Source organism: Ruegeria sp. CI5 (genome assembly GCF_056536885.1).
On record NZ_JBQFQN010000005.1, the window covers coordinates 1 to 53820 of the forward strand.

Here is a 53820-nt window from a genome sequence, read left to right on the forward strand (position 1 = left end):
TTGGTTCCGGGTTTCTGTCTCATCTCCACTCCTTGGTGGTTACGATGTGCCAGAAACCCTCTCTTATCAAATCACCCTAAACTGTCCCATTGGCGCTGACGTCAGACAAGCCCGTCGGCAATTTCCAGAATACTCACTTCCTCAACCTCACTCCTGCCCCGCCACCATTCTCGGGAATAAACTCCACCCCTGCAACCTCAAGGGCTTCACGTATCGCGGCCACCGTGGCGGGCCTCAACTCTTCGCCGCGCTCCAAGCGAGCAATTGTGTCCGGAGAAACACCTGCGGCCTTAGCTAAATCCCGAACACCCAGACCGGTGGCCGCGCGCGCCATTTTTGATTGCACAGCAGTCACTTCGTAACCCTGTTCTGATTTTAGTTGCAATGCCCTGCGCCCCAAGTTATCGTTACCTCGTTACGATAAATCTACATGGAGAAAATGGCAATGACCAACTCTAACGCCATTTTGGCGAATGATACCTTGCGGCCTGAAGTCCGGACTAAGAGCCTCGCAGATTGCCAGGATGACGCCGTACACTTGGCTGGGCTTCTCGAAACAATTTCATTCTTGGACAGCGAGGACCAATGTGCTGGCGGCAGAATCGCCGTCACGCGAGTTGCTCTGGATCTGGCCAACAAACTGAGCGACGACTTGGACAGGCTGGAAACGCGCATGCGTAAACAGGCGGCAGAGAAGTCGCACTGACCGCGTACGACCTTTTCACGGCCCCACGTTACCCCAGCCGTTACCCTGAGCAGAAATCCCCGTCAGACAGGCGGGGATTTTTCGTCTAACCTATTGATTTTAATGGTGCCCCCACACGGACTCGAACCGCGGACCTACTGATTACAAATCAGTTGCTCTACCAGCTGAGCTATAGGGGCAAGCATTACGCTTTCAGATACCTTTGCAGGCGAAGGCAAGAACGGGCAACCACTCCTACCTTTTCAACCCACTGTGATTACATGGCTATCGAATGACAAGTAATCCCATTGAGCCGATGGCGCTGTGATTAGGTGAAAGCCTCAATAAAGGCAAGCGGGTTTGCGACGGAATTGTGCAACAACATGCGGAAAATCGGCGCCACATCAAATCGCCTCGATCATCTGCAACACAGACGCCGCAGATCGGTACACCGCAACGGTGGTTGCGAGGCATCTCGACCCGGTTGTTCCTGGCGCTGTCCTGTTGACCACAATCAAGTTTCGACGTTCTCAGGCAATCTTTATCATTGCGAAAGAATGGCAGGTTTGACTGTCTATCGTTCAACCTGTAACCCCGAAACGTATTCAATCGAAGGGCAAGGACAGCGGTCGACATGCATGTGGCCATTCACTCCGGTGTGGTTTTTTCAGACGGGGGGCTCCTGCTCAAATCGCTTCAGGCGAATGCCAGTGTATTGCAGGAAAACGGCATTGTGCTGTTTGGTCCGCGCAGGTTCCGGAAGGCATTCAAAACGCCGCTGAATGCATTGGACGAAGGCAAGCTGACCCCAGCTGCCTTCGAGCATTTGAAAGCCCAAATTCCTGATGATCCGGAAACCGGCCGGGTGGTCATGAGCACTGTGGACTTCATCGGAGAACTGAACAGCGCCATAAAGGACGGCCAATTCTTCCCCCATGCAGGTCGTCGGCTGGCCTTGCTGGATCAGGCTTTCGAAGGACACGAGGTCGAATTGTTTATCGGGCTGCAAAATCCGGGCAGCTTCATACCCAAGGTATTGATGGCATTGCCGGACGAAACCCGCGAGAGCATTCTGGCGTCAACGGACCTGAGCTGCCTGAGTTGGCTGACCCTTATCGAGGATATTCACGATCTTGCCCCCGCCGTTTCCATTACGGTCTGGGCCAATGAGGAGTGCCCGCTGATCTGGGGGGACATTATCCGCAGCCTGTGCGGTCTGAGCGCCGACATACCGCTGACCGAGGAGTTCTCGCTGCTATCCTCGCTGGTTGACGCAGACGGCAAGCGGGAGATTGAAGAGATCCAACAGCAAGTCGGGCACACGGACCCGGCCCTCCTGCAAGACCGCCTCGCCGCCGTCTTTTCGCAGCACGCCTTGCCGGACAGAATCGAGGAGGAACTGGACTTCCCCGGGTGGAGCGCCGAAATCCACGCGGCGTTTTCCGAGCTTTACACACAGGATCTGGAACGGCTCAAGAAAATGCCGGGCGTGCGGTTTCTGGGTCACTGACCGAAGCCTCAGAAGGCCCGAGGCTTACATGCCTAGGGCTTCCTTGTACATTTCCAACACCGCTTCTTCTTCGGCGATATCGTCTTTGTCACGCTTGCGCAGCGCGATAACCTTGCGCATCACCTTGGTGTCGTAGCCACGTGCCTTGGCCTCAGCCATCACTTCCTTCTGCTGGTCAGCGATGTCTTTCTTTTCGGCCTCCAGACGTTCGAACCGTTCGATGAACTGGCGCAGCTCGCCTGCGGTCACGCGGTAGTTCGCAGCGGCCTGGTCTTCGGTTATGTCTTCCATATGCGTCTCTCCCAAGTGGAAATCTCTTTAGCCGGGGTCACGGGCAACATGTCGGATACCGTGCCGGCGGGTCAGCCGCAAGCGAACAATGGGGCTGCTTGCCTTGTGCCGCCGGCAACGATCCGCTAAGCGCATCGGCAGCGAAACTGAACGATGCGGGGCGCAATGTTCGACGTGTTCATCTGGGGAGGCGCCAGCCTGTCATTGGCCGGGCTGGCAGGATTGGTCTGGTGCATTCTGCGCGTGATGAAGGCTCGTCGGTCAGGCTTGACTGACGACCAATTGCGGGCTGCCGTTCAGCGGGTGCTGCCTTGGAACATGGGCGCGCTGTTTCTGTCCGTCATAGGACTGATGCTGGTTATCCTTGGCATATCGTTCGGCTGACCGCCGGTGTCAGATCGGCATATTGTCGAACTGAGCTTCAACCGCATCTTCGATCAAGGCAGCGTCCAGACGTCTGAAGCGCGATGGTACGCTCATGCCTTGAGCGCGCATGCGTTCAATCACCTTGGTGACGCTGGGCTGCAGTGCCAGCCGGGTCTCGAGGTTTGCCCCGTGCAGTTTCCGCTCTAGCCGCTCGGCTTCGAAATATAGCTCGTTCGTGGTCATGTCCATCCTCCCAAATGCTGCCATCCTGCCTGATATAGGTAACAGGACTGAGACCAACACAGGACCCGCCCAAACCCAGCAAGAAATCGCCCGCGCTCTATCCGGCGGCCGGCGCTGGGCCGCGAGTCGATCGAATATTAACCTGATTTCGACCAAACTGCCTTGACAGACATCAATCCGCAAAAGCCGCAGCGGAAGAAACCGCATTGCGCAAGAACGGTCACGCCGTGGAACTGGACAGGGCTGACTCTGCGACCTAAGAAATCGGCATGGAGATTCGACAGATCACGCCCCGCTATTTCGTCTCGCCGCAGATCACGGTCGAGGATGTGCCCGCCATCGTTGACGCCGGCTTCGTCAAGGTCATCTGCAACCGGCCGAATGTCGAAGTGCCTGCGGCCATGCAATCAGAGGCAATCGGCCAGGCCGTGCGGGATGCGGGTCTCGAGTTTGAGGTGCTTGAACTGACGCACCAAACCATGACGCCCGAGAACGTGGCACGGCAGCGCGACCTTGCCGAGTCTTGCGAAGGCCCGGTTCTTGCCTACTGTGCCTCGGGCACCCGCTGTTCCGTCGTTTGGGCCCTTGGGCAGTGCGACACAATGAGCCCCGATGAAATACTCGAAGCCACGGCAAAGGCGGGCTACGCGCTGGACGGTCTGCGCCCGGCATTGCTGCAGATGCGGGCTGCGAGCACCTGATTTCAAACGTCAGTCGTTGGGTCGTTCCGCAAGAGTCGGAAGACCCGCCAATTCGGATATTTCGGACGCGAGGCGGTCGGTGCTTGTTTGCGCGAAGTCTTCATCCACTGCGGATTGCGCATGCGATCGGTCTTGGGCAACAGCGTCCTGACGCGACAAATCAACATCTGCTATTTCAGCCGGCGCGTCCCTTCGCTTGTGCTCGACAAAGCTCTGCGCTTCGGGTCGTGTTGGGGCAGTTGGCTGCAGAAACTCGTTGATACGCACGGCCCGTTGACCGCCACATTGGCCCAGACGTCCCGTAGTGGCCTGGGTCCGATCAATCGCGGCAATGTCGATCCGATCAAGTCGCGCTCCCGCAAGTGGCAGCAGATCCCCGATGCCCAGCTCCGACAGCGTTGTCAGCGGGAGATGCATCCGACAAATCACCGCGTTGAGTTCGGCCCGAACCACGCCTGCGGCTTGCGACAGCGTCTTCAGCGGTTCCAAATCTGCGTGCACGTCCTGCCCCTCGGCCACTGAAATTTCCGGCAGCAGGATGAGGACCGTTCCCTGCCGTACACCGCCCTCGAGTTCAACCTTGAACTCGAACGCATCATACCCGTCCTCGACCACTGCCAAAGAAAGCGTCCGCCGATCGACCGCCCGTGAAGCGAACTCATATCCGTTCAGGCGGGCTGCATCGCTTTGATCATCGACCAGTTTCCGGGCCCGTTCCAGCATGTCCTCGACCAACGGGACCACCATTGCCGCATCGGTGTCGGTGAGGGCGCGAGGCTGGGGCGGGTCCGGGAATACTTCGCCCATTGTCTGCTTCTGGATGACCGCCGAGACCAAACCGACGTCCAAGACAACACTGGCTACCCTGCGCTCTTTGGTCGCGAACAGCAGAAACATCTGACCGTCTTCCAGCCCGCTCGTGACGACTTCCTGGCATCTTCTGGCCTGTTTCGCGCCAATGACAGATGCTGACAGCTTGAATCGTTCGACCGCGGCGCGGGCAATCGCAAGGCGCAATGCCCGCAGCAGCGCCCGGGATTTGCTACCCGCCCCCTCTTGTCCTGCCGACAATTTGCGCGCCAAGGCCGCGCTGACAGTCTTTGACATCGCAACGGTCCGCCAGTTTCGATTCTGCTCGCTACTGGTCTAGCCCATTGTTCGTTACGAATACCTTTACTTGCCCGTTACTGAGCGGCCTGCCGGTGAGGCAATGGCAGGCTCACGCGGAACGCTGCGCCGCCCTGCCCGGGCAGATAGGTGATTTCTCCCCCAAGCCGGTGCATGATCTCACGGCAAATAGCCAGTCCAAGACCTGCACCGCCCGCCTTGTCAAATCCGACCCGCGCGAATTTCTCAAAGATCATCGACTGGGCGTCCGGCGGGATACCGCTGCCGTTGTCGACAAAGTCGATCACCGCCTGGCCGCCGACATCATGGGCTGAAATCGTCAGGACCGGCTCGGGCGCGTCACAGTACTTCTGTGCGTTCGAAATCAGATTGATGAAGACCTGCCCCAGGCGATCCAGATCGGAATGCAACGCGATGCGCTCGGCAGACAGATTGCGGAGAATGGTCAAAGGGCTGTCTGCCCCGGCCATAGTCGTTGAAACGGCCCGATCCAGAACCGTCCGCAAGCTGGCATCACCCATATTCAAGCTGACCTGACCGTTTTCCAGAACGCTCAGGTCCAACAGGTCATCCAGCAGCCGCGTCAGGCGCAGCGCTTCGTCATGGATGATTGTCGCATAACGCCGAGAATCCTCAGCGCTCAGCCCGTCAGTGTCCCGCATGATCTCCGAAAAGGCACGAATGGACGTCATCGGAGTGCGCAACTCGTGGCTGACCTGCCCCAGGAAGGCATCTTTCTGACGCGAGATCTGGGTCAGTTTTTCGTTGGCCTCGCGCAGTTTGCGGGCCGTACGGCTCAGTTCGGCCGACTTGGCCTCAAGCTGGCTGGAGTATTCCAGCAATTGCGCGGATTCGTCGGCCACCGCCAACAGATCCTCGACCGAAACGGACGAACCTCCGACGATCTGCCCGATCATGGCATGAGCCGTGGCCGCGCCGACCGAGCCGCTCAATTCGCGTTCCAGCCGTTCCAGAAAACCCGGCGTAGGTTCTGGCCAGCGCCCGCGCACGCCCTGCTTTTCCGCCTCGGCCTGAAAGAAATCCTGAGCGGGACCGGCCCCGAGGATCCGTTGGGTCATGATCATCAGGTCTTCACTCTGGGCAACGGATCCCGTCCACCCCCCGGGCGCGACAGAATGATCAAAGACGTTGACGAACTGCGCCCCCTGCAACCGTTCAAGCGGGCTGGGAAAGCTCAGGAGAGACGCGAGGCAAAAGGCCAACGTGTTCAGTGACAGCGACCAAAGCACCGTGTGGGTCATCGGGTCCAAACCATCAAGGCCGAACAACGCCTGCGGACGCAGCCACCCCAGACCGAAAGGACCGTTTTCAATGACCGAGGCGGACATGACATTACCGCCCATTCCCGGCAGTAACAGCGTGTAGATCCAAAGGAAGAACCCCACGCTCAGCCCAACAAGGGCACCTGTCCGTGTCGCCCCGCGCCAGAACAGGCCGCCGACCAGAGCCGGCAGAATCTGCGACACACCCGCAAATGCCACCAAGCCGATCGAGGCCAGCGCGGCGCCGCCACCGGACATACGATAGTAGAAGAACCCCAAGGCCATGATGGCGGCAATCGAAACCCGGCGCGCCATCAGCACCACGTTTCGCACATCGCCTGACATGGAACTGGCGTTCTCGCGTGTATTCAGCCAGATCGGCATCACGACGTGGTTCGAGACCATGGTCGACAAGGCCATCGCCGTCACGATGACCATCGACGTGGCAGACGAAAAACCGCCGATGAAAGACAGCATCGCCAGCCAGTCATTTCCCTGTGACAGAGGAACCGTCAGCACAAATAGGTCCGGATTTGACCCGGCCGGCAGCAGATCCAGCCCGACGACCGCAATGGGAACCACGAAAAGGCTCATCAAAAGAAGGTAGAGCGGGAACGCCCAGGCCGCCGTTCTCAGGTGACTTTCGTCATCGTTCTCGACGACCATGACCTGAAACATCCGCGGCAAGCAGACAAAAGCAGCCGCCGACAGGAAGGTAATGGCCATCCAACGTCCGGTATCCACGTTCCAACGCCCGATTTCCGACGCGTCGATCCGCTCCATCATAGGCGTGACGCCTCCGGCCACCCCCCAGACGACAAAGATGCCCACCGCCAACAGAGCGAACAGTTTGACGACGGATTCCAACGCGATGGCGGTCACCACGCCATGGTGCCGTTCATTGGCATCAAGGTTCCGGGTGCCGAACAGAATGGCAAACACGGCCAGACCCGCGGCCACCCAGAATACGCTGGCGCCCTCGCGGTAAAGGCCCGAAGGGTCGGCTTCGGCGAAAATCGAGAAAGACAGCGTTATCGACTGGAGTTGCAGCGCGATATACGGAGTGCCCCCCAGCACGGCGAGGATGGTCACGCAAATGGCCAAGGTGTTCGACTTGCCATAGCGCGATGAGATCAAGTCGGCGACCGAAGTCACCCTCTGGCTGCGACCCACCCGCACCAGCTTGCGCAGCCCCCACCACCAGCTGATCATCACCAAGGTCGGCCCGAGGTAGATCGTCACGAATTCCAGACCGGACCGGGCCGCATTGCCGACCGCGCCATAGAAGGTCCAGGCCGTGCAGTAGATCGACAAAGACAGCGTGTAGATCAACGGTGACCGCAGCCATTTGCCTCGCCCCGCTGCGGCCATTCGATCGGCTGCAAACGCAACGCCGAACAAAAGCACGACGTAGCCCAGGCAAACAAGGATCAGGACATTCAGCGTGGCCATTGCTCACTCTCTGCCGCGGACCCTTCCGAGGACGACATCCGCCGGGCAGCAAAACCGAACAGAAGGCTGACCACGATCAGGGCGGCCCAGCATGAAAAGATATAAAGAATGGCTGACGACAATGGGATGCCAGAGTTTTCCGGCCCCGGATCCGGCCACAGCAGCGGGATGCAGATCAGGCCCGCGCCGACAAAGGGCAGCATTCGGGCCGCATCGGCCAGCCTTCGGCGGCGGTAACTCTGCCGTTCCAAAAACACCGACGGACGCGGGCCTGTCGGGCGGGCTGGCTCGTTTTCCGGTGTGTTCATGACTGTGACGCCTGCGCGTGCAAATCACGCACAGCCGTCAGCACTTCGGTATTCGAGAACGGTTTCGTCATGAACCGGCTGACGCCTGCTTTTTCCGCCATCTCGCGGTCCCGCGACTGACCGCGAGCGGTCAGCATCAGAACAGGCAGGGCGCGCATCTCCTCGTGCTCGCGCAATTCGCGCAGAACATCCATACCGCTCTTGCCGGGCAGCATCACATCCAGAATGACCAGATCAGGCTGCGCAGACAGTATCGTTTGAACCGCGTTTTCACCTTCGGCATGGGTTTCGACCTGCCACCCTTCGCGGGTCAGCAGAAACCTGATTGCCTCCGTGATGTTCGGTTCATCCTCGATCAACAGAACCTTGCGGCTCATATGTTCACTTCCTCCCCAAGACCGGTCGCACCTCCAGCCACCTGCCAAGTGCAGATTAATCGCTGTGTCAGGAAACTGTCAAAAACCTTCACTCAAAATCGACGGCTCCCGCCGGGAGTCGCACGGCTTTCGGGGGCAGATCCTGCAGCTTGTGCCGACCTGTACCGGCAAGTCGGTGGCCACGCCGGGCTCTTCTACCGGCAGCACCAGCATCGCCGATCTGTACACAGGTTCCTGACCGAAGGCGCTGACGGGCTGAGGCCAGGCGATTGCAAAGCAGTCGAAATCCGCCGGCGTCCGGCCCAACAGGGTCACACGTTTTCGGATCGGCACAAGGGGCCGGTTCAGCGCGCTGAAGACCGGCCACAAAGGACAGGCTTCGCCGTGGCGCGGCATTGCGAAACCGGGGACCGGCTTGAACAGCAAAATGCTTCCCGATGAATCGCATATGACCAAACCGGCCGGACGCGGCATGACATCCTCGGGCAGAAACGCAAGCCGTCGCAGGACTGTCGGCAGGTCAACCGAAAACCGTGCGGCAAGACGCAGGGGATCAACGCCTTCGACCTCCAGTGCCTGCGAAACCGCCTCCAGCGGCATGGCCCGGGAATCCGCCGCATAGGCGTCGAGCACCTGACGCGCGACAGATCTTGAGGCGGAAGAGGCCATCTCGGCCTGCGCGAGGGATACCGGGTCCTGTCCAGTCTCAAGTTCCGGCAAATGAAACCCGCGCTTCTCCAGAAATGCCTCGACCTCCTCCATCGGCAACCCGCGCCGTTCGCCGGTGTCCTCGCTTTCGTCCAAAAAGGCGACCAGAGCTTTTGAGCTTTCAGCCAGACGTTCGGCATCCTGGTGCAAGTTTCGGTGGAATCTGTCGCGCCACTCGGCCTCGATCTCGCCCGGTTCGGCCAGGATGGCGGCTGTCGACCGAATCGCTGCTGCGGCGGACAGGACTTCGTGCATGGATGCCGCAAGGTGCGGGTCATGGGTCAGCCGGTCTGACAGGGTTTCCACGGTACGTTCCAGCGAAACCACCCGACGATGCATCTGTGCCAGTACAGCGGCCCAGCCGGGAAACCGGCCGGCGAATTCATCCAGCGCCTCAACTTCGGCCTTTTGGCCGACCGCATCCGCCGCCGCCTCACGAAGAGCCGCGATCAGCGTCGCCTCGACCCCCTGTGTCAAAACCGAAGGCTCAACGGACAAAGCCGAAGCGATATCGACCAGCAGTTTGCCCCCGATGCGCCGCCGATTGTGCTCGATCAAGTTCAGATATGACGCTGAAATGCCGACCTGACGCGCCAGCTGGGCCTGACGCAAGCCCGAGATTTGCCGCCTTTCGCGGATACGGCTGCCCGTCAATGAATCACGCATGATGCCCCCGCCGAAACGTGTTCGAGTTGCCCTCGAAACAACCCCGTATTTTCTGAATACTTCATGTATTTATATGATTTACGCCGCCCTTCTCAAAGCAGTTTTACAACATTGACAATGTCGTGGCTTTCACCGGGCTCTGATCGCTTTCGGACGCCAAAGCAATCCTGTGCTGCAATGCCCTCTTCAATTCCGGCCGAATTGGCGGCACGATAGGCAAATGAGTGATCCGGCCTTCGAATACGCACCTATCGGGCTTGTCGAGCTTGAAAACCGCATCATCCGGCGGTGCAATTTGCAGTTTGCCCGGACATTCGGGGGCAACGAATCCGACTACCGCAACCTGCCTTTGCTGCACCTGTACCCATCCGTTGCCGATTGGGAGAGAATTGGTGCACGAAGTCTTCAGGTCATGCGGGACACCGGCTACTACACGGACGAGCGGGTCATGCGCCGCCGCAACGGCGACTTGTTCTGGTGTCGCGCGCGCGGCCGGTCGCTGACACCCGATGACCCATTCCGCCATGGAATCTGGAGCTTCTCCGACATTTCCGAGGAACGCCCACTGGTCGAATTGACCAAACGCGAACGTGAAGTCGCGATCCTGTCCTGTCGCGGCCTGTCGGCCAAGGAAATAGGCGTCGAACTGGGGCTCAGCTACCGGACCATCGAAGCCTACCGCGCCCGGCTGCTCGAGAAATTCGGCGCGCGCAAGCTGCCGGAACTGGTCGCCAAACTGTCCGGCACGCCGCTCTGACCGTCGTGGACCCTGCCGATAACGCAGAAACCGGGGCCGAACGGCCCCAGTCGGCGCTTTTCATGGCCGCGCGGTTGCCTTATAACGCAGCGTAATTGACCAGAGCCCGCGCAGATAGACGGGCCAAAGGGGAACCTTCGAGGACACTCATGACAGACAACAGACACGAAGCGGATGTGACGTTCATCAAGGCACTGGCCGAACTCTTGCGCGAAAACGACCTGACTGAGTTGCAGGTGAAACGGGAATATGGCGAAGAAGACAGCCTGAACGTCCGGGTCAGCCGAGTAAGCCCGACAGCCGCGCCTGTGCAAGTTGCCGTCCCGGCACCCGCTGCCGCGCCGGCACCTGTCGCAGCACCCGCTGCTGCCCCCGCCGAAGCACCCGCTGCCGTCGAGGACCCGGCGAGCCACCCTGGCGCGGTGACCTCGCCCATGGTTGGTACCGTCTATATGCAGCCGGAACCCGGCGCGTCCCCGTTCATTGCCGTTGGCGCATCTGTTTCCGAAGGCGACACGCTGCTGATCGTCGAAGCGATGAAGACCATGAACCACATCCACGCGCCCAAATCCGGCACCGTCAAGCGGATCCTGGTCGGGGATGGCGACGCTGTCGAATTCGGCACTCCTCTGGTCATCATCGAGTAAGGCGGGCCCATGTTCGACAAGATCCTGATTGCCAACCGAGGCGAGATCGCCCTGCGTGTGATCCGCGCCGCGCGCGAGATGGGGATTGCGACGGTTGCCGTGCACTCGACCGCTGACAGTGACGCCATGCACGTGCGCATGGCTGACGAGTCCGTGTGTATCGGACCGGCACCCGGCCCCCAGAGCTATCTCTCGATGCCCGCGATCATCTCGGCCTGTGAAATCACCGGCGCCCAGGCGATCCACCCCGGCTATGGCTTTCTGTCCGAAAATGCCGAGTTCGTTCAGATCGTCGAAGACCACGGCATCACGTTCATCGGCCCTACCGCGGAACACATCCGCATCATGGGCGACAAGATCACCGCCAAAGACACCATGAAAGAGCTGGGCGTTCCCTGCGTACCGGGCTCGGACGGCGGCGTTCCGGATCTTGAGTCGGCCAAGCGCATCGGTGAAGAGATCGGCTATCCGGTCATCATCAAGGCCACCGCCGGTGGCGGTGGACGCGGCATGAAAGTCGCGCAGACCGCGGCCGAAATGGAAAGCGCCTTCATGACTGCGCGGGCCGAGGGCAAAGCCGCGTTCGGCAATGACGAAGTCTATATCGAGAAATACCTGACCACGCCCCGCCACATCGAGATTCAGGTCTTCGGCGACGGCAAGGGCAATGCGGTCCACCTGGCTGAGCGCGACTGTTCGCTGCAGCGCCGTCACCAGAAAGTATTCGAAGAGGCTCCGGGCCCCTGCATCACTCCTGAGGAACGCGCCCAAATCGGCAAGGTCTGCGCGGATGCGGTCGCCAAGATCAACTATATCGGCGCGGGCACGATCGAGTTCCTGTATGAAAATGGCGAGTTCTATTTCATTGAGATGAACACCCGCCTGCAGGTCGAACACCCTGTGACCGAAGGCATTTTCGGCGTCGACCTTGTTCGCGAGCAGATCCTTGTTGCGGCCGGAGAACCGATGTCGTTCGGCCAGGATGATCTGGAGATCAACGGCCACGCGATCGAAGTTCGGATCAACGCCGAAAAGCTGCCGAACTTCGCGCCCTGCCCGGGCAAGATCACGGCGTATCACGCACCGGGCGGCCTGGGTGTCCGGATGGATTCGGCGCTGTACAACGGGTATTCGATCCCACCCTACTACGACTCGTTGATCGGCAAGCTGATCGTGCACGGGCGCGACCGACCCGAAGCGCTGGCGCGGTTGAATCGGGCCTTGGGTGAATTGATCGTGGACGGTGTGGACACGACGGTTCCCCTGTTTCACGCACTTCTGCAGGAACCCGACATCCACAGCGGCGATTACAACATCCACTGGCTGGAGCACTGGCTTGCGGAGAACATGGCCTAGTATCGACCAAGCCGCGAGAGCACGCGCTCTCGGGCTTGTCGCCGCGGTGTGAGCCATGGGCCTGACGCCTGATTTGCTGTTGCACGGTTATTCCATCGGAATCTTCCCGATGGCCGAACACAGGAACGACCCGGATCTTTTCTGGGTCGATCCAGAGCTGCGGGGTGTATTCCCGTTGGACGGGTTTCACATCTCCCGCAGCCTTGCGCGGCGCATCCGGAACTGCGGGTTCTCCGTGACCATAAACCGGGATTTTGCAGCTGTCGTAGACGGATGCGCGGACCGGGCGGACACCTGGATCAATGACGAACTGCGCAGGCTCTATGCGCAACTGCACCGCTCGGGCCGCGCCCATTCACTTGAGGTTTGGGAGGGCGAGGAGCTTGTCGGGGGCGTCTATGGCGTTGCGCTGGGGGCGGCATTTTTCGGGGAAAGCATGTTTTCGCGCCGTACCGATGCGTCAAAAATTGCGCTCGCCTATCTGGTCGACCGCTTGCGCCAGACAGGCTTTCAACTGTTCGACACACAATTTCTGACGGCACATTTGGCTTCGTTGGGGGCGATCGAAATCCCCAGACAGCAATACCGCCAACTTCTGGATCAGGCCACTGCTGCCAGCGCAGATTTCACCGCCGAGGTGTGTCAGACCCCTCAGGGGGTGATACAGCGGATCACCCAGACGTCGTAGCGCGAGTGATCCAGGGCGTTGAGCGCCGGGGACGTGGCGATCATCCAGCCGTCGAACAGCTGGTCGGCCTTTCCCTTTTCCCAAATCGTAAGATAGGCAAACGCGTCACCGGTCGGGTTTTCAGACGGATACCGGCAATCACCCAGAGCGACATCCAAGCCAAAAATTTCGACCGTATCACCGGTCGGCACCTGCACGTCCACCGTCTGACCGCTGACCTTGTCCAGCCCACGCAGCATGGCCCCCGGCCCCGAGGAAACCTTCTGCTGCGCGCCGGCCGTCGTCGCGGCCAACAGCAGCGCCATCAGGGCGGCACGCATCATTCGCTGCCATCCCCGGCCACAAACTTGACCAGCAACGAGATCAGGCTGACGGCTCCTTGCGTGTCTTCAATCTGATCGCCCGGCTCAAAATAGAACGGAGAGCCGCCGGGCATGACCTCGACGAAGTTGCCCCCCAGAAGGCCTTCGGACGAGATCACGATCGCGCTGTCATCCGGAATCTGGATGTTTTCGGCAACCGAAATCGTCGTATCGGCACGGTAGGTTTCAGGGTTCAACTCTACATCGGTCACGGTGCCGATCTTTACACCCGCGAGGCGCACATCCGTGCCCACCGCCACACCCTCAAGCGACCGAAAGGACGCCTCAAGGTGATAGCCCCCGTTTTCGCGCGACCAGCCCGTGGACTGGCTGGCATACACGCCAAACGCCAATGCACTGGCCAGCACGACACCGCCGACAAGAACTTCGGTCATGTTGTGGGTCGACATGTGGATCTCGCTTATTCCGGGCTCCAGGCTTCGTAGTCCTTGCGCTCGATCGGGTCGGGACGGCGCAGGGACCCCGCTGGCACATAGGCCATCGCGGTGCCCGTCAGATTTTCCTGATGCGGCTTTTCCCACGCCTTGTGTGGCAGTGGCTTGTCGGTCGGAGGCTCATCCCAGGTGCGGTGCAACCAGCCGTGCCATTCCGGGTCGATCCGGCTAGCCTCGGCCTCTCCATTGAAAATTACCCACCGTTTGCTGTCATCGGCGTTGCGATAAAACACGTTGCCCTGATCGTCCTCACCCACCTTGATACCTTTGCGCGCAGTGTAGATCTGCGTGTTCAGAGTGGCCCCGTTCCACCAGGTCACGGCCCGCAAAAGAGTGTTCAGGATTCCCATCGGCTGCCTCCGGCATTTCTGTCCATGCAGATATGGACCAAAGCCGAGCAGAGGTCCAGAGCCACAAAGAGCGCACCCATTACTTGGGCAAGAATGCGGTGACCTCGATTTCGATTCGGTATTTTGGATCAATCAAGCCGCATTCGATCATCGTCGCAACAGGCGGGTTGGCACCGAACGTCTCGGCCAGGACCGGCCAGCACGCTTCAAATTCGCGGCGATCGGGCAGCATGTAAGTCACGCGCACCACGTCGGCAAAAGAGGCGCCCGCCTCTGCCAAGGCGTTGCCTATGATCGTCAGCGCCGAGCGGCATTGTTCGACGACGCCTTCGCCCTGCCCGACCGTTCCGGCAACATGGACCCAGCCGCCCGCGACAACGGCTCGGCAGTAGCCGACCTTGGCTTCGAACTCACCGCTCGAGGAAATACGTTGGATCGTCATGACGCCCTCACATGAAAACGGCGCGGACTTTGCCGCGCCGTATCTGCATTAAATTTCAAACAGTTCAGCCGGCAGATGCCGATTCCGGCGCGGCATCCGCATAGATGATCAGCGGCTGCGCGTCCGACGTCACGGCCTCTTCGTTAACGACCACCTTGGTCACGTTCTTCATGCCCGGCAGTTCGAACATCGTGTCCAAAAGAATGTCTTCCAGGATGGAACGCAGGCCGCGGGCACCGGTCTTGCGTTCGATCGCCTTTTTGGCAATCGCCGCAAGCGCGTCGTCGGTAAAGTCCAGTTCGACGTTCTCCAACTCGAACAAACGCTGGTATTGCTTGACCAGCGCGTTCTTGGGCTTGGTCAGGATGGTGACAAGCGCGTCCTCATCCAGGTCCTCAAGCGTTGCCAGCACCGGCAGACGTCCAACGAATTCCGGGATCAACCCGAATTTCAGCAGATCCTCGGGCTCGAGATCCTGAAAGATCTCGCCCACGCCGCGTTCGTCATTGTCACGCACATCGGCGCCAAAACCCATAGCCGAGCCTTTGCCGCGCTGCGCGATGATCTTGTCCAGACCTGCAAAAGCGCCGCCGCAGATGAACAGGATGTTGGTGGTGTCCACCTGCAGGAATTCCTGCTGCGGGTGCTTGCGCCCGCCCTGCGGCGGAACGCTGGCCACGGTTCCTTCCATCAGCTTCAGCAGGGCCTGCTGCACACCCTCGCCCGACACGTCGCGGGTGATCGAGGGGTTTTCGGATTTACGAGTGATCTTGTCGACCTCGTCGATATAGACGATGCCGCGCTGGGCGCGCTCGACATTGTATTCGCTGGCCTGCAACAGCTTGAGGATGATGTTCTCGACATCCTCGCCCACGTAACCGGCTTCGGTCAGCGTGGTCGCGTCAGCCATCGTGAACGGCACGTCCAGAATCCGCGCGAGCGTCTGCGCCAGCAAGGTTTTGCCGCACCCGGTCGGACCAATCAGCAGAATGTTCGACTTGGCCAACTCGATGTCACCACCGGCCTTCTGCGCGTGGTTCAGACGTTTGTAGTGGTTGTGCACGGCAACCGACAGGACACGCTTGGCCCGAGCCTGGCCGATGACATAGTCGTCCAACACCTCGCAGATATCTTTGGGGGTGGGCACACCGTCCGAGGATTTCAGTCCGCTGGCTTTGGTTTCCTCGCGGATGATGTCCATGCACAGTTCGACGCATTCATCACAGATGAACACGGTCGGTCCAGCAATAAGCTTACGCACCTCATGCTGGCTTTTTCCACAGAAGCTGCAGTAGAGCGTGTTCTTGCTGTCGCCGCCTGAATTCGTCGCCATGTTCTACCTTTCGGGCTCCATCCCTGCGGCCCGGATCCGGACCGCGCTTGCCGCCTGTCCGTGCAGCTTAGGCCAGCACCGGGGCAGCTACAATGTCAAAATCGCACCCCGCACCCGTGGGTGCGGGGTTTCCGCATCACGCTTCGGTCGGTTCGGATTTGGAGCGGCTTTCGACGATCTCGTCGATATGGCCCCACTCTTTTGCTTCTTCCGGGCTCATGAAATTGTCACGGTCCAAAGCCTTTTCAATGGCCTTTTTCGACTGTCCGGTATGCTTGGCATAGATATCGTACAAACGATCCTTCAGCTTCTGCGTTTCGGCCGCGTGAATCATGATGTCGCTGGCTTGACCCTGGTAGCCGCCGCTGGGCTGGTGCACCATGATGCGGCTGTTTGGCAGCGAGAAGCGCATCCCCTTCTCTCCACCCGCCAGAAGGACCGACCCCATCGAGGCCGCCTGGCCGATCACCAATGTCGAACATTTTGGCTTGATGTACTGCATTGTGTCGTAGATCGACAGACCGCTGGTCACGACACCGCCGGGCGAGTTGATGTAGATCGAGATTTCCTTGTTCGGATTTTCGGCTTCCAGATGCAGAAGCTGCGCTACGATCAGGTGGCTCATCCCGTCATGGATCGGGCCATTGATGAAGATGATCCGCTCCTTCAGCAGGCGCGAGAAGATGTCATAGGCCCTTTCGCCGCGGCTGGTCTGCTCAACGACCATCGGGACGAGCGTATTCATGTAGGTGTCAACTGGATCGAACATTCGGAACCTGCCTGCTTTGGTGTGAACCGGGACCATACCCGATGAGAAGTTACATGAGTCTTAGTGTTGCCTTCGGGGGCCTGCAAGGGGCAGCGGACACGCGACGCCGATTGGGAAATACGGATCAGTCCGCATCGTCGGGATGCCGCAAAAACGAAGCGAACAACCGCTCGCGACACAATTACCCGGCTGTTTTTTTGCCTCGCCGCCATTCACAGCGCTTTCATCACGCCATTTTGATCCATACATATGGAAATATCTGATCATTCTGTATAGAGACCCAATTCGCTCAGGCGAAACTAACAAAGGGAACACCTGCCCCACACTCACCAAGGGGCCAACAAGGACAAAAAGATGGCACTTCCCCAACTTTCCGAAGACATCTCGCGCGACGACATGGACCGGATGGCCGCTAACGCAACCCGCGCTTCGAATTTTCTGAAAGCGATCAGCCACGAGGGCCGGTTGATGATCCTCTGTCATCTGGTATCCGGCGAAAAATCGGTGACTGAACTCGAGTCACTGCTGTCCGCCCGACAGGCCGCCGTTTCACAGCAACTGTCGCGGCTGCGCCTTGAGGGGCTGGTCACGCCCCGGCGCGAAGGCAAGGCGATCTACTATCGCCTTGCAGACGACAGACCTCGCAAAATGCTGGAAACGGTGTACGAGTTGTTCTGCGATGAGGAATAAGTCAGAAAACCCATTGAATGGTGAAGGGCGCAACAGATCGTTGCGCCCTTCTTTGTTCACGAATTGCCGCTGCAGGCCTGGAAACTTGCGGCCATTGCGCGCAACAGGTCCGGATACAGGGTCGGACCCGGCTCGAGCGCAACCCCGATCGGGTCAAGCACGAGGATTTGCACATCCATCCCCTCCGTCGCGGCGGAGATCAGACGGGTATCGTATTGCGGCTCGGAAAAAGCGCAATCAATGCCTTCCTCTTCAATCCGGGCCTTGAGCTCGGCCAGACGAGCCGGTCCGGGTGCGGCCGCGTCGCCAAGGCTCACGGTGCCCGACGATGTCAGATCGAACCGGTGTTCGAAATACTGGTAAGCGTCGTGAAAGGTGACAAACCGCGGCTCTGACTGCGCCAGATCTACCCGGATCTCGGCTTCCAAAGCACTCAGGCCTTCAACCGCCTTGTCCGCGTTGGCTTGGTACCGCGCAGCGTTATCCGGGTCCTTCTCCGACAAAGTTTCGGCAATTACCTGCACCCAAACGCGCGCGTTTTCCGGGTCCAGCCAGGCATGCGGGTCTACACCGTCGTGGTCATGCCCGTGGTCATGGTCATGTGCGTCGTGATCCGCGTGCTCTTCATGTTTCTCATGTTCATCGTGGTCCGCATGGTCGTCGTGACCTGCATGATCCTCGTGTTCTGCATGATCCTCGTGATCATCGTGGTCCGCATGGTCATCATGGTCCGAATGATCGCCGTGGTCTGCATGCTCCTCTTCGCCCTCATGATGATCGGCCAAGTCGCGGAAGTCGTGCCGCACAGTCCCCGCCACCTCCAGCAACTCAACCTGCGTCGCTCCCTGGGACAGGGCGCCAAGTGGTCCCGTCATCCACGGGGTCAGTTCCGGGCCTACCCAAAAAACCACGTCCGCAGATTGCAACGCTCGCGCCTCGGACGGGCGCATGGCGTGGTCATGAGGTGAGGCTCCGGGCGGGATGATCAGGGAAGGCTCGGCAACACCGTCCATGACTTGGGCAACCAACGCGTGAACCGGTGCGATATCGACGGCAACGTTGGGCGCATCGGCCGCCGCCTTTCCGGCCAGCACGACGCCGGCCAGCAACAAGAATTTTCGGGACATGTCACCTCCTGAAATGATATGTTATTACATTGCTGATCGGCTTGATATTGCCCACGTTATAACATATCAAGTCAAAAATTTCGGAGCGCACATGAGCACAGTAGGCTTCAGGCACCACAATCATTACCACTGCATGAAAACCGCGCTGAGCAAGGCCGAGGAAAAATGCGCCAACCAGAAGCTTCAGTTCACGCCGGTGCGCCGCCGCGTGCTGGAAATCTTGTTGGAACAGCACAAGGCAATGGGAGCTTATGACATTCTGGCTGTTCTGTCCGCCGAAGGCATGGGGTCGCAGCCTCCGGTGGCTTATCGTGCACTGGACTTCCTGGTGCAGCATGGGTTCGTGCACCGTATCGAGCAAATGAACGCCTATGCGGCCTGCGCCCACCCTACGCACGACCACGTACCTGCGTTTCTGATTTGCCGGGCGTGCAAGGCCGTGGCCGAAACCGAAACCGAGCTGACTCAGGGCCGGCTTGGTGCTGCCGCCGAAACATCAGGCTTCACCATTGAAAGGATCGTGGTCGAGGCCGAAGGTCTTTGCCCGGACTGCATTGGAACGCAGCCATGACGACCCCCCTCATTTCTCTGCAGAACCTGTCGGTTCGCCTGGATGGCCGGCTCATTCTGGACAACGTATCAGCACAGATCGCCGCTGGTGAAATCGTCACCATTGTCGGCCCGAACGGTTCGGGAAAATCGACCCTGCTGCGCGCCATGATCGGAGCTGTTCCCGCGGCTCAGGGCACTGTTCGGCGCGCCCCGGGTTTGCGGATCGGCTACGTCCCCCAGAAACTCGCGCTGGACGCCGCCCTGCCGATGACCGTGCAACGATTCCTTGGGCTGCCGAAACGGGTTTCGGCCAGCAAGGCCAAAACCGCGCTTGAACTGGCCGGCGTGCCGGACTTGCGTGACAGACAGATGACCCGACTGTCCGGCGGTCAGTTTCAACGGGTCCTTCTGGCCCGAGCATTGCTGGAAGAGCCTCAGGTGCTGCTGCTGGACGAAGCAACCCAGGGGCTTGATCAGCCCGGCGCAGCTGCCTTCTATGAACGCATTGAACAGGTTCGCACGGACCTCGGCTGCGCCATAGTCATGGTCAGCCATGACTTGCACGTCGTCATGGCCGCGTCCGACCGGGTTCTGTGCCTGAACGGACATGTCTGCTGTGAAGGGGCACCCCAAATGGTCGCAGACGCGCCGGAATATAGGGCGTTGTTCGGCAGCGGAACGCGGGGCACGATGGCCTTGTACCAACACAAACACAGTCATACCCACGATCACAATCACGCGCAGGATACGTCACACTGATGCTGGACGATTTCATGGTTCGCGCCGCCCTTGCAGGGCTCGGTGTTTCGATCGCTGCGGCACCGCTGGGGTGTTTTGTCGTCTGGCGGCGCATGGCCTATCTCGGAGAGGCCACCGCACATGCGGCCGTATTGGGTGTAGCGCTGGCGCTCAGCTTTTCACTGCCGCTACTGCCCGCGATCATTTCCGCTGCACTTGCCATGGGCTTGTCGGTCAGCCTGCTGCGCGGTCGCGGTTACGCCATGGACACGCTTCTGGGTGTGATTGCGCACACCGCACTGGCCGCCGGCTTGGTAACCGTGGCGTTGCTGTCCGATGTCCGACTGGACCTGAATGCCTTTTTGTTCGGCGATATCCTTGCCGTCACAAAGTCCGATCTGGCCACGATCTGGATCGGTGGCGCCACGATTCTGGCGTTGATGGTCTGGCGCTGGTCAGCCCTTCTGGTTTCAACGCTCAACCCGGACCTGGCTCAGGCATCCGGGATAGATCCGAAACGGGAAGAACTGTGGCTGACTCTGGCAATGGCACTGGCCGTTGCGGTCGCCATCAAAGTTGTCGGCATTCTTCTGATCGCCGCCCTGCTGGTCATTCCAGCGGCCGGAGCCCGCCCGTTGGCCCGCACCCCCGAGGGCATGGCGTTCACCGCTGCGATTATCGGCTCGACGGCGGCGTTGGGCGGACTGGGCGGTGCATACTGGGCGGATACACCCGCCGGACCAAGCATTGTTTGCGCGGCCGCGTTGATCTTTGTCGCGACAGCCATCCTTGGCCCCATCTTCCGCAAAGGCTGATCACCCAAAAAGGTTTGTCTGCGTAACCTGAATGGTGCTACCGATTGGTAGTCGACTAACCAAGGAGATATCGATGATCCGCACTATTCTGATCGGGCTGAGCCTTTTGGCCCTGACGGCCTGTGAAACCGCAAAAGGCGCGGGCAAAGACATCGAAAAAGCCGGCGACGCCATCCAGGGCGCGGCGACGGACGTTCAGGAAAGCCTCTGACACCCGTCAGCATCTAGCGGACAGCGGCGCAGCACTACCAACATATGGTTGAAAGTTCCGGGCGACCGGACTATGGTCCCTGCCACAGGTGCATAGACGCGGTAATGCATTACTGACACGACTGCGGGGTTCTTGTGCAATTGCGCAAGAACCCCGTTCCCGTTCTGACGGGCGGTGAGTGGAAGCCTGTACGAAACCGAAATCGGCAAAAGGAAAAGGCGCCAGGTGCGCAGACGCGGTCTTTGCATGTGCCCTTGCGGACACCCCTGACGCCTTGCCGGGTCGACACGCCCGAGGGACGCCCCGATCCAGTTGCTTCAGCCCCCGAGGGGACCTCGCTGCCGCAAAGCACCTGATGGCGCTCTGCCGCCCGCTCTGGCCTTCTGAGAAGCTGACCGCTCAAGCCGGGCTTGCGCCCCTCCTGACTGGTCACCTACCGGTAAGCCCTTGCAACCCGACGAAAATCCTAAGATCTGCCTGCGGTGCCAGGACCCCCTGACCTTTGCGTCCCGCCTTGGATCGTGATGAACCTTGGCGATGTCTGAACGATGGCACTCGCCCTCACATCCGGCAAGAAAATAGCACTGCAGCATGAAAATTAGCCGGGGATAAGATGTTGATATCCGACTGGAAGACGATGTGGATAAGTCGGGAAATGATGAAATCCGGCTGGGTTGCGCTGGGAAAAGCCGAAGGCCGATTTCTCTCCGTTCAATTGGGCGATTTCTGCGGGTGCAAAGGGAAAATCTCGGCCCTCCTGGCGGACCTGACCTGACGCATACGGGCATATCGCTCGAATCGACATCGATGAGTCGCCACACGCAACGGTGAACGAACGTGCAGCCCACGAATTGAGAAGCGTTCCGACCCGGACGAGGCAACCTACTACTCTCCGTCTCCCGCAAAATCGGGCAACGGCAACTACCCCCTACAACCGCCTGGGCCGGAAACGCTTCAGTTCACCTGTCGTTCCAGAACCGTGCTGTAGGTGGTTCCAGTCCGCAGGCTACGGAAATCCGCATAGATCTTGCCGTCCTCATACCGCGCATCGATCAGCGCATTGACGCCGGAGGTCGGGTCAGCAGCGGTTTCAACAATGCCGATCTTGCCCGAGCCATCCTGGCTGATCGAGCCGGTGGCCTCGTACATCGTCCAGTCATCCATGGCATTGCGCCGCCACATGCTGGGCCCCCAGAACACGTTTTCGTGCTGCGCCTGGATCTCGAGCACCCATTCCGAGGTGTTGAACCGCGGCGCGGTGGCGGTGTTGGCGTTCGAAGGCGACACCGTTGTCTGGCTGGCCGTCCACGTGCCGCGCAGGTCGGGCATGGCATCGGCGAGGGCGGCAGAGCCCATGGTCAATGTCGCGGCCACGGCGGCGGCGCTGGCGGTCATGTATCTGGTCATGGGCTCTCTCCCTGTGATCGGCGGGCCTTGCTGGCCTGCTGAACAGATTGGGAGGGCGCGCGGCCGTTACAACTTACCTAAGGGAAACTTCATGAAGGGTTCATGCGGCGCTCACCGACGGGCTCAGGCCCATGCCAACGCGGTGCCCGCGATGACGAGGGCAATGCCCAGCCCCTCGCGGTAGGAAAAGGACTCGCCGAACAGGAAGAATGAGGCGATGGCGATCAGCACCACCTCGGCCCCCAGAATGCCGGTATAGATGATGCCCAGCCGTTCGTCGCGCAGCGCGGCGAGTTCCAGCGTGGCGGCGGCCAGCAAGGTGGCGACGATCAGCAGCCCCAGCCCGAGGCCAGGAAGTTTCCACCAAAACTTCATCGAGATCATGGCCACCGAATAGAGACCCGCCGATCCAAGCGCGATGATGGGGATCATGGACATGGGGGCCTCCGCCGCTGGTTTCCGTAGGGTCAACCTTAGCAGGTGCGGGTCGGTGGGGCTGTGAAGTGGGTCACGTTGCGAGGTGAGGCCCGTCTAGAAACGATCCAGCGGACCGTTTCAGTGCAGAACGGGCGCAGCCCCGGGGAAGAGGCAAAGCCGGGTGCTACATGTGATGATCAGAGATGAGGACAGCTTCGGCCCGAGGGGAGGCGCAAACGCACCGCACCATAGGGGCGGATCGGCGCGGCCCGGCGGTGCCACCGGGCGGGTGACGGTTATTGAACTTGTAGTAGTCTGGGTACTATCTTTACAATCCAAAATGTCTCAGCTTGTAGTGAAAAGAGCTATCACTGCTACTGCCAGCGAAAGCACTGCTATAACTACGCTAAAGACGTTTATTCCTTTACTGAAGAAAGCATCAGCAACAACTTTCCCAGCGCTCTTTCGTGCGAGTTCAGTGATCCCCGCTGCGTCCAAAAATGTACTTGAAAACTCGTTACCAGCTTTGTTCTTGAGAAATGACTGGTATGTCGCTTTTCGGTTTTTCCAAGGTTCGAGGCTTCGAACCGAGTTGTGAGAAAAAAACAATACACGCAACAATCTCTTGTTTAGTTCGATCTTTCGAGGTCGGCTGGAGAAATTCACGAGAAACGCACTGATATGGCCATCGTAACCTGGATCAATCACACCAACGTTGAGACATAGCAGTCCATCATGAGTCAACGACGTCACCAGCGTGGCAAGTCCTGTAACGTGACTCGGCAAAACAACTCTTTCCATTGTTCGGACGGCAACCATTGAACTTGGCTCAAGCCAATACTCGTCAAGACCACGTCCACTGTCTTTACTTTCCGTTCCCATGGGAAAAATTTCCCCTACGGTTAAATCATAAGTGGAATTTTTGAAGTTTTCCTTGATACAAGGCTCTACAAGACCCAACTGCTCGATCTGACGGTCAATCAACATGAAACTCGCCTCCTAATGCAAAACTCAAATCCAATGAGAATCGAGAATACCTGGGGCGATAGTTTCAACCTTCTGAAACAACTGCAAGAAGTTGCACAAGAGAGCGATGATCCCGACAGAAAAGTCGGGGCAATAATCCTCGACCTGAATGGGCAAGCCCTTCTCCACAGCGCAAACGTTCTTGTCACTCCTAAGGACAGCGAACTAAAAAGAAGAACTTCGCGGGAGCAGAACCAAAAGTACTACTGGATTGAACATGCAGAGCGACGCGTAATATTCATGGCGTTCAAACAAGGCATCGACTTGTCAAGGTGTTCCATCGCCGTAAGTCTATTTCCCTGCGCAGATTGCGCCAGAGCAATTATCCAATCGGGCATAAGAACTGTTGTTTGCCCGCCAATCCCAGACGACGAGCCCCGCCACAAAGAAACGATGCGAGCCGCACAAGAGATACTCAGCTCAGCCGGGGTTAAGATACTAATAATATAGTTCCTTTTCGGTATCAGCATCCGACTTTGCATAAGCCGCAATCAAAAATTGACGACCCTAACTATCCATCTTCAACGCTGAAATAAACGCCTCCTGCGGGATATCCACTTTCCCGAACTGGCGCATCTTCTTCTTGCCGGCCTTCTGCTTTTCCAGCAATTTCCGCTTCCGCGTGGCATCGCCGCCATAACACTTCGCGGTCACGTCCTTGCGGAGGGCCGAGAGGGTCTCGCGGGCGATGACCTTGCCGCCGATGGCCGCCTGGATCGGGATCTTGAACATGTGGCGCGGGATCAGCTCTTTCAGCTTTTCGCACATGGCGCGGCCGCGGGTCTCGGCGCGGTCGCGGTGGACCATGACCGACAGCGCATCCACCGGCTCGTCATTCACAAGGATCGACATCTTGACCAGGCTGTCCTCGCGGTAGCCGGTCATCTGGTAGTCGAAGCTGGCATAGCCCTTGGTCACCGACTTCAGGCGGTCGTAGAAGTCGAAGACGACCTCGTTCAGCGGCAGGTCATAGACGACCATCGCGCGGCTGCCCGCATAGGTCAGGTCCATCTGGATGCCGCGGCGGTCCTGGCAGAGTTTCAGCACGTCGCCCAGGTATTCATCCGGCACCAGGATGGTGGCCTTGATGCGCGGTTCCTCGAGGTGGTCGACCTTGGACATGTCGGGCATGTCGGCGGGGTTGTGCAGCTCGATCATCTCGCCGTCTTTCATGTAGACGTGATAGATCACCGACGGCGCGGTGGTGATGAGCTCGATATCGTACTCGCGTTCGATGCGGTCGCGGATGACCTCGAGGTGCAGCAGGCCGAGGAAGCCGCAGCGGAAGCCAAAGCCCAGCGCGGCCGAGGTTTCCATCTCGAACGAGAAGCTGGCGTCGTTCAGAGCCAGTTTCTCGATCGCGTCGCGCAGGTCTTCGAATTCGGCGCTGTCCACGGGGAAGAGGCCGCAGAACACCACCGGCTGCGCGGGTTTGAAGCCCGGCAGAGCGGTTTCGGCACCGTTGCGGTCATTGGTGATGGTGTCGCCCACACGGGTGTCGCGCACCTGCTTGATGGATGCGGTGAGGAAGCCGATCTCACCCGGACCCAGCTGGTCGACCATCTGCATCTCGGGGCGGAACACGCCCACGCGGTCGACATGGTGCAGGGTGCCGTTCGACATGAACTTGACCCGCATGCCCTTTTTCAGAACGCCGTCCATGATGCGGACTAGAACGATCACGCCCAGATAGGCGTCGTACCAGCTGTCGACCAGCATCGCCTTGAGCGGCGCGTCGCGCTCGCCCTTGGGCGCGGGCAGCTTGTGCACGATCGCCTCGAGCGTTTCGTGTATCCCCTCTCCCGTCTTGGCCGAGACGCGGATGGCGTCGGTCGCGTCGATGCCGATCACGTCCTCGATCTGTTCGGCCACGCGGTCGCAGTCGGAGGCCGGTAGGTCGATCTTGTTCAGCACCGGCACGATCTCGTGGTCGGCGTCGATGGCCTGATAGACGTTGGCCAGGGTCTGCGCCTCGACCCCTTGGGTCGAGTCCACCACCAGCAGCGAGCCTTCGACCGCGCGCATGGACCGCGAGACTTCATAGGCAAAGTCCACGTGGCCGGGAGTGTCGATCAGGTTCAGCACGTACTGTTCGCCATTGTCGGCGGTATAGTCGATGCGGACCGTGTTGGCCTTGATGGTGATGCCGCGTTCGCGCTCGATATCCATGCTGTCAAGCAGCTGTTCCTTCATGTCGCGATCCTGCACCGTCCCGGTCTCTTGGATGAGCCGGTCGGCAAGGGTGGATTTGCCATGGTCGATATGCGCGACGATGGAGAAATTGCGGATATGAGCGAGGTCTGTCATAGCGTCGGGATATGGTTCGAAATCGGGCGCTGGTCAAGGTGAGACAGCACGGCGGACGCCCCATATTTCAGCGCGATGAGGCCATGACGCTGCGGTTGGCTTCGTTCCAAGCCCTCAGCTGCATTCAGGCGACCGTACGTAGACAGAACTCGGCCGTGTTGCACCGTCCAAAACGGGGCTCGAAGGTCATGCCACGGCCGACCTTAGTGCCAACCGCGGCACTTTCGACTCAGGTACGGAGTTTCTGAAAGCAAATTGTTGAACGGCAGGAAAACTTGGACGATACTGCGCCGCAAGCCGAGAGGGACACAAGACTCCTCCGGGCAGGCAAAACGAGGCATGAGCATGAAACAGTTCCTCATTATCGCGCTATGCGCCACGTCGCTGACCACTTTGGCCCCGGCCATGACCGAAGCGGCGCAGATCAAACGTGCATGTTTGGCGTCCGACCGTTCGGCTGCGACACGCGACAGGTGCAAGTGCATCCAGCGGGTGGCAGATCAGGCTTTGACCAACAAAGACCAGAAAACCGTGGCCAAGTGGTTCACCGACCCGCATCAGGCCCAAGAGCTGAAGATGTCAAAATCCGCCCGCGATGACGCGCTGTGGGAGCGGTATCAGAACTTTGGCCGCATGGCACAGGCGATCTGCAGCTGACGCTGACCGCGATCCTTGACCTGACCCGCCCTGCGCCTCAGTAATGGCGCAGTGAAAGGGAAATCATATGGTGACGAAAGGGTTGACCCTGCGCGGTCTCGAAGTGTTCGAGGCCTTGGCGCGGACCGGTTCGGTGGCGCAGGCTGCCGAGATTACCGGGCTCAGCCAGCCATCGGTCAGCCAGCAGTTGCGCAATCTCGAGAATGCTCTGGGCACGGACCTGGTGGATCACGGGCGCAGACCCATGCGCCTGACCCAAGCCGGGCGCAGCTTTCTGGCGCGGGCCGAATCTGTATTGGCCGAGTTGCAGATGGCCCAAAGCGAGCTGTCGGTCATGGACCTGGGTCATCTGAGCACGCTTTCGATCGGCCTGATCGACGATTTCGACAATGACTTGACCCCGCGCCTTGCCACGTTGCTGGCCGACAGCCTGACACGCTCCAAGTTCAAACTCATAACCCTCCCCAGCCTCGAAATCTTTGAGGCGCTGGCTTCGCAACGCCTGCATCTGGCGGTCTCTGCCCATAGCGGCGAGGTGCTGGAAGGCGTGGTGGAGTACCCTTTGGTCCAGGATCCTTTCATTCTGGTCGCGCCGAAGGGCGGTGTGACCAACGGGGGCGTAGATGCTGCTTTGGAGACCCTGCCCTTTCTGCGCTATGCGCGGGAACAGTTGATCAGCCGGCAAATCGAAAGCCACCTGGCGCGGCAACAGCTGCAGTTCGAAGAGCGGTTCGAGATCGGGTCGCACTTGGCCCTGATGGCGATGGTCGCGCGTGGCCTTGGCTGGGCGATCACCACGCCGTTGGGATACATGCGGGCAGCCCGCTTCCACGAAGGCATGGATGTCTACCCGGCTCCGTTCGGAGAGTTCTCGCGCACTATTTCCCTGTTCACGCGGTCTGACTGGTCAGATCAGGTTCCGCGCGAAGTCGCGGGCATGACGCGCCGTTTGATGCAAAGCCAGATGATCGAACCAGCCCTTGCCCGGCTGCCCTGGTTGTCCGGACAGTTGAAGGTGATCGGCGGCTAGCCGTCCAGATATGCCACCAACCCATCCACGGCGGCTTCGATGAGGTCCAGCGCCCCGTCGAAATCCCGGGTATAGTAGGGGTCGGGCACATGATCGGCGCCGGTGTGGGGCGCAAATTCGGTCAGCAAGCGTACGGGCGTAGGATTGTCGGCCGGGCGCAAAGCCTCGATCTTGGCGAGATTTTCGCTGTCCATCCCGATGATCAGGTCAAACCTGTCGAAATCAGACACTGCAAACTGGCGCGCGCGCAGATCGCTCAGCTCCACCCCTCGGTTGCGAGCCGCGTGTTGCATCGGCGCATAGGGTGGATCCCCGACATGCCAGTCGGACGTTCCGGCACTGTCACAGGCATGATGAGGCGCCCTGACACGGAAAACACCTTCGGCAGCAGGGGAACGGCAGATGTTGCCGAGGCAGACAAACAGGATACGCTGTGACTTGGCTCGGGTTTAACGTGTGGAGGGCGAATGGAAAAGATCGTGATTTTGACCGGAGCCGGGATTTCGGCGGAAAGCGGATTGGGCACCTTTCGCGATGAAGGCGGATTGTGGGCCCAGCACCGGATCGAAGACGTAGCGACACCCGAAGGTTTTGCCCGAAACCCTGCCCTTGTTCATGACTTCTACAACGCGCGCCGGACGCAGGCGGGTGGTGCCGACCCAAATGCAGCCCACACAGCACTGGCCCGGCTACAGCGCGACTGGCCAGGAGAAGTGGTGATCGTAACGCAGAACGTGGACAGCCTGCACGAAGCCGGAGGTGCGACCGGGGTTATCCACATGCACGGCACCCTGTCAGGCGCGCTGTGCGCCTCTTGCGGGCATCGCTGGACTGCGCCAGCGGAAATGTCCGTGGGCGAACCGTGCCCCGCCTGCCGCGCGGCAACCGCCCGACCCGACATCGTGTGGTTCGGCGAAATGCCTTACCACATGGATCAGATTTACGACCATCTGGCACAGGCCGGGATATTCGCCGCCATCGGAACCTCTGGCCAAGTCTACCCGGCTGTGGCCTTCGTGCACGAAGCCATAGCTGCGGGCGCACGGACGGTCGAATTGAACCTCGAGCCCTCGGTTGGTGCATCCAGCTTCGACCAGACGCTGCTTGGCCCCGCCACCCAGATCGTGCCACGCTGGGTCGATGACTTGCTGGGCCGCAGGTGACACGGATCATTCTGCTGGGCTAAGCTGAAGGAATCTGAACCAGGAGAAACAGATGACCGAGCCTGAAGCCCCCCGCGGCGAAATCGTTGACGACGAAGGCATCGACAGCCGCGAAGCGCTGGGCGACACCCTTGCGGATCTGTGGTGGACGTTCCTGCTGCGCGGATTGCTTGCGGGGGCCGTTGGTATTGCCGCGCTGTTCTGGCCGACCGGCAGCATCGCACTGCTGCTGCAGCTGGTAGGGGTGCTGCTGATCCTCGATGGCGGTCTGACCTTGCTTGGCTTCGGTCGGCGCGGACTGATCGGAGGCGCGGGTATCGGGGCGGTCTTGATTGGGCTGGTCCTTTTGATCTGGCCGGAAGGCACAGCTCGTCTGACGTTCTTCCTGCTGGGCGCTTGGGCGCTGATCATCGGGATCGGCTCGCTGATTTCGCTGGGCCAGATGCATCAGCTGGACCCCGAACGCGCGACCGTTCGGAACTCGGGCATCGTGGCCCTTATCATCGGGCTGGTGCTGATCTTCTGGCCCGGAAGCGGCGTCGTCGCACTGGGCTGGGCAATCGCGGTCTCCGCCTTGGCCTTTGCCGGCGTCATGCTGTTCATGGCCGCACGTTTCAAACGGGCCGGAGAACGGGTTTCGATGCGCGTGGTCAACAAGTGAAGAACAACGCTGATCGGCAGTTGAAACGCGAACAGGCCGGGGCTTGACCCGGCCTGGCGCATGGATGACGGCCGCATCGCGGCCCGAAGACAGGCGTGCTGTCAGTTCGAGTGCTTCATATGCCCGTGGCCGTCTTTCCGTTCCAGGTCCACGGGAATCTCGACAACGACCTCACCGGCCTGCTCAAAAACCAAAGTGACGGGTATGGTTGCGCCCTGTTCAAACGGCTGCTTGAGCCCCATGAACATCACATGGTCCCCGCCCCGCTGCAGCATATGCGCCTCGCCAGCGGCGATCGAAAAACCTTCCTCGACTTCCATCATCTTGGCCACGCCGTTGTCGTCGATCTTGTGCGTATGCAGCTCGACTCGTGCAGCGATATCGGATTTGACAGCGACGAGTTGATCATCGGTGTCGCCTGAATTGCGGATCATCATGAAGGCCGCACCAGCCTTGGCATTGGCCCCCGAGGATCGGGCGTAGGCATCCTCAACCGAGATCACACTTTCCGCATGGGCGGCGGTGGACATGATTGCAGCGACGAAAATAGCGGGCAGGATTGATTTGAAGGGCATCTCGCCTCTCCTTTTTGACTGTCTGATTGTATTGCGAAGGGTCTCAGACAGGGGCCGGCGGCGCGCGCGCCGGTCGCTGCGGGATCGGAGCCGCAACAAGGCTGTCGGAACGCAACGGTATGTCAGACTTTGCCCGCTCGGGCCCTTTCGGTGCCGGCGGAGGGGCATCCAGAACCGCACCCAGCAAGTTGAGCGCATAGTCGGGACAGAAATGAGGTGGTTTGGTGGGCTGGCCGTGCTCGTCCATATAGACGACGACAGGTCCGTTCCCGGTGCAAAGCACCATTTGACCGACCGCTGTATTCAGTCCTCGTGACGCCGCAATACCCTGGCCTGTCAGAACCAGCATCAGCGACAGTAGCAACGGCAACACGAGGCGATAGGATCGGGTCATCTTGGCAGAGGTTTAGGCCCGATCGGAAACGGACTGCAAGTGCCTTCGTGAACGCTGAGACAGTTTGGCGCGAACCAAGGAAAAAGGGCCGGCCTGACCGGCCGACCCCAGAATTTGCTTTGATCGGGACCGTCAAAGAACTCCGCGATCATCCGGACCGGTGTTGAGACCGGTATGCAGCCGGTTCACCCGCCGCTGCATCCGCGCACAGCTGGAAAATGACCCGACCAGAAGAGTCGAAAGGAAGGAAATAATAATTGAAGTATTCGCAGACATTACCACACTCCGCCGTAGAATAACCGCATACATAAAATAGATTCAAAACCCTGTATGTGAACAAAGTCACGCAGTCGCGTCCTTCTGCCTCCCGCACCGAGACCGCGCACGGCACCAGCCCAACGGCAAAGTGATCCGGACGCTCTGGTTTAGGCAGAAATTCAGGCGTAGATCGTGGTCATGCCACTCAAAGCGCACACAGAAATCCAGTTCCTCAGGCTGCCGCAGATTGAGCCGGCTGAAATCGCACGGCACATGTCTGATCCCCGCGTCGCTCGGCATCTGCCTTTGCTGACGGGGCCCTGGGACATCGCGATGGCGCGGGCCTTCATAGACGCAAAAGAGGCCTGCTGGGAATGCGACGGGCTTGGGCACTGGGCGATCACGTCCGGCGGTTGCTATGTCGGCTGGGGCGGCTTCCAGCGTGAAGGCAGGGAATGGGATTTCGGCGTGGTCCTGACGGCGGATGCCTTCGGTCTGGGCATGCGCATCACCCGCAAGGCCATCGCATTCGCCCGAGCCGATGAACGCATTCCATATGTCACTTTTCTGCTTCCACCGTCCCGCCGCAATCTCTCTGCGCTACGGCGTATCGGCGCGCATTATGTCGGTCCGGAAACCTATTCCGGCGCGCAGTTCCTGAAATACAGGCTTGAGACTGGTTGAGGATCCAAAGACAAACGAAAAGCCCCTGCACCAACGTGTACAGGGGCCACGAAACAGTCTTTGGGAAAATCAGGCCGAGGCTTGCGCCTTGGCGATTTCCTTTTTCACTTTCAGCGCGTTGGCGGACAGCTCTTCGTCCTTGGCTTTTGCCAGGAACGCGTCCAGACCACCACGGTGATCGACCGAGCGCAGCGCGGCGGCCGAGATGCGCAGCTTGACGCCACGACCCAGGGTTTCCGACTGCAGGGTCACGTCGTTCAGGTTGGGCAGAAAACGACGACGAGTTCTGTTTTTGGCGTGGCTGACATTGTTGCCAGTCATCGGGCCTTTTCCGGTCAGTTCGCAACGGCGCGACATGGTTTCTTCCTTTGTTTCTGGAGGCCGGGCATAAATCCGCAGCCAAATCACAAGGGGCACAACCCGAAGTCGCGCCCGAAAACTGGTTGGATGCGTTTAGTGGGAATCGCCGGAAGGGTCAAGACAGCAGCTGCGAAATCTTTCCTTGCCAAAAAATGGTCCTGAAACGGCTCAGACATCAACAAGCAAAGGCCTGTGATTTTTGAGGTGACGAGCAATCAGACGGGTCTGCTGATGGTTTATCGGGATCAACCTTGCGGGTTCGGATTCGTGGTTCTCATCAGCCAGTTCCGGAAAAATCGCAAGGATTTCAGTCCTTGCCGCGGGTCCCAGAGATTTCAGCGCCTCGGGGCCGGTATACAGGCTTTCGGTCGGCGCGGATTCGGCAAACAGGATCTCGTGCCGGTCGAACAGCAGATGGAAATACTCGATGCTGTCGACCGTGCAATCAACGAAGATCCCCGGCAGCGCCGTCAGCTTGATCGCGGGAATCAGAACTTGAGACTGGCCGAACATGCGTTGCGCGATGCGAGAACCGACCATCATGCGGTGCTGGCGGGAAACCAACAGGTCCCGCGTGGGCAGCCCCGCTCCCAAAGCCCCGGCGCAAATACGAACTGGGCGCAGTTTCGGATTGGCCCTCAGATCAATCGCATCAAACCTGCGCCGACCGATCCAGCGGATGGATTGGTTGCCGCTCTCGGCCGTACAGATCAGGTCACCGGTGCGCAGGTCTTGCACCTGTACCGGGCCGCGGTCAGTCAGAATGCTCGTGCCAGCGGTAAAGCAGGGAACGCCGGATCCGTTTTCAAATGCGGAATAGGTGACTGTAATACCCGACGGCAGGGTGAAACTGCCGCTGGTCAACGAATAGCTGGTGCCGGCAGACACGGTGAATGTCCCGAATGAGCTGTCGTTAACCACAGTTCCTGCAGGCAGATTCAGCGTGTCGGTACCACTGCCACCGCGCACATCGCCGGACACGCTGGTGCTGCGGAAGTTCAGAACATCATTTCCGCCGCCCAGGCGGATATTGCCAATGACCGAGCCTTGCAGCGTGACCGTGTCGTCGTCTGATCCGGCCCTTACCTGACCGCCGATCGTGCTGCCGATCACCGTGATCGTATCGATCCCGGCATTTCCACGGACACTACCAGAGATGGTACTGTTGGTGACAGTGATGATGTCGTTGCCGCCGCGCGCGCGGATATCATCGATCGGCGTACCCTGAGGGGTGCCGTTCAGCGTACCGTTGTCATTGGTGACATCGATATCGTCATCGCCGTTTGTCCCAAAGATATCGGGCATAAGAGGCGGGTCCTGTTTCTCCGCTTGGTCACGTCCAGCCAGCTGCGCTCCGGTTTTTCTATGTGCTGGGCGCCACAACCAAGGATTTCACCTGCACTCAGGCTACAGAACTCTTGGGCGTTGCGCCAAGTTTTCCTGTCCGCGCGGGCAATTGTGTTACCCGGATGCAAGAGTCCTCAGCATCCGTTCGGCCGCCACCGAGGGGCTGAGCCGCCCCGACCCGACCTCGGCGCCCAGCCGGTCCATCTCGGATCGGGCCTGCGGGGTCTCCAGCTTGGCGAGCAGCGCATGGCGCACCTCCTGGTCGAACCAATAGCGGGCCTGTTCGGCGCGGTTGGCGTCCCAATGGCCGTTCTGTTTGCGCCAGTCGGCCAGGGCCTGCATTTCGACCCAGGCCTGGTCCAAGCCGTGTTCTTCGACCGCTGAAACGGTCATCGCCTTGGGAAAGCCCTCGGGGTCCTGCGGGCGTTTGCGCAGCAGGCGCAGCGCCCCGGCATAGTCGGCGCAGGTGCGGGTGGCGGTGGCTTTCAGGTCGCCGTCGGCCTTGTTCACAAGGATCATGTCGGCCATCTCCATGATGCCGCGCTTGACGCCCTGCAATTCATCCCCGCCGGCCGGGGCCAGCAGCAGCAGGAACAGGTCGGACATTTCCGACACCACGGTTTCCGACTGACCCACGCCCACCGTTTCGATCAGCACCACGTCGAACCCGGCCGCCTCGCACAGGGCGATGGCCTCGCGCGTGCGGCGGGCGACGCCGCCCAGATGGCTCTGGCTGGGCGAGGGGCGGATGAAGGCGTTCGGCTCGCGGCTGAGACGTTCCATCCGGGTCTTGTCGCCCAGGATCGAGCCGCCCGACCGGGCCGAGCTGGGATCGACCGCCAGAACCGCCACCCGCAACCCCTGCCCGATCAGCATCATGCCGAAACTTTCGATGAAGGTGGATTTGCCCACCCCCGGCGTTCCCGACAGGCCGATGCGTAGCGCCTGCCGCCCGGCGCCGGACAGCGCCTCCAGCAGTTGCGCCGTCTGGGCGCGGTGATCGGCGCGGGTGCTTTCGACAAGGGTGATCGCGCGGGCCAGCGCCCGGCGGTCGCCCTTGAGGATCCTGTCGGCAAGCTCGGCTGTGGTCATGGGTGGGGTCCTTCGTCGAAATCTGCCCTAGATGACGGGGATGGGCCGGGTTTGTCCAGTACCGCCGGTCGCGGGATTTGACGCAGGCGTTCTGGACCTTGGCCGAGGCTTTGGCGATAAGGCGGCATGACCCGCCTACCGATCGACGATGCCCTGCCCGACCTGATCGCAGCGCTGCGCACGCGTGGCCGTGCCGTGCTGCAGGCTCCGCCCGGCGCCGGCAAGACCACGCGCGTGCCGCTCGCGATGCGCGACGCCGGCTTGTGCGACGGACGCATCGTGATGCTGGAGCCGCGGCGGCTGGCCGCCCGCGCCGCCGCCGAACGCATGGCCGAGACACTGGGCGAACGCGCGGGCCAGACCGTCGGCTATCGCGTGCGGGGCGAGGCGAAAGTGTCGAAAGCCACCCGGATCGAGGTGGTGACCGAAGGCATCCTGACCCGGATGCTGCAATCCGAACCCGACCTGCCCGGCGTCGGGGCGGTGATCTTCGACGAATTCCACGAACGCTCTTTGAACGCCGATCTGGGGCTGGCCCTGTGCCTTGAGGTCGCCGGCGCGCTGCGCGACGACCTGATCCTGCTGGCGATGTCGGCCACGCTGGATGCCGATCCGGTGGCGCGGTTGATGGACGCGCCGCTGGTGACATCCGAGGGCCGCAGTTTCCCGGTCCGGACCCGCTGGCTGGACCGCCCGCTGGGCCCGCAGGCGCGGCGGCTGGACGCGTTGGTCGATCTGGTGGTGCAGGCCGAGCGCGAGACCCGCGCCACCGGCGGCGGCATTCTGGTGTTTCTGCCGGGCGAGGGCGAAATCCGCCGGGCCGAAGCCGCGCTAGCCGGGCGGCTGCCCGGCGATTGCGCGATCCGCCCGTTGTTCGGCGCCCTGCCCTTTGCCGCCCAGCGCGCCGCCCTTGCACCGGCCGAGACTGGGCGCAAGGTGGTGCTGGCCACCTCGATCGCCGAGACCTCGCTGACCATTCCGGACATCCGGGTGGTGGTGGACATGGGCCAGGCCCGCCGCGCGCGGTTCGATCCGGGCTCGGGCATGTCGCGGCTAGTGACCGAGCGCGTTACCCGCGCCGAGGCGACCCAACGCGCGGGCCGCGCGGGCCGCGTGGCCGAAGGGCTGTGCTATCGCCTGTGGTCGAAGGGTGAGGAAGGCGCCCTCCCCGCCTTTCCACCCGCCGAGATCGAGGCCGCCGACCTAACCGGCCTTGCGCTGGAACTGGCCTTGTGGGGGGCCGAGCCGCAGGATCTGGCCTTTCTGACACCCCCGCCCGAGGGGGCGCTGGCCGAGGCGCGCGCGCTGCTGCGGATGCTGGGCGCGCTGGACGGCAAGGGCCGGATCACCGAACATGGCCGCGCACTGGCTAGTCTGCCGCTGCATCCGCGGCTGGGGCACATGCTGATCACGGCAGGCGCGCAAGCCGCCCCGCTTGCCGCCCTGATGGCCGAGCGCGACCCGTTGAAGGGCGCACCGGTGGACCTGTCGCTCCGGCTCGAGGCGCTACGCGATCCGCGCACTTATCAGCGCAACCGGGTCTGGCCCGCCAATCCCGGCGTTCTGGATCGAATCCGGTCCGAGGCGAAACGGCTGCGCGGCCAGATCAAGACCGAAGGCGACCCGCTGAGCCCGGCGGCGATGGCCGTGCTGGCCTATCCCGACCGGGTCGGCCAGCGGCGCAAGGGCGACGCGCCGCGCTATGTGCTGTCGGGCGGCAAGGGTGTGGTGATGGACCCCGGCGATCCGCTGGCCGCGGCGCCGTATCTGGTGGCCATCGATACTGACGGCAACCCGCGCGAGGCCCGGCTGCGCATGGCCGCGCAGATCACCGAGGCCGAGATCCGCGCGCTGTTCGCCGACCAGATCGAATGGGTTGAGACCTGCGCCTGGTCGAGACGGGACCGCCGGGTGGTGGCCCGTCGGCAGGAACGGTTCGGTGCGCTGGTGCTGGATGCCCGCATCTGGAAGGACGTGCCCGACGAGTCCGTGGCCCACGCGATGCTGGACGGCGTGCGCGATCTGGGGCTGCGTCTTGAGGGCAAGGCCGCGCGACTGGCAGCGCGGGTCGAGCTGGTGCGGGCGGCGGGCGTCGACCTGCCTGATTTCTCGGACAGCGGGCTGATGGACACGCTTGAGGATTGGCTGCTGCCGATGCTGACGGGCGTGCGCAGTGCCGAGGATTGGAAGCGGTTCGACCTGCTGCCCGCCCTTCAGGCGCGGCTGAGTTGGGACCAGATGCAGGAACTGGACCGCCGCGCGCCCCCGGCCTTCGTCACGCCGCTGGGGCGCAAGGTCCCGATCGACTATGGCAAGGCGGTGCCTGAAATCGCCGTTCGCCTTCAAGAGATGTTCGGGGTCACGCGGCACCCGATGGTGGGCGGCGAGCCGCTGAAGATCACCCTTCTGTCCCCCGCGCAACGCCCGATCCAGATCACCCGCGACTTGCCGGGGTTCTGGGCCGGGTCCTATGCCGATGTGCGCAAGGACATGCGCGCGCAATATCCCAAGCACCCCTGGCCCGAGGACCCGACCCAGGCCGACCCGACCCTGCGGGCCAAACGCAGGGGTGCTTGAATACCGTCTGTCAGATTGATATCTCTCGCCGTCTGGAAGGCAGAACAACAAAAAAACGGCAGGCACCCGCAATGACATGGCTGCACAAATTCTGGGAGGGGGTCCTGAAACCCCTGTTTCAGCGTCCGCGCCACGTGCAGTTCGCGGCGCTGTGCACCCGTGGCGATGGCCCCGATACGCAGGTGCTGCTGGTCACCAGCCGGGACACCGGGCGGTGGATCATCCCCAAGGGCTGGCCGATTGACGGGCTGAACGGGGCCGAAGCCGCAGCGCAGGAGGCCTGGGAAGAGGCCGGCGTGCGCAACGCCGAGGTCGATCCAGAGCCGGTCGGCAGCTATTGCTACGGCAAGGTCCGCAAAAGCGGCGCGATCGATCCGGTTTGCACCACGGTCTACCGGCTGCGGGTCACCGATCTGGCCGATGAATTTCCCGAAATGCACGAACGCACCCGCGAGTGGGTCTCGCCGCAAGAGGCGTCTGAACGCGTCCATGAACCAGAGCTGAAAAAGCTGCTGTTGCGGATCTAACCGCCGGGACCGTGCAGCCCTGCGCGGATCTGATCAGGAGACAGCGGACCCGTCTCGCCCTGCGTGATCAGCGCTGCCACCCGGTCGCAGATAGGGGTCGGTGTGCCGGTTTCGCGGCCCAGACGGATGATCTCGCCCTGCAGGCTGTCAATTTCGGTCGGACGACCGGCATCCAGATCATAGGCCATCGAGGTGCGCGCGGCGGGGTCGATCGTCAGCATCCGCGCCGCGATGCGCGAAAACAGCGGCGTGGGCAGGCGCAGGATATGCGGCGTCATCCAGGCCGGCAGCGGCGTGGTCGAGGCCACGGGATGCCCGGAGGCGGCCAGAACCGCCAGCGCCTCGGCCATCTGATCGGCCATCAGGCGGCGCCAGTCGCGGTTCAATAGCTGTTCGCGCAGGGTCAGGCCCGACAGCGCGTTCAGAGCATTGTTGAGGTTGATGACCAGCTTGCCCCATTGCACCGCCTCGATCCCGTCGGTTTCGGTGACGGGCAGATCGGGCGAGGACAAGCGGCGGGCCAGCGCGCCGGGGCCGGACTGGATCACGATTTCGCCGGATGTCGCGCGATGCCAGGTGGCCGGACCGGCAGGCACCACGTTGAACGGCACCATCCCGGCGCGTACGTCCCGCCCAGGCAGCGCGGTGCGCAGGGTGCGCGCGTTTTCCATACCGTTCTGCCACGAAATGACCGGGGCCGCGGCCGGGGCGTGCGCGGCGATCAGGCGGGCCATCTCGGCGGTGGCGCCGGTTTTCACCGTGACCAGAACCAGATCGGCGTCGGACAGGCAGGCAGGGTCATCGGACAGGGTCAGACGGTCGGCGGGGATCGTTTTGCGCAGGCCCGAATAGTCGGTCGCGGTCAGCCCGTTCTGCCGGATCGGGTCCAGCACCCGCGCCCGGCCCAGCAGCGTGACGTGGTGGCCGGCATAGGCCAGCAGCCCCCCGCAATAGCATCCGATGCTGCCCGCGCCCGCGATCACCAGTTTCATGCCGTCCCCTTCCCGTTTGCCGTCAAGGATCGCCGGGATCGCGCGGGCGGGCAAGCCGGGCGGGCGCTGACGTCGCGTTCAGCGCGCGCGCCGGGGTTTGGTGCGTTCCAGTTCGGGAGTGATCGGAATGAAATCGTCTTCGTCCCCCGGCGGCAAGTGGAAGGCGCCGTTGGCCCAATCGGCGGATTTCCATTCGCGGATCGCCGTTTCGATCTTGTCCTTCGAAGACGAGACGAAGTTCCACCAGATATACCGATCCTCATTCATCGTGGCCCCGCCCAGCAGCATCAGCCGCGCCCCCGCCGGCCCGGCAGTCACCGACAGGCGGTCACCCGGGCGGAAGACCATCATGCGGCCTTCCTCGAACCGGTCACCCGCGATCTCGACCGAGCCCTGGGTGACGTAGACGCCCCGATCCTCATGATCGTCGGGCAGCGGAAACGCGGCGCCGGGATCCAGTTGCACGTCCAGATAGAAGATTTCAGACAGCATCGTGACCGGGCTGGTTTCCCCATAGGCCGAGCCGAGGATCAGCCGGGCGCTGACACCGGCATCCTGGATATGCGGCAACGCGCCCTGCTTGTGATGTTCGAAATCGGGGGCCATGTCTTCGTGTGCTTCGGGCAGCGCGATCCAGGTCTGGATGCCGAACAGGCTGTGCCGCTTGGCGCGGGTTTCGGCGCTGGTGCGTTCGGAATGGGTGACGCCGCGGCCCGCGACCATCCAGTTGACCTCGCCGGGATAGATCATCTGATGGGTGCCAAGGCTGTCGCGATGTTCAAACTCGCCCTGGTACAGGTAGGTGACCGTGCCCAGCCCGATATGCGGATGCGGGCGTACGTCGATGCCGCCATCGGTGATGAACTCGGCCGGTCCCATCTGATCGAAGAAGATAAAGGGCCCCACCAACTGACGCTTGACCGAGGGCAGCGCGCGGCGCACCTCGAACCCGCCCAGATCGCGGGCGCGCGGGATGATCAGGGTCTCCAGCGCCGAACCTTCGCTGACGCATTCGGGGCTGTGGGTGGGGTTCCAGCTCATGTCGGCCTCCAATCCGGTGCGGCGGGATGTTCACTCCTGTCAATCTAGCGCAAAATACCGGCGGACAAAGTGCATCTGCGCACAGACAGGCTGCGGCCCGGATCAGCCCTGTGCACGGGGCCAGAGCTGCGGGAAAAACGGGCCGGCGATCCGGTCGCCCTCAGCATAGCCGGCGGCCTCGAATTGCGCCCGTTCCTCCTTGGCCCAATCGCCGCGATACCGGATCACCCCGTCCGGCCCGGTCATGCGCAGGGTGAAGCGGTGCACGGTTTCCGAGGGCGTGACCGAGGACAGCCCGCCATGCAGCGTGCGCATGTCGAAATAGATGCAGTCGCCCAAGTCCATATCCCATTGCAGCAGGTCATAGGTGCCGGGGTCGGCATTCACGTCCGGTGGCGGGTGATAGGTGCGGCCTGCAACCTGTGTGGGTTCATAGCTGGGGTGCCCATCGGCAAAACGCACCCGCATGAACAGCTTGTCCCACAGATGCGAGCCGCGCACGAAGGCGATTCCGTTGTCCTTGCTGACCGGTTCAAGCGGCAGCCACAGCACGCACATCGAGCCTTCGAAATCGAAATAGGACAGGTCCTGATGGAATGGCGGGCGCGAGGTCGATCCGGCCTCGCGCAGGAACCAGTTGTCCATCACCAGATTGATCGGCGCGGCGCCCAGAAATTCGGAAGCGATTGGCGCACAGGGCGAGTTGCGAACGAATTCCTCGAACTGGGGGATCTTGCTCCAGGCCCAGTAATCCTCAAGATAGGCAGGCGCGTCCGGGTCCTTGGTGTGGCGGGTGAAGTTCTCGGTCGGGGTCTCCAGATCAGCGTCAATGCCCGCGCGCAGCAACTCAAGCCAGTCTGCGCTGAATTTCTGGCGCAGCACCACCGCACCATCGCGGCGGAAGGCGGCGATTTCATCCTTTGTCAGCAGGTTGGCATCTGTCATCGGCTTCCCCCCTTGGTGGCGCAAAGAAAAGGATCGCACCCGAATGGCGCAGGCGTCAAAGATTATTGCCGCCTTGGTCCATTCCATGCGCTTTCGTCCGCCGGTTGGCCGGTTTTTGCCCGGAACGCTCGGAATGAGCCGCGATCGTGCTATTCTTCCACTGTGGCGGTTGGAACAGCTGCCGGGTCAGCACAGGAGAGGTTTCGATGCCCGGAGATTCACTGAACCGAAGAACCATGTTGGTGGCCGGTACCGCTCTGGTCGCCACGGCCGGCAGCGGCCTGATCCTGCCCGCGCGGGCCAGTGGGTTGGCGCCTACCCCGTCGATGCGGGGCGGATCGAACAACTACCGCCCGGGCGCGCCGATCGTGGACCGGATCGGCGGCGGCGGTTTCTGGATGACCGGCGCAGTACGGCGGGCCGGCGACGGCGCGCCCCTGGCCGGTCAGCGCATCCAGGTCTGGGCGCACACAACCGAAGGCCACGAGCGCGACCCGCAAAGCCACGGCGCCACCCTGACCGATGCGAACGGAGAATTCCGGCTGGAGATGCCGCAGATCGTGCCGGCCTTTGGTCAGCCGCACGGACATCTGGCCTATGACAGCGGCGAATTCGAGACCGTCTTCCTGCGCCCGATCATGTCCAGTGCGCGCGACAAGACCCTCGCCGCGCATTTCGTTCTGCAACCGGTCTGAACCACGTGCCGCGCCCGGGCGTCCTTGCGGTCTGGCTGGCGCTGATCGCGGCCATCGCGGTGCCCGTGGTGGTGGCGGGGTTCAGCCCGTATCTGGCCTGGCGCAGCCCGATCTATATCGCTGCAGGCTTCGCCGGGATCATCGGGTTGGGATTGCTGCTGATACAGCCGCTGCTGGCTGCGCGCGTGTTGCCGGGACTGACCGCGATGAACAGCCGAATGGTGCACCGCTGGGTCGGGATCACCCTGATCGCCATGATTGCCCTGCATGTGGGCGGACTGTGGATCACCAGCCCGCCGGACGTGGTGGATGCCCTGCTGTTCCGCTCCCCCACCCCCTTCTCGGCCTGGGGCGTGGCGGCCATGTGGGCAGCGTTCGCCGCCGCGGCGCTGGCCGCGTTGCGTAGCTGGCTGGGATGGCGGTTTCGCGTTTGGCGGTTGGCCCATGCCAGTCTTGCGCTTGTGACCATCCTGGGCACGGTCGTTCATGCCTTGTTGATCGAGGGCGCGATGGAAACCGTCACAAAGGCCGCATTGTGCGGGCTTGTATTGTTCGCCTGCGTCGGAGCGTTGGTCAGATTGCAGGTCTGGGACGTGAATCCGCGGGGTTAGGCGACGGGCGCACGTCAGGTCGCCAGGCGCTTGGCATAGGTGGCGCGGTTCATCTCTACATCCCGCACCGTGATGCTGCCGACCGTCGGCGCAGCGGCGGCCAGAACATCCAAAGTGATCGCGTTCAGCTCGGCTCGGGTCTGTTCATCCCGTCCCTGCATCAGCAACAGAGAGGCATGGATGAAGGTCTGCGGCTCGGTCCCGATGAAGGAATATGGGATCGGCATCGCGCGAATTTTCAGCGTTGGTGCGTCAAATTCCTCATGCACGGCGAGGACCGTATAGAGTTCTTCGCATATGGCTTGAAAATCGTGCGATTGCTCAAGCCCGGCGGAAAATTCCAGAACGACGTGCGGCATGGGAGCCTCCAAGAATGAAAGAGAACCAGAGGCTCCCATTGAATTTCTGAGGGGGCTTCAGACCCCCAAACACCAGCGCATTACCGCCTTCTGCGCATGCAGGCGGTTCTCGGCCTCGTCGAAGATCACCGAGTTCGGCCCATCCATCACCTCGGAGGTCGCTTCCTCCTCGCGGTGGGCGGGCAGGCAGTGCATGAACAGGGCGTCGGGCTTGGCATGGGCCATCAGTTCGGCGTTGACCTGATAGGGCCGCAGCAGGTTGTGCCGACGCTCTTTCGCGGATTGGGAATCGTGCATCGAAACCCAGGTGTCGGCCACAACCAGATCAGCGCCGTCGACGGCCTTGTACGGGTCGCGTTCGACCACGATCTTCGAGCCCTTCTGGCGGGCGAAACCCATGAACTCTTCCTCGGGGTCGAACTGGGCGGGGCCGGTAAAGGTCAGGTCAAAACCGAACTGACCCGCCGCATGCAGGAACGAGGCGCAGACATTGTTGCCGTCACCCGTCCAGACCACCTTTTTCCCGGCGATGGGGCCGCGGTGTTCCTCGTAGGTCAGCACGTCGGCCATTATCTGGCAGGGATGGGTGCGGTCGGTCAGGCCGTTGATCACCGGCACGTCCGAGTATTCGGCCATCTCGGTCAGGATGGTTTCGTCGAAGGTGCGGATCATGATCATGTCGACATAGCGCGACAGCACGCGGGCGGTGTCAGCGATGGTTTCGCCATGGCCCAGCTGCATGTCCTTGCCCGACAGCACCATGGTCTGACCGCCCATCTGGCGCACACCCACATCGAACGAAACGCGGGTCCGGGTCGAGGGTTTTTCGAAGATCAGCGCAACCATGCGGCCGGCCAGCGGCTGTTCGTCGTCGGGTGCGGCCTTGGGACGGCCCAACCGGGCCTGCTTCATCGCGCCGGCCTGATCGATCATCGACCGCAGCGCGGCGGCATCGGTTTTGTGGATATCAAGAAAATGGTTCATGTCGGTTCGCTTTTTCACTGTCGGTTGCCGGAAGCGTCTCCCCCGGCGCTTTCGGGAATAGGGGGCGTCAGGCCGAGGCGAGCTGGTCTTGAACCTGCCTGGCGGCTTTCTCGAGGCGGATCTGGGCCTGGGCGATGTCATCCTCGGTCAGGGTCAGCGGCGGCAGCAGGCGGATCACGTTGTCGGCCGCGGGCACTGTGATGACTTCGTTGTCATAGCCGGCCGCGACCACGTCGGCGTTGGGCGCGTTGCATTTCAGGCCCAGCATCAGGCCAGATCCGCGGACCTCTTCGAAAACGTCGGGGTGATCGGCGACTAGGCCTTCGAGCTTTTGGCGCAGCAGTCCCGCCTTGCGGTTGACGCCGTCCAGGAAGGCCGGGGTTGCCACATGGTCCAGGACCGCGCAGCCCACTGCGCAGCCCAGCGGGTTGCCGCCATAGGTCGACCCATGGGTGCCCGCGGTCATGCCGCTGGCGGCCGCCTCGGTGGCCAGCACCGCACCCAGCGGAAAGCCCCCGCCGATGCCCTTGGCCACCATCATGATGTCGGGCGTAATGCCCGCCCATTCGTGGGCGAAGAGTTTCCCGGTCCGGCCGACGCCGCACTGCACCTCGTCGAGGATCAGCAGCAGCCCGTTGTCGTCGCAGATCTGGCGCAGGGCCTTGAGTTCGACATCGGGGACGGGGCGGATGCCGCCCTCGCCCTGGATCGGCTCGATCATGATCGCGGCGGTCTTGTCGCTGATCGCGTTGGTCACACCGTCCAGATCGCCGAAGGCGACATGCACGAACCCCGGCAGCAGCGGGCCGAACCCCTTGGTCATTTTCTCGGACCCGGCAGCGGCGATGCCCGCTGAAGAACGCCCATGGAAAGACCCATCAAACGTGATGATCTCCACCCGCTCGGGTTGCCCCTGATCGTAGAAGTATTTGCGGGCCATCTTGACCGCCAATTCGCAGGACTCGGTGCCCGAATTGGTGAAGAACACCGTGTCGGCAAAGGTCAGATCCACCAGCTTGTCGGCCAGCGCCTGCTGCTGCGGGATCTGGTACAGGTTCGACACGTGCCACAGCGCGTGCGCCTGTTCAGTCAAGGCCCCGACCAGTGCCGGGTGGGCATGGCCCAGCGCATTCACCGCAATCCCCGCGCCTAGATCAAGGAAACGTCGGCCGTCCGCCTCGGTCAGCCAGGCGCCTTCGCCCTTAACGAAGGTCAGCGGAGCACGATTGTAGGTCGGCAGAACGGACGGGATCATCGGATCATCCTTTTTGGAAAACTTGAACCCAGTGACTGAAACACTGAGACCGGGTTCGTCAACAGATTTGGTGAGAGATGCGCGGATTTGGGTCGCGCGCGCAGGATCAAACGGGCCGGTTACGCGGTGATGCGTCGGCGTCGGAGCGGCAGGATATGCACGAGTTTGATCATGGGCGCCCGTATAGCGGGGCCAGCCCAGTGTGGAAAGGCAAAATGTATCCGCCCATGGATTTTTTGCAGGCGCGGGTTGGACCCCTTGCAATTCGGGCTTGTCATTTCTCTTACGCTGGCGCACCGATGGCCCATGTTCTCACCACAAGCCCACAACCCTGCCCTGGCAGCCGTACTTATCTTCTGCGCCAGCGCTTTCATCGCGGGCACGACATTGCTGGCCAAAGCTCTGGGCACCGAGACACTGGGCCCCCCCCTGCACCCGATGCAGATCAGCCATGGCCGGTTCCTGTTCGCATTTGTGGTCATCGTGGCAGCGGTTGGCGTTCTGCGTCCCCAACTACGGCGTCCCCACTGGGGCCTGCATGTCGGACGCACCAGCTTCGGGTGGACTGGCATTACTCTGATGTTCGCGTCGGTCGCCTATATCCCCATAGCCGATGCCACGGCGATATCGTTTCTGAACCCTGTTTTCGCGATGGTTCTGGCCATTCCTCTGCTGAAAGAGACCGTGGGGCCTTGGCGCTGGTTGGCGGCGGCGGTGGCTTTGACGGGGGCCATCATCCTGCTGCGCCCGACCCCCGACAGCTTTCAACCCGCGGCTCTGCTGGCCTTGGCGGCGGCGGCAGTGATCGGGATGGAACTGATCTTCATCAAAAAGCTGTCTGGCCGCGAGAGCCCCATCCAGATCCTGCTCATCAACAATGCCATGGGCTTGACGATTGCCAGCATCGCGGTCGCAACCGTCTGGCAACCACCATCGCCCGCTCAGTGGGCGGCTTTGGCCGGCATTGGCTTTCTGATGGCTTGCGCGCAGGCCTGCTTCGTCAATGGAATGGCCCGGGCAGATGCCTCGTTCGTAGCGCCGATCAGCTATGCAACGCTGATATTCGCCGCGCTTTATGACTTTGCGGTGTTCCGGGTCGTTCCGGATTGGGTCAGTTTGCTGGGCTCAGGGGTCATTCTGACCGGAGCGCTGATCCTTGTCTGGCGCGAGGCCCGAGCCAGACGCCGCTAGAATTTTTTCTACGGCCTTGTCCCCAGGCGACCCCGATGTCGCAAACTCTCATGAAACCGACACCGCATGACGCACCCTGAATGCGGTTGGTTAGAGAGATTGCCCGATGCACGAACGCCGAATCCCGGAATGGGTCCGTCATGCGCCCGCGCCCTCCGTTCGCAAGTTCGGCATACTTGCCGGGTTCGAGGCCGTGGTTCGCGGCATCCTGATTTCCGTATTCCCCTTGGTGATGTACCGGGCCATGGGCGACGCCGGGTCCGTCTCGCTCGTTTACTTTCTGGTCGGCCTCGTTTCGTTATTGGCCGGACTGATGGTGCCGTTCCTGATCCGTTATGTCCCGCGACGATGGGCCTACACATCCGGCTGCGTTATGTTCATCACCGGCGCTCTGCTGGCCATCGACGGCAGCCCCGAGGCCGTGATCGGGGCACTTGCGCTGAACACCGTGGCCGCGGTGGTTACTTTCATCTGCTTCAACGCCTACGTTTTGGACTACATCAGCAAGATCGAGCTCGGCCGCTGCGAAACAAGCCGGATGTTCTACAGCGCGCTGGGTTGGACAGCGGGGCCGATGGCAGGTGTGATGTTGATGGAATTATGGGCGCCGGCCCCTTTCGTCATCAGCGCGGCCGCCGCCATTGGTATGCTGATCATGTTCTGGGCCATGCGTTTGGGCAACGGCAAACTGATTACCAAGGCCAGGAGGGCAACGCAAAATCCGCTGTCTTTTCTACCACGGTTCTTTGCCCAACCACGGCTGGTGGCCGGGTATCTGTTTGCCATGATCCGGTCGTGTGGCTGGTGGATCTATGTGGTCTACCTTCCGATTTTCGCCATCGAAAACGGGTTGGGTGAGCAATTGGGCGGCACGCTTTTGTCAGCCACGAACGCCATGCTGTTTGCTGCCCCCCTGATTCTGCGCTGGGTCCAGAACCGGTCTCTGCGCAGCGCCGTGCGAACGGGCTTTGCCGCCTGCGCCACATGTTTTCTGTTGGCTGCATTGCTCTCGGGCTGGCCGGTGGCATCGGTCGTCGCACTGGTCATAGGGTCAATCTGGTTGATCGTGCTGGACATTTGTGCCGGTCTGCCATTCCTGATGGCGGTGAAGCCGTCCGAGCGGACAGAGATGTCCGCAATCTATTCCAGCTATCGCGACGTTTCGGGAATTCTGACACCAGGCGTTGCCGCCTTGGTGTTGCTGGCGACACCGGTGGCTGGTGTTTTTGCGGCAGGTGGGTTTGCACTGCTGGGCGCCTGGTCCGTGGCCGCGCGACTGCATCCGCGGCTGGGACGCCCCCGCGTGCCGCTACAGCCCGGTTCGTTGTCCGAAGCTGCCTAGGCCTTCAAACGGTAACCGGTCCGCAGCATTTGCCAGATGACGGCGCAGACCAACAGGGTCGACAGCAAACAGACGGCCATCCCCAACATCGGGTTGCTGTCCGACACTCCGATCACGCCGTATCGCAATCCATCGATCAGGTAGAAAACGGGGTTCACGTGACTGATCCTGTTCAGCAACGGCGGCAACGCGTCGACCGAGTAGAAGGTGCCAGACAGAAACGCCAACGGAGTAACGATGAAGTTGGTGATGGCGGCCATCTGATCGAACTTGTTGGCAAAAACCCCTGCCAGCAGGCCCAGCGCGCCCATGAACGCACCCCCAAGAATGACGAAAACCAAGGCCAGCGCGGGATGCTGCGGCATCAGCCCCAAGCCAAGCGCCAGCGCAGCGGCCAGCATCAACGCGATCAGCACACCCCGTGCGATGCCGCCCGCCAGATAGCCCAGCAATATCTCGAGCGGGGACAGCGGCGGCATCAGGGTATCGACGATGTTGCCCTGCACTTTCGAGATCACCATCGAGGACGAAGTGTTGGCGAAGGCGTTCTGAATCACCGTCATCATCATGATCCCGGGCGCCAGGAATGTCAGGAAGGGCACGCCCATGACATCCGGTCGCCCCGGACCGACGGCAATGTTGAAGATCAGCAGAAACAGCCCCGCTGTGACCAGAGGCGCCAGCAGGGTCTGCGTCCAGACCGCCAGGAAGCGCAGGGTTTCGCGCTGGGCCAGTGTCCACAACCCCATCCAGTTGACCGCTCCGAAACGGCGCATGTCCTGATCCGCGAGATTCTGCATTCCTGCCCCCAATCTGATTCGATGACCGCTTGTAACTCGGCCCGCAGTGATTAGAATAGGGCGCTGAGACGAATTCCGAAGGCGGCCCGTGACCGAGGCCGCTTTCCCGCTTTTGAAAGGCTACCCATGTCCTGGACAGACGAGCGCGTTGAACTGCTCAAGAAAATGTGGGGCGAAGGCCAGTCGGCCAGCCAGATCGCCAAGGAACTGGGCGGGGTCACCCGCAATGCGGTGATCGGCAAGGTCCATCGCCTGGGCCTGTCGAACCGTACCACCGGCGCCGCACCGGCCAAGGCCGAGCCCAAGGAAAAACCGGCCCCCGCGCCCAAGGCCGAAGCCAAGCCCAAACCCGCCCCCAAGACCGAGCCGGCCCGCCCCGCAGCCGCCGCGCCGGCCGCCGAGGCAAAGCCGGCCACGCCGCCGCGCCGCCAGATCATTCCGGCCGGCCAGCCGCTGCCGCCGCAGCCCTCGGCCAATGAGATCAGCCCCGAGGCACTGGCCAAGGTCAACGAGGTCGAGAAGAAGGCCAAGAAGCTGACCCTGATGGAACTGACCGAAAAGACCTGCAAATGGCCCGTGGGCGATCCGGCTACGGATGATTTCTGGTTTTGCGGTCTGCCGGCCGAGCCGGGCAAACCCTATTGCGAGGCGCATGTGGGCGTCGCCTTCCAACCCATGAGCTCGCGCCGCGACCGGCGTCGTTGAGGCCCATGCGCCAGGATCCGACAGCGATGGAGGATACCTGGCTGGCCCGGGCCAAACGGCTTTTGGCGCTGGCCGAAACCGGCCAGCATTTCGCCACCGATCCGTTCGACCGCGAACGCTATGACGAAATCGCCGGAATTGCCCGCGCGATGCTGGCCGATCTGGGTCGGGTGCCTTTGTCACAGATCGAAATGGCGATGCCTGCCTACTCGGGCGGATACGCAACACCCAGCATCGACATCCGCGGCGCCGTAATTCGCAACGGCGGAATCCTGCTGGTACGGGAACGCAGCGACGGGTTGTGGGCGATGCCTGGCGGTTTTGCCGATATCGGCAGCTCTCCGTCGGAGAACATCGAACGCGAAGTCTTGGAGGAAGCCGGTCTGCGTGTCACGGCGCAGACACTCTATGCCGTACGCCACAAGGCACGGCATCCCTACCCGGCAGATGCACGGGACTTCTACAAACTGTTCTTCCTGTGTAGCCCTTTGGATGCCGCCGCCCCGACCCCGGGCCCCGAAACCAGCGAAGCGGCGTTCTTCGCCCCGGATGCGTTGCCGGACCTGTCCCTGACACGCAATCTGGAAAAAGAGATCCACGATGCGTTTCAAGCGAACGGCAAGTCACCCAGCCCGGCGATGTTTGACTGACCGCTACTGCGCCGGGTGCGAATGTGGCCCTGCCGGCAGGTGCACCCATTTGGGCAGTTCGTCGGGCGAAACCGAGACATGCAGGCGTTCGGACGGGTCCTGACCTACGGTGCGATGCCTGCGCAACAGGAAGATCTTGCCCCACCCCCGCCACGTCCCGACCGACGGTGCATGGGGATCAGTGGGAAAGCGGTTGCGCCAGTCTTCAGGCAGCGGCAGACCATGCAACTCGGCCTTGTCGAGCATCCACACCAGCGAAATGTTGGCCAGCGGTCGCGCGGGCTCGAACCCGCTGAGTTGCCCCCCGACGTCACCATGCGTGCCGCGGAACCAAACCTGTTCGCAATGGCCTCGGAAATCCGGTGCGGTCGACCAAAGGACCGGCGTGAAGACCTCTCGCGTTTCATCCAGCGCCAGCGCATGATAGCCGTGCCGGGTGGACGGCCCGAGGTGGTGGTTGTGAAATGAATGCCGCTCTTCGGCCATGCGCCACAACAGCGGCAGGCGCAGTCCCAATGCCTTGACCGTGTCCCAGACGCCGATCATCTCAATTTCGACGCCGTCGTGGCAGAAATTCCGGCGAAAGTCCTGTGCGGCCTGCCCGCCCGGGTTGCACTCATAATGCCGGTAGGCCTGCTTGATGTTGCGCTCGGTCGCATGCTCGGCCCGCAGCAGCCCGATCATATCGATGACGCCGGCAAGGCTGCGCACACCATAGGCGCCGCGGGAATAGCCGATGAAGTAGATCCGATCGCCGGGCTTGTACCGAGAGGCAAGATAGCCGTAGGCCCTGCGGATCTGGCGATTGATCCCGCGCCCCATCATCACGTCCAGCGTGGATTTCCAGCTCTCCCATTGCACGCCCGCTTCATAGAAGACCGAGACCTGATTGCCCATTTCACAGCACAATCGAAAGGTCTGGCCGGCATGGGTCTCGAAGCCGGGCTCCAGGGTAGACATCGTTCCGTCCAGGATGATGACATGACTGATGGGTTCGCGGTGGCGCGTTTCGGCGGAATGCTCGGACCGCAGGGGGCGGCCGAGCCATCCAAGTATCTTCTTACCGAACCGCGACAGTACCATTCGACAACAATTCCCAAACCTTGACCGGAGTGAACGGCATGTCCGCCTGCCGCACTCCATGATCCCAGAGCGCATCCTGCACCGCATTTGCAACCGCGGCCAATGCGCCAACGGTGCCTGCCTCGCCGCATCCTTTCATTCCCATGGGGTTGGCGGTCGACGGAACCGGCGCCGAGGTAAACCTAATCATGGGTATGTCAGCGGCGCGCGGCAAGGCGTAATCCATGAACGTTGCCGTGAGCAACTGCCCCTCACCATCATGCACCACGTGCTCGCACAGCGCCTGGCCGATGCCCTGGGCCACCCCGCCATGCACCTGCCCTTCGGCCAGCATGGGGTTGATGAGATTGCCGAAATCATCGACGACCGTATAGCGGTCGACCGTCGTCGTGCCGGTTTCCGGGTCGATCACGATCTCGGCAACATGGGCGCCGTTGGGATAGCTGCGCGCCTCGAGCTGCGTGCGGGCCTCGTGCTGCAGCAGGTCGGGGCGGCCATCCGCGCGTGCCATCTCGGCCGCTTCGATCAGCGTGGGCGTCAGGTTCGACCCCGGCGCGCGAAAGGTTTCATGGTCGAAGGTCACATCGCTTTCCTCGACCCCCATCTTGCCCGCCAGATAGGGCGTGAATGCGGCAATCATCTGGTCAATCGTGACCAGCGTCGCCGCGCTTTGCACCGTGACCGAGCGCGACCCGCCGGTGCCACCGCCCTGCGCCATGCGGTCGCTGTCACCCTGCACGACCCGGATCCGGTCGGCCGGAATTCCCGTCTGGTCCGACAGGAACTGGGCATAGACCGTCTCATGCCCCTGCCCGTTCGATTGCGTCCCGACATAAAGGTTCACGGTGTAATCCTGACAGAATTCGATTTTCGCGCCTTCGGACGGATCACCCAGAATGCTTTCGATATAGAAACAAAGCCCCTGCCCCCGGATCAGGCCGCGTTCGGCGTCGGCGGCCTTGCGCGCGGCGAAACCGTCGGTCTGTTCGGCGGCGCGGGACAGGACCATTCCGAAATCGCCCACGTCATAGGTTTCACCGGTGGCCGAGACATAGGGAAACGCCTCGGGCCGGATGAAGTTGCGGCGGCGCAGTTCCCACGGGTCGACGCCCAGTTCCCGCGCGGCGCGGTCCATCGCGCGTTCCAGCACATAGATCGCCTCGGGGCGGCCGGCACCGCGATAGGCATCGACCTGGGTGGTGTTGGAATAAAACCCCTCGACCCGCAGATAGGTTTTCTGCACGTCATAGACGCCGGGCAGCACGCATTTGAACAGGTTGGTCTGGATCGCCTGGCCGAAATGGCTGTTGTACGCGCCCAGGTTGCAGCGGCTGTGGACCCGGTAGGCGGTGATGCGAAGATGCTCGTCAAAGGCCAGTTCGGCCAGCGAGGTCAGGTCGCGCCCGTGGTGGTCGGACAGCATCGCCTCGGTCCGGTCCGACATCCAGTGCACGGGCTGGCCCAGTTGCATCGCCGCTACTGCGACCGAGAAATACTCGGGGTACGGCATCGCCTTCATGCCGAACCCGCCGCCCACATCGGGCGTGGTGACATGGACCGCCTGCGGGTCCAGCCGCAGCTTGTCGGCCAGCTGCGCCTTCATCCCCCAGACGCCCTGCCCGCCATAGCTGAAATGCAGCCGCCCGTCGGACCAGACCGCGTTGCAGCCGCGCGGCTCGATTGAGTTCACGATCACCCGGTTGTCGGCCACCTGCAGCGACACGACATGAGCGGCAGCGTTAAAGGCGGCTTGGGTCGCGGCCTCGTCGCCCACGGCCCAGTCAAAGGCGCGGTTGTCGGGGGCCTCGGGGTGCAGCGGCTCACCGCCCGGCGCAAGGTCCAGCTTGGCGGGGCGGTCGGCTGTGTCCATCCAGATCAGCTCGGCGGCGTCGCGGGCCTGCGCCAGCGTTTCGGCCACGACCATCGCCACCGGCTCGCCGACAAAGCGCACCCGGTCGCGGGCCAGCATGTGGCGCGGGGGACTGGCGGCGCGGCTGCCGTCGCGGTTGACAAGGATCGTGGCGCTCAGCACCGGGTCGATTCCGGCGGCGATCAGGTCATCGATGGTCAGCACCAGCCGCACACCGGGCGCGGCGCGGGCGGCGTCGAGGTCCAGCGCGGTGATGTCGCCATGCGCCACCGGGCTGCGAAAGAACACCGCGTACAGCGCACCGGGCGGCACCGTATCGTCCATGTAGCGCCCCTGACCGGTCAGGAACCGCTGATCCTCGGTCCGGGTGACCGGTTGGCTCTTGCCAAACTTTTCCATGACGCGCCCCTTTCACTGCCTCAGACCGCGACCCTAGCCTTGATGCGGCGGATGTCCAGTGCGCGAGGTGCTTGGCCCTTTCCCTTCCCGCCGCCATTCGCTATTGCAGGCGCTGACCCAAGATCGATGACGCAGGACGCACCCGATGGCGATGGACAAGACATTCAACGCGGCCGAGGCCGAGGCCCGGATCTACAAGGCCTGGGAACAGGCCGGAGCCTTCAAGGCAGGCGCGAACAAGTCGCGCGACGAAAGCTTTTGCATCATGATCCCGCCGCCGAACGTGACCGGCGCGCTGCATGTGGGGCATGCGTTCAACAACACCCTGCAGGACATTCTGACCCGCTGGCACCGGATGCGCGGGTTCGACACGTTGTGGCAGCCCGGGCAGGACCATGCCGGCATCGCCACGCAGATGCAGGTCGAGAAGATGCTCGCCGCCACGCAACAACCCAGCCGGAACGAACTGGGCCGTGAGAAGTTCCTTGAGAAAGTCTGGGAGTGGAAGGGCGAATACGGCGGCACCATCATCGAGCAGCTGAAACGCCTCGGCTCTTCGTGCGACTGGTCGCGCAACGCCTTCACCATGGCCGGTGCGGCCGGCGACCCGCGCACGGGCCACGAAAACAGCCCCAACTTCCATGACGCGGTCATCAAGGTCTTTGTCGACATGTACGACAAGGGCCTGATCTACCGCGGCAAGCGGCTGGTCAACTGGGACCCGCATTTCGAGACCGCGATCTCGGACCTCGAGGTCGAGAATATCGAGGTCGCCGGCCACATGTGGCACTTCAAGTACCCGCTGGCCGGGGGCGAGACTTACACCTACGTCGAAAAGGACGAGGACGGGAACGTCATCCTCGAGGAAGAGCGCGACTACATCTCGATCGCCACGACCCGACCCGAGACCATGCTGGGCGACGGCGCGGTTGCGGTGCACCCGTCGGACGAACGCTATGCGCCCATCGTCGGCAAGCTGTGCGAAATCCCGGTGGGCCCGAAAGAGCATCGCCGCCAGATCCCGATCATCACCGACGAATACCCTGACCCGAATTTCGGCTCGGGCGCGGTGAAGATCACCGGCGCGCATGACTTCAACGATTACCAAGTGGCCAAGCGCGGCAAGATCCCGATGTACCGCCTGATGGACACGCGCGGCCACATGCGGGTCGACGGCGCGCCCTACGCAGACGAAGCCGCCAAGGCCCAGGAATATGCCCGCGGGCGCGAATTCACCGAGAACGAGATCGACGCGATCAACCTGGTGCCCGACCACCTGCGCGGCCTGGACCGGTTCGAGGCGCGCGCCAAGTTGGTCGAAGAGATCACCGCCGAAGGCCTGGCCGTGATGACCCGCGCGGATGACCCGCGCCTGGGATCGACCGCGCTGAAACCCGATGCCGAGG

Annotated in this window: 61 protein-coding genes and 1 tRNA gene (1 of these 62 only partly in view); 28 read left to right on the plus strand and 34 right to left on the minus strand. The window is 61.7% G+C overall.

Translation table 11 applies throughout. The annotated features are described in order from the left end of the window. Window positions 1–133: 133 nt before the first annotated feature. The gene (locus ACR0BA_RS14705) at window positions 134–334 is read right to left on the minus strand and encodes a helix-turn-helix domain-containing protein (protein WP_480728912.1); all 201 of its coding nucleotides are present in this window, start codon (window positions 332–334) and stop codon (window positions 134–136) included. Between the two features lie 111 nt (window positions 335–445). Between ACR0BA_RS14705 and ACR0BA_RS14710 the strand changes: the two genes are divergently transcribed. Next, window positions 446–706, plus strand: coding sequence for a hypothetical protein (locus ACR0BA_RS14710; protein ID WP_480728650.1), 261 nt, complete (start codon window positions 446–448; stop codon window positions 704–706). 103 nt (window positions 707–809) lie between these two features. Here the strand turns inward: ACR0BA_RS14710 and ACR0BA_RS14715 are convergent. Then, window positions 810–885: transfer RNA gene (locus ACR0BA_RS14715), tRNA-Thr, on the minus strand. 434 nt (window positions 886–1319) lie between these two features. On the opposite strand from ACR0BA_RS14715, the gene ACR0BA_RS14720 reads away from it, so the two are divergent. Beyond that, a complete protein-coding gene (locus ACR0BA_RS14720) occupies window positions 1320–2195 on the plus strand; it encodes a hypothetical protein (RefSeq protein ID WP_480728652.1) in 876 nt (291 codons plus the stop codon). Between the two features lie 24 nt (window positions 2196–2219). On the opposite strand, the gene ACR0BA_RS14725 is transcribed toward ACR0BA_RS14720, so the two are convergent. After that, window positions 2220–2486: a DUF2312 domain-containing protein gene (locus tag ACR0BA_RS14725; protein WP_480728654.1), complete on the minus strand. Its 267-nt coding sequence runs from the start codon at window positions 2484–2486 to the stop codon at window positions 2220–2222. Between the two features lie 165 nt (window positions 2487–2651). On the opposite strand from ACR0BA_RS14725, the gene ACR0BA_RS14730 reads away from it, so the two are divergent. Next, window positions 2652–2870, plus strand: coding sequence for a hypothetical protein (locus ACR0BA_RS14730; protein ID WP_480728914.1), 219 nt, complete (start codon window positions 2652–2654; stop codon window positions 2868–2870). 9 nt (window positions 2871–2879) lie between these two features. Here the strand turns inward: ACR0BA_RS14730 and ACR0BA_RS14735 are convergent, their stop codons facing one another. Then, complete coding sequence (locus ACR0BA_RS14735) at window positions 2880–3095, minus strand: hypothetical protein (RefSeq protein ID WP_170337604.1); 216 nt, start codon at window positions 3093–3095, stop codon at window positions 2880–2882. A 269-nt stretch (window positions 3096–3364) separates the two neighbouring features. On the opposite strand from ACR0BA_RS14735, the gene ACR0BA_RS14740 reads away from it, so the two are divergent. Then, complete coding sequence (locus tag ACR0BA_RS14740) at window positions 3365–3796, plus strand: protein tyrosine phosphatase family protein (protein ID WP_170538979.1); 432 nt, start codon at window positions 3365–3367, stop codon at window positions 3794–3796. A 9-nt stretch (window positions 3797–3805) separates the two neighbouring features. Here ACR0BA_RS14740 and ACR0BA_RS14745 read toward each other — a convergent pair whose 3' ends face one another. The 5 genes from ACR0BA_RS14745 to ACR0BA_RS14765 form a co-directional block, all read right to left on the minus strand. Then, on the minus strand, window positions 3806–4903 hold the full coding sequence (locus tag ACR0BA_RS14745; RefSeq protein WP_480728656.1) for a FliM/FliN family flagellar motor C-terminal domain-containing protein: 1098 nt from the start codon (window positions 4901–4903) through the stop codon (window positions 3806–3808). Window positions 4904–4980: 77 nt separating this feature from the next. Further along, window positions 4981–7659 carry an ATP-binding protein gene (locus ACR0BA_RS14750; protein WP_480728658.1) on the minus strand — a complete coding sequence of 893 codons (2679 nt, stop codon included), beginning with the start codon at window positions 7657–7659 and terminating at the stop codon, window positions 4981–4983. Then, entirely contained in the window at window positions 7647–7967 is a 321-nt protein-coding gene (locus tag ACR0BA_RS14755; protein ID WP_480728660.1) for a hypothetical protein, read from the minus strand. The genes ACR0BA_RS14750 and ACR0BA_RS14755 overlap by 13 nt, the downstream gene beginning before the upstream one ends. Beyond that, window positions 7964–8344: a response regulator transcription factor gene (locus ACR0BA_RS14760; protein WP_093962675.1), complete on the minus strand. Its 381-nt coding sequence runs from the start codon at window positions 8342–8344 to the stop codon at window positions 7964–7966. The genes ACR0BA_RS14755 and ACR0BA_RS14760 overlap by 4 nt, the downstream gene beginning before the upstream one ends. A 78-nt stretch (window positions 8345–8422) precedes the next feature. Beyond that, window positions 8423–9718 carry a helix-turn-helix domain-containing protein gene (locus tag ACR0BA_RS14765; RefSeq protein ID WP_480728662.1) on the minus strand — a complete coding sequence of 432 codons (1296 nt, stop codon included), beginning with the start codon at window positions 9716–9718 and terminating at the stop codon, window positions 8423–8425. A 220-nt stretch (window positions 9719–9938) separates the two neighbouring features. On the opposite strand from ACR0BA_RS14765, the gene ACR0BA_RS14770 reads away from it, so the two are divergent. The 4 genes from ACR0BA_RS14770 (at window position 9939) to aat (ending at window position 13166) form a co-directional block, all read left to right on the plus strand. Next, window positions 9939–10475, plus strand: coding sequence for a LuxR C-terminal-related transcriptional regulator (locus ACR0BA_RS14770; RefSeq protein WP_093962677.1), 537 nt, complete (start codon window positions 9939–9941; stop codon window positions 10473–10475). 149 nt (window positions 10476–10624) lie between these two features. Continuing rightward, a complete protein-coding gene (gene accB / locus ACR0BA_RS14775) occupies window positions 10625–11122 on the plus strand; it encodes an acetyl-CoA carboxylase biotin carboxyl carrier protein (RefSeq protein WP_170337596.1) in 498 nt (165 codons plus the stop codon). A 9-nt stretch (window positions 11123–11131) separates the two neighbouring features. Then, complete coding sequence (gene accC / locus ACR0BA_RS14780; protein ID WP_170358311.1) at window positions 11132–12478, plus strand: acetyl-CoA carboxylase biotin carboxylase subunit; 1347 nt, start codon at window positions 11132–11134, stop codon at window positions 12476–12478. 55 nt (window positions 12479–12533) lie between these two features. Further along, window positions 12534–13166, plus strand: a complete 633-nt coding sequence (gene aat / locus ACR0BA_RS14785) for a leucyl/phenylalanyl-tRNA--protein transferase (protein ID WP_480728664.1) — start codon at window positions 12534–12536, stop codon at window positions 13164–13166. Here the strand turns inward: aat and ACR0BA_RS14790 are convergent. From ACR0BA_RS14790 to ACR0BA_RS14815, 6 genes are all read right to left on the minus strand, one after another. Next, window positions 13130–13489: a DUF2155 domain-containing protein gene (locus ACR0BA_RS14790; RefSeq protein WP_170337593.1), complete on the minus strand. Its 360-nt coding sequence runs from the start codon at window positions 13487–13489 to the stop codon at window positions 13130–13132. The genes aat and ACR0BA_RS14790 overlap by 37 nt on opposite strands. Continuing rightward, window positions 13486–13938, minus strand: coding sequence for an outer membrane lipid asymmetry maintenance protein MlaD (mlaD, locus tag ACR0BA_RS14795; RefSeq protein ID WP_093962682.1), 453 nt, complete (start codon window positions 13936–13938; stop codon window positions 13486–13488). The genes ACR0BA_RS14790 and mlaD overlap by 4 nt, the downstream gene beginning before the upstream one ends. A gap of 11 nt (window positions 13939–13949) precedes the next feature. Beyond that, window positions 13950–14333: an NADH:ubiquinone oxidoreductase subunit NDUFA12 gene (locus ACR0BA_RS14800; RefSeq protein WP_093962683.1), complete on the minus strand. Its 384-nt coding sequence runs from the start codon at window positions 14331–14333 to the stop codon at window positions 13950–13952. Between the two features lie 79 nt (window positions 14334–14412). After that, window positions 14413–14775 carry a RidA family protein gene (locus ACR0BA_RS14805; protein ID WP_480728666.1) on the minus strand — a complete coding sequence of 121 codons (363 nt, stop codon included), beginning with the start codon at window positions 14773–14775 and terminating at the stop codon, window positions 14413–14415. A gap of 64 nt (window positions 14776–14839) precedes the next feature. Continuing rightward, window positions 14840–16108, minus strand: coding sequence for an ATP-dependent Clp protease ATP-binding subunit ClpX (gene clpX / locus ACR0BA_RS14810; RefSeq protein ID WP_170337591.1), 1269 nt, complete (start codon window positions 16106–16108; stop codon window positions 14840–14842). A gap of 136 nt (window positions 16109–16244) precedes the next feature. After that, complete coding sequence (locus tag ACR0BA_RS14815; RefSeq protein WP_093962686.1) at window positions 16245–16877, minus strand: ATP-dependent Clp protease proteolytic subunit; 633 nt, start codon at window positions 16875–16877, stop codon at window positions 16245–16247. Window positions 16878–17231: 354 nt separating this feature from the next. Between ACR0BA_RS14815 and ACR0BA_RS14820 the strand changes: the two genes are divergently transcribed. After that, window positions 17232–17567: an ArsR/SmtB family transcription factor gene (locus ACR0BA_RS14820; RefSeq protein WP_093962687.1), complete on the plus strand. Its 336-nt coding sequence runs from the start codon at window positions 17232–17234 to the stop codon at window positions 17565–17567. Window positions 17568–17623: 56 nt separating this feature from the next. Here ACR0BA_RS14820 and ACR0BA_RS14825 read toward each other — a convergent pair whose 3' ends face one another. Next, entirely contained in the window at window positions 17624–18694 is a 1071-nt protein-coding gene (locus ACR0BA_RS14825) for a zinc ABC transporter substrate-binding protein (RefSeq protein WP_480728668.1), read from the minus strand. 91 nt (window positions 18695–18785) lie between these two features. Here ACR0BA_RS14825 and ACR0BA_RS14830 point away from each other — a divergent pair, with 91 nt between their 5' ends. From ACR0BA_RS14830 to ACR0BA_RS14845, 4 genes are all read left to right on the plus strand, one after another. Continuing rightward, window positions 18786–19265, plus strand: a complete 480-nt coding sequence (locus tag ACR0BA_RS14830; RefSeq protein WP_480728670.1) for a Fur family transcriptional regulator — start codon at window positions 18786–18788, stop codon at window positions 19263–19265. Next, on the plus strand, window positions 19262–20005 hold the full coding sequence (locus tag ACR0BA_RS14835; protein WP_170435211.1) for an ATP-binding cassette domain-containing protein: 744 nt from the start codon (window positions 19262–19264) through the stop codon (window positions 20003–20005). Before ACR0BA_RS14830 ends, ACR0BA_RS14835 begins: the two co-directional genes overlap by 4 nt. Beyond that, window positions 20005–20799, plus strand: coding sequence for an iron chelate uptake ABC transporter family permease subunit (locus ACR0BA_RS14840; protein WP_222457011.1), 795 nt, complete (start codon window positions 20005–20007; stop codon window positions 20797–20799). Before ACR0BA_RS14835 ends, ACR0BA_RS14840 begins: the two co-directional genes overlap by 1 nt. Before the next feature lie 73 nt (window positions 20800–20872). Continuing rightward, on the plus strand, window positions 20873–21010 hold the full coding sequence (locus tag ACR0BA_RS14845) for an entericidin A/B family lipoprotein (protein WP_093962692.1): 138 nt from the start codon (window positions 20873–20875) through the stop codon (window positions 21008–21010). 954 nt (window positions 21011–21964) lie between these two features. Here the strand turns inward: ACR0BA_RS14845 and ACR0BA_RS14850 are convergent. From ACR0BA_RS14850 to ACR0BA_RS14860, 3 genes are all read right to left on the minus strand, one after another. Beyond that, the gene (locus tag ACR0BA_RS14850) at window positions 21965–22417 is read right to left on the minus strand and encodes a hypothetical protein (RefSeq protein ID WP_170358302.1); all 453 of its coding nucleotides are present in this window, start codon (window positions 22415–22417) and stop codon (window positions 21965–21967) included. A 123-nt stretch (window positions 22418–22540) separates the two neighbouring features. Next, window positions 22541–22855 carry a hypothetical protein gene (locus tag ACR0BA_RS14855; RefSeq protein WP_110644555.1) on the minus strand — a complete coding sequence of 105 codons (315 nt, stop codon included), beginning with the start codon at window positions 22853–22855 and terminating at the stop codon, window positions 22541–22543. Between the two features lie 324 nt (window positions 22856–23179). Beyond that, window positions 23180–23821, minus strand: coding sequence for a dCTP deaminase domain-containing protein (locus tag ACR0BA_RS14860; protein ID WP_480728673.1), 642 nt, complete (start codon window positions 23819–23821; stop codon window positions 23180–23182). Window positions 23822–23854: 33 nt separating this feature from the next. Between ACR0BA_RS14860 and ACR0BA_RS14865 the strand changes: the two genes are divergently transcribed. Continuing rightward, entirely contained in the window at window positions 23855–24310 is a 456-nt protein-coding gene (locus ACR0BA_RS14865) for a deaminase (protein ID WP_480728916.1), read from the plus strand. Between the two features lie 57 nt (window positions 24311–24367). Here the strand turns inward: ACR0BA_RS14865 and lepA are convergent, their stop codons facing one another. Then, the gene (gene lepA, locus ACR0BA_RS14870) at window positions 24368–26167 is read right to left on the minus strand and encodes a translation elongation factor 4 (protein WP_170390605.1); all 1800 of its coding nucleotides are present in this window, start codon (window positions 26165–26167) and stop codon (window positions 24368–24370) included. A gap of 345 nt (window positions 26168–26512) precedes the next feature. On the opposite strand from lepA, the gene ACR0BA_RS14875 reads away from it, so the two are divergent. Together ACR0BA_RS14875 and ACR0BA_RS14880 are read left to right on the plus strand one after the other, a co-directional pair. Beyond that, window positions 26513–26824, plus strand: a complete 312-nt coding sequence (locus tag ACR0BA_RS14875; RefSeq protein ID WP_093962696.1) for a hypothetical protein — start codon at window positions 26513–26515, stop codon at window positions 26822–26824. A 67-nt stretch (window positions 26825–26891) separates the two neighbouring features. Continuing rightward, entirely contained in the window at window positions 26892–27854 is a 963-nt protein-coding gene (locus ACR0BA_RS14880) for a LysR family transcriptional regulator (RefSeq protein WP_260063358.1), read from the plus strand. On the opposite strand, the gene ACR0BA_RS14885 is transcribed toward ACR0BA_RS14880, so the two are convergent. Continuing rightward, window positions 27851–28282, minus strand: a complete 432-nt coding sequence (locus ACR0BA_RS14885) for a low molecular weight protein-tyrosine-phosphatase (protein WP_480728918.1) — start codon at window positions 28280–28282, stop codon at window positions 27851–27853. The genes ACR0BA_RS14880 and ACR0BA_RS14885 overlap by 4 nt on opposite strands. 39 nt (window positions 28283–28321) lie before the next feature. Here ACR0BA_RS14885 and ACR0BA_RS14890 point away from each other — a divergent pair, with 39 nt between their 5' ends. Continuing rightward, a complete protein-coding gene (locus ACR0BA_RS14890) occupies window positions 28322–29017 on the plus strand; it encodes an NAD-dependent deacylase (RefSeq protein ID WP_480728676.1) in 696 nt (231 codons plus the stop codon). 52 nt (window positions 29018–29069) lie between these two features. Continuing rightward, window positions 29070–29678, plus strand: a complete 609-nt coding sequence (locus ACR0BA_RS14895) for an HdeD family acid-resistance protein (RefSeq protein WP_480728677.1) — start codon at window positions 29070–29072, stop codon at window positions 29676–29678. Window positions 29679–29779: 101 nt separating this feature from the next. Here the strand turns inward: ACR0BA_RS14895 and ACR0BA_RS14900 are convergent, their stop codons facing one another. Continuing rightward, a complete protein-coding gene (locus tag ACR0BA_RS14900) occupies window positions 29780–30253 on the minus strand; it encodes a copper chaperone PCu(A)C (protein ID WP_480728678.1) in 474 nt (157 codons plus the stop codon). Between the two features lie 850 nt (window positions 30254–31103). Between ACR0BA_RS14900 and ACR0BA_RS14905 the strand changes: the two genes are divergently transcribed. Next, window positions 31104–31589: a GNAT family N-acetyltransferase gene (locus ACR0BA_RS14905; protein WP_480728680.1), complete on the plus strand. Its 486-nt coding sequence runs from the start codon at window positions 31104–31106 to the stop codon at window positions 31587–31589. Window positions 31590–31658: 69 nt separating this feature from the next. Here the strand turns inward: ACR0BA_RS14905 and rpmB are convergent, their stop codons facing one another. The 3 genes from rpmB to meaB all read right to left on the minus strand — a co-directional run bounded on the left by rpmB (window position 31659) and on the right by meaB (window position 34388). Then, window positions 31659–31946 (minus strand): 50S ribosomal protein L28, encoded by a 288-nt coding sequence (gene rpmB / locus ACR0BA_RS14910; protein ID WP_039532366.1) that lies wholly within the window; start codon window positions 31944–31946, stop codon window positions 31659–31661. A 171-nt stretch (window positions 31947–32117) separates the two neighbouring features. Continuing rightward, complete coding sequence (locus tag ACR0BA_RS14915) at window positions 32118–33254, minus strand: Hint domain-containing protein (RefSeq protein ID WP_170441610.1); 1137 nt, start codon at window positions 33252–33254, stop codon at window positions 32118–32120. A gap of 156 nt (window positions 33255–33410) precedes the next feature. Further along, window positions 33411–34388, minus strand: coding sequence for a methylmalonyl Co-A mutase-associated GTPase MeaB (gene meaB / locus ACR0BA_RS14920; RefSeq protein WP_480728682.1), 978 nt, complete (start codon window positions 34386–34388; stop codon window positions 33411–33413). 126 nt (window positions 34389–34514) lie between these two features. Here meaB and hrpB point away from each other — a divergent pair, with 126 nt between their 5' ends. After that, window positions 34515–36965 carry an ATP-dependent helicase HrpB gene (hrpB, locus tag ACR0BA_RS14925; protein ID WP_480728684.1) on the plus strand — a complete coding sequence of 817 codons (2451 nt, stop codon included), beginning with the start codon at window positions 34515–34517 and terminating at the stop codon, window positions 36963–36965. A gap of 71 nt (window positions 36966–37036) precedes the next feature. Further along, window positions 37037–37492 (plus strand): NUDIX hydrolase, encoded by a 456-nt coding sequence (locus ACR0BA_RS14930; protein WP_170370855.1) that lies wholly within the window; start codon window positions 37037–37039, stop codon window positions 37490–37492. Here ACR0BA_RS14930 and ACR0BA_RS14935 read toward each other — a convergent pair. From ACR0BA_RS14935 to ACR0BA_RS14945, 3 genes are all read right to left on the minus strand, one after another. Beyond that, the gene (locus ACR0BA_RS14935) at window positions 37489–38484 is read right to left on the minus strand and encodes a 2-dehydropantoate 2-reductase (protein ID WP_480728686.1); all 996 of its coding nucleotides are present in this window, start codon (window positions 38482–38484) and stop codon (window positions 37489–37491) included. The genes ACR0BA_RS14930 and ACR0BA_RS14935 overlap by 4 nt on opposite strands. A 78-nt stretch (window positions 38485–38562) precedes the next feature. Further along, window positions 38563–39525 carry a pirin family protein gene (locus ACR0BA_RS14940; RefSeq protein ID WP_170366627.1) on the minus strand — a complete coding sequence of 321 codons (963 nt, stop codon included), beginning with the start codon at window positions 39523–39525 and terminating at the stop codon, window positions 38563–38565. A gap of 102 nt (window positions 39526–39627) precedes the next feature. Then, window positions 39628–40470 carry a phytanoyl-CoA dioxygenase family protein gene (locus tag ACR0BA_RS14945; RefSeq protein WP_480728689.1) on the minus strand — a complete coding sequence of 281 codons (843 nt, stop codon included), beginning with the start codon at window positions 40468–40470 and terminating at the stop codon, window positions 39628–39630. A 206-nt stretch (window positions 40471–40676) separates the two neighbouring features. Here ACR0BA_RS14945 and ACR0BA_RS14950 point away from each other — a divergent pair, with 206 nt between their 5' ends. Beyond that, the gene (locus ACR0BA_RS14950) at window positions 40677–41165 is read left to right on the plus strand and encodes a twin-arginine translocation pathway signal (RefSeq protein ID WP_480728691.1); all 489 of its coding nucleotides are present in this window, start codon (window positions 40677–40679) and stop codon (window positions 41163–41165) included. Window positions 41166–41170: 5 nt separating this feature from the next. Beyond that, window positions 41171–41776, plus strand: coding sequence for a ferric reductase-like transmembrane domain-containing protein (locus ACR0BA_RS14955; RefSeq protein WP_480728692.1), 606 nt, complete (start codon window positions 41171–41173; stop codon window positions 41774–41776). 14 nt (window positions 41777–41790) lie between these two features. Here the strand turns inward: ACR0BA_RS14955 and ACR0BA_RS14960 are convergent, their stop codons facing one another. From ACR0BA_RS14960 to ACR0BA_RS14970, 3 genes are all read right to left on the minus strand, one after another. Then, window positions 41791–42135, minus strand: coding sequence for a 5-carboxymethyl-2-hydroxymuconate Delta-isomerase (locus ACR0BA_RS14960; protein ID WP_480728694.1), 345 nt, complete (start codon window positions 42133–42135; stop codon window positions 41791–41793). A 57-nt stretch (window positions 42136–42192) separates the two neighbouring features. Then, on the minus strand, window positions 42193–43119 hold the full coding sequence (argF, locus tag ACR0BA_RS14965) for an ornithine carbamoyltransferase (protein WP_093963032.1): 927 nt from the start codon (window positions 43117–43119) through the stop codon (window positions 42193–42195). Between the two features lie 67 nt (window positions 43120–43186). Next, the gene (locus ACR0BA_RS14970) at window positions 43187–44374 is read right to left on the minus strand and encodes an acetylornithine transaminase (RefSeq protein WP_480728696.1); all 1188 of its coding nucleotides are present in this window, start codon (window positions 44372–44374) and stop codon (window positions 43187–43189) included. Between the two features lie 306 nt (window positions 44375–44680). Here ACR0BA_RS14970 and ACR0BA_RS14975 point away from each other — a divergent pair, with 306 nt between their 5' ends. Together ACR0BA_RS14975 and ACR0BA_RS14980 are read left to right on the plus strand one after the other, a co-directional pair. Continuing rightward, window positions 44681–45565 carry a DMT family transporter gene (locus tag ACR0BA_RS14975; protein ID WP_170337989.1) on the plus strand — a complete coding sequence of 295 codons (885 nt, stop codon included), beginning with the start codon at window positions 44681–44683 and terminating at the stop codon, window positions 45563–45565. A gap of 106 nt (window positions 45566–45671) precedes the next feature. Further along, window positions 45672–46907 carry an MFS transporter gene (locus tag ACR0BA_RS14980; protein WP_480728698.1) on the plus strand — a complete coding sequence of 412 codons (1236 nt, stop codon included), beginning with the start codon at window positions 45672–45674 and terminating at the stop codon, window positions 46905–46907. Here the strand turns inward: ACR0BA_RS14980 and ACR0BA_RS14985 are convergent. Continuing rightward, window positions 46904–47707: an ABC transporter permease gene (locus ACR0BA_RS14985; protein WP_480728700.1), complete on the minus strand. Its 804-nt coding sequence runs from the start codon at window positions 47705–47707 to the stop codon at window positions 46904–46906. The two genes, ACR0BA_RS14980 and ACR0BA_RS14985, sit on opposite strands and share 4 nt — an antisense overlap. Before the next feature lie 126 nt (window positions 47708–47833). On the opposite strand from ACR0BA_RS14985, the gene ACR0BA_RS14990 reads away from it, so the two are divergent. After that, window positions 47834–48412 (plus strand): GcrA family cell cycle regulator, encoded by a 579-nt coding sequence (locus ACR0BA_RS14990; RefSeq protein WP_093962717.1) that lies wholly within the window; start codon window positions 47834–47836, stop codon window positions 48410–48412. Window positions 48413–48438: 26 nt separating this feature from the next. Continuing rightward, on the plus strand, window positions 48439–49062 hold the full coding sequence (locus tag ACR0BA_RS14995) for an NUDIX hydrolase (RefSeq protein ID WP_480728702.1): 624 nt from the start codon (window positions 48439–48441) through the stop codon (window positions 49060–49062). 3 nt (window positions 49063–49065) lie between these two features. On the opposite strand, the gene ACR0BA_RS15000 is transcribed toward ACR0BA_RS14995, so the two are convergent. Together ACR0BA_RS15000 and ACR0BA_RS15005 are read right to left on the minus strand one after the other, a co-directional pair. Next, on the minus strand, window positions 49066–50145 hold the full coding sequence (locus ACR0BA_RS15000) for a DUF2235 domain-containing protein (protein ID WP_480728704.1): 1080 nt from the start codon (window positions 50143–50145) through the stop codon (window positions 49066–49068). Further along, window positions 50123–52414, minus strand: a complete 2292-nt coding sequence (locus tag ACR0BA_RS15005) for a xanthine dehydrogenase family protein molybdopterin-binding subunit (protein ID WP_480728705.1) — start codon at window positions 52412–52414, stop codon at window positions 50123–50125. Before ACR0BA_RS15005 ends, ACR0BA_RS15000 begins: the two co-directional genes overlap by 23 nt. Before the next feature lie 145 nt (window positions 52415–52559). Between ACR0BA_RS15005 and ACR0BA_RS15010 the strand changes: the two genes are divergently transcribed. Then, on the plus strand, window positions 52560–53820 hold the 5' end (the start) of the coding sequence (locus ACR0BA_RS15010; protein ID WP_480728707.1) for a valine--tRNA ligase. 1901 nt of this gene lie beyond the right edge of the window; only the first 1261 of its 3162 coding nucleotides appear in the window; it begins with the start codon at window positions 52560–52562; the stop codon falls past the right edge of the window.

Bases quoted from the DNA above. Each gene is read 5' to 3' on its own strand.
- ACR0BA_RS14705 (WP_480728912.1), bottom strand. From the start codon at position 334: ATGGCGCGCGCGGCCACCGGTCTGGGTGTTCGGGATTTAGCTAAGGCC.
- ACR0BA_RS14710 (WP_480728650.1), top strand. From the start codon at position 446: ATGACCAACTCTAACGCCATTTTGGCGAATGATACCTTGCGGCCTGAA.
- ACR0BA_RS14720 (WP_480728652.1), top strand. From the start codon at position 1,320: ATGCATGTGGCCATTCACTCCGGTGTGGTTTTTTCAGACGGGGGGCTC.
- ACR0BA_RS14725 (WP_480728654.1), bottom strand. From the start codon at position 2,486: ATGGAAGACATAACCGAAGACCAGGCCGCTGCGAACTACCGCGTGACC.
- ACR0BA_RS14730 (WP_480728914.1), top strand. From the start codon at position 2,652: ATGTTCGACGTGTTCATCTGGGGAGGCGCCAGCCTGTCATTGGCCGGG.
- ACR0BA_RS14735 (WP_170337604.1), bottom strand. From the start codon at position 3,095: ATGACCACGAACGAGCTATATTTCGAAGCCGAGCGGCTAGAGCGGAAA.
- ACR0BA_RS14740 (WP_170538979.1), top strand. From the start codon at position 3,365: ATGGAGATTCGACAGATCACGCCCCGCTATTTCGTCTCGCCGCAGATC.
- ACR0BA_RS14745 (WP_480728656.1), bottom strand. From the start codon at position 4,903: ATGTCAAAGACTGTCAGCGCGGCCTTGGCGCGCAAATTGTCGGCAGGA.
- ACR0BA_RS14750 (WP_480728658.1), bottom strand. From the start codon at position 7,659: ATGGCCACGCTGAATGTCCTGATCCTTGTTTGCCTGGGCTACGTCGTG.
- ACR0BA_RS14755 (WP_480728660.1), bottom strand. From the start codon at position 7,967: ATGAACACACCGGAAAACGAGCCAGCCCGCCCGACAGGCCCGCGTCCG.
- ACR0BA_RS14760 (WP_093962675.1), bottom strand. From the start codon at position 8,344: ATGAGCCGCAAGGTTCTGTTGATCGAGGATGAACCGAACATCACGGAG.
- ACR0BA_RS14765 (WP_480728662.1), bottom strand. From the start codon at position 9,718: ATGCGTGATTCATTGACGGGCAGCCGTATCCGCGAAAGGCGGCAAATC.
- ACR0BA_RS14770 (WP_093962677.1), top strand. From the start codon at position 9,939: ATGAGTGATCCGGCCTTCGAATACGCACCTATCGGGCTTGTCGAGCTT.
- accB (WP_170337596.1), top strand. From the start codon at position 10,625: ATGACAGACAACAGACACGAAGCGGATGTGACGTTCATCAAGGCACTG.
- accC (WP_170358311.1), top strand. From the start codon at position 11,132: ATGTTCGACAAGATCCTGATTGCCAACCGAGGCGAGATCGCCCTGCGT.
- aat (WP_480728664.1), top strand. From the start codon at position 12,534: ATGGGCCTGACGCCTGATTTGCTGTTGCACGGTTATTCCATCGGAATC.
- ACR0BA_RS14790 (WP_170337593.1), bottom strand. From the start codon at position 13,489: ATGATGCGTGCCGCCCTGATGGCGCTGCTGTTGGCCGCGACGACGGCC.
- mlaD (WP_093962682.1), bottom strand. From the start codon at position 13,938: ATGTCGACCCACAACATGACCGAAGTTCTTGTCGGCGGTGTCGTGCTG.
- ACR0BA_RS14800 (WP_093962683.1), bottom strand. From the start codon at position 14,333: ATGGGAATCCTGAACACTCTTTTGCGGGCCGTGACCTGGTGGAACGGG.
- ACR0BA_RS14805 (WP_480728666.1), bottom strand. From the start codon at position 14,775: ATGACGATCCAACGTATTTCCTCGAGCGGTGAGTTCGAAGCCAAGGTC.
- clpX (WP_170337591.1), bottom strand. From the start codon at position 16,108: ATGGCGACGAATTCAGGCGGCGACAGCAAGAACACGCTCTACTGCAGC.
- ACR0BA_RS14815 (WP_093962686.1), bottom strand. From the start codon at position 16,877: ATGTTCGATCCAGTTGACACCTACATGAATACGCTCGTCCCGATGGTC.
- ACR0BA_RS14820 (WP_093962687.1), top strand. From the start codon at position 17,232: ATGGCACTTCCCCAACTTTCCGAAGACATCTCGCGCGACGACATGGAC.
- ACR0BA_RS14825 (WP_480728668.1), bottom strand. From the start codon at position 18,694: ATGTCCCGAAAATTCTTGTTGCTGGCCGGCGTCGTGCTGGCCGGAAAG.
- ACR0BA_RS14830 (WP_480728670.1), top strand. From the start codon at position 18,786: ATGAGCACAGTAGGCTTCAGGCACCACAATCATTACCACTGCATGAAA.
- ACR0BA_RS14835 (WP_170435211.1), top strand. From the start codon at position 19,262: ATGACGACCCCCCTCATTTCTCTGCAGAACCTGTCGGTTCGCCTGGAT.
- ACR0BA_RS14840 (WP_222457011.1), top strand. From the start codon at position 20,005: ATGCTGGACGATTTCATGGTTCGCGCCGCCCTTGCAGGGCTCGGTGTT.
- ACR0BA_RS14845 (WP_093962692.1), top strand. From the start codon at position 20,873: ATGATCCGCACTATTCTGATCGGGCTGAGCCTTTTGGCCCTGACGGCC.
- ACR0BA_RS14850 (WP_170358302.1), bottom strand. From the start codon at position 22,417: ATGACCAGATACATGACCGCCAGCGCCGCCGCCGTGGCCGCGACATTG.
- ACR0BA_RS14855 (WP_110644555.1), bottom strand. From the start codon at position 22,855: ATGTCCATGATCCCCATCATCGCGCTTGGATCGGCGGGTCTCTATTCG.
- ACR0BA_RS14860 (WP_480728673.1), bottom strand. From the start codon at position 23,821: ATGTTGATTGACCGTCAGATCGAGCAGTTGGGTCTTGTAGAGCCTTGT.
- ACR0BA_RS14865 (WP_480728916.1), top strand. From the start codon at position 23,855: ATGAGAATCGAGAATACCTGGGGCGATAGTTTCAACCTTCTGAAACAA.
- lepA (WP_170390605.1), bottom strand. From the start codon at position 26,167: ATGACAGACCTCGCTCATATCCGCAATTTCTCCATCGTCGCGCATATC.
- ACR0BA_RS14875 (WP_093962696.1), top strand. From the start codon at position 26,513: ATGAAACAGTTCCTCATTATCGCGCTATGCGCCACGTCGCTGACCACT.
- ACR0BA_RS14880 (WP_260063358.1), top strand. From the start codon at position 26,892: ATGGTGACGAAAGGGTTGACCCTGCGCGGTCTCGAAGTGTTCGAGGCC.
- ACR0BA_RS14890 (WP_480728676.1), top strand. From the start codon at position 28,322: ATGGAAAAGATCGTGATTTTGACCGGAGCCGGGATTTCGGCGGAAAGC.
- ACR0BA_RS14895 (WP_480728677.1), top strand. From the start codon at position 29,070: ATGACCGAGCCTGAAGCCCCCCGCGGCGAAATCGTTGACGACGAAGGC.
- ACR0BA_RS14900 (WP_480728678.1), bottom strand. From the start codon at position 30,253: ATGCCCTTCAAATCAATCCTGCCCGCTATTTTCGTCGCTGCAATCATG.
- ACR0BA_RS14905 (WP_480728680.1), top strand. From the start codon at position 31,104: ATGCCACTCAAAGCGCACACAGAAATCCAGTTCCTCAGGCTGCCGCAG.
- rpmB (WP_039532366.1), bottom strand. From the start codon at position 31,946: ATGTCGCGCCGTTGCGAACTGACCGGAAAAGGCCCGATGACTGGCAAC.
- ACR0BA_RS14915 (WP_170441610.1), bottom strand. From the start codon at position 33,254: ATGCCCGATATCTTTGGGACAAACGGCGATGACGATATCGATGTCACC.
- meaB (WP_480728682.1), bottom strand. From the start codon at position 34,388: ATGACCACAGCCGAGCTTGCCGACAGGATCCTCAAGGGCGACCGCCGG.
- hrpB (WP_480728684.1), top strand. From the start codon at position 34,515: ATGACCCGCCTACCGATCGACGATGCCCTGCCCGACCTGATCGCAGCG.
- ACR0BA_RS14930 (WP_170370855.1), top strand. From the start codon at position 37,037: ATGACATGGCTGCACAAATTCTGGGAGGGGGTCCTGAAACCCCTGTTT.
- ACR0BA_RS14935 (WP_480728686.1), bottom strand. From the start codon at position 38,484: ATGAAACTGGTGATCGCGGGCGCGGGCAGCATCGGATGCTATTGCGGG.
- ACR0BA_RS14940 (WP_170366627.1), bottom strand. From the start codon at position 39,525: ATGAGCTGGAACCCCACCCACAGCCCCGAATGCGTCAGCGAAGGTTCG.
- ACR0BA_RS14945 (WP_480728689.1), bottom strand. From the start codon at position 40,470: ATGACAGATGCCAACCTGCTGACAAAGGATGAAATCGCCGCCTTCCGC.
- ACR0BA_RS14950 (WP_480728691.1), top strand. From the start codon at position 40,677: ATGCCCGGAGATTCACTGAACCGAAGAACCATGTTGGTGGCCGGTACC.
- ACR0BA_RS14960 (WP_480728694.1), bottom strand. From the start codon at position 42,135: ATGCCGCACGTCGTTCTGGAATTTTCCGCCGGGCTTGAGCAATCGCAC.
- argF (WP_093963032.1), bottom strand. From the start codon at position 43,119: ATGAACCATTTTCTTGATATCCACAAAACCGATGCCGCCGCGCTGCGG.
- ACR0BA_RS14970 (WP_480728696.1), bottom strand. From the start codon at position 44,374: ATGATCCCGTCCGTTCTGCCGACCTACAATCGTGCTCCGCTGACCTTC.
- ACR0BA_RS14975 (WP_170337989.1), top strand. From the start codon at position 44,681: ATGTTCTCACCACAAGCCCACAACCCTGCCCTGGCAGCCGTACTTATC.
- ACR0BA_RS14980 (WP_480728698.1), top strand. From the start codon at position 45,672: ATGCACGAACGCCGAATCCCGGAATGGGTCCGTCATGCGCCCGCGCCC.
- ACR0BA_RS14985 (WP_480728700.1), bottom strand. From the start codon at position 47,707: ATGCAGAATCTCGCGGATCAGGACATGCGCCGTTTCGGAGCGGTCAAC.
- ACR0BA_RS14990 (WP_093962717.1), top strand. From the start codon at position 47,834: ATGTCCTGGACAGACGAGCGCGTTGAACTGCTCAAGAAAATGTGGGGC.
- ACR0BA_RS14995 (WP_480728702.1), top strand. From the start codon at position 48,439: ATGGAGGATACCTGGCTGGCCCGGGCCAAACGGCTTTTGGCGCTGGCC.
- ACR0BA_RS15000 (WP_480728704.1), bottom strand. From the start codon at position 50,145: ATGGTACTGTCGCGGTTCGGTAAGAAGATACTTGGATGGCTCGGCCGC.
- ACR0BA_RS15005 (WP_480728705.1), bottom strand. From the start codon at position 52,414: ATGGAAAAGTTTGGCAAGAGCCAACCGGTCACCCGGACCGAGGATCAG.